Origin of the sequence: Acidithiobacillus caldus ATCC 51756 (assembly GCF_000175575.2) — a bacterium.
GTDB classification, from domain to species: Bacteria; Pseudomonadota; Gammaproteobacteria; order Acidithiobacillales; family Acidithiobacillaceae; genus Acidithiobacillus_A; species Acidithiobacillus_A caldus.
Map to the genome: position 1 here is coordinate 2,218,625 of NZ_CP005986.1, position 55,469 is coordinate 2,274,093.

The 55,469-nt window shown below is 62.2% G+C and carries 59 protein-coding genes (2 of these 59 running past the window's edge); 19 read left to right on the plus strand and 40 right to left on the minus strand.

Going from position 1 to position 55,469, the window contains the following annotated elements:
* Positions 1-144, plus strand: the final stretch of a protein-coding gene (locus ACAty_RS10780) for a GNAT family N-acetyltransferase (protein ID WP_004868473.1). Its footprint begins 375 nt before the window's first position; 144 of the gene's 519 nt are visible here — the last part of the coding sequence; its start codon lies beyond the left edge, outside the window; the stop codon is at positions 142-144.
* A 25-nt stretch (positions 145-169) separates the two neighbouring features.
* On the opposite strand, the gene ACAty_RS10785 is transcribed toward ACAty_RS10780, so the two are convergent.
* The 4 genes from ACAty_RS10785 to ACAty_RS10800 all read right to left on the minus strand — a co-directional run bounded on the left by ACAty_RS10785 (position 170) and on the right by ACAty_RS10800 (position 5,046).
* Positions 170-1,804 (minus strand): peptide chain release factor 3, encoded by a 1,635-nt coding sequence (locus ACAty_RS10785; RefSeq protein ID WP_004868475.1) that lies wholly within the window; start codon positions 1,802-1,804, stop codon positions 170-172.
* A gap of 103 nt (positions 1,805-1,907) precedes the next feature.
* Positions 1,908-2,429, minus strand: coding sequence for a ribosomal protein S18-alanine N-acetyltransferase (gene rimI, locus ACAty_RS10790; RefSeq protein ID WP_004868476.1), 522 nt, complete (start codon positions 2,427-2,429; stop codon positions 1,908-1,910).
* Positions 2,430-2,431: 2 nt separating this feature from the next.
* Positions 2,432-3,109 carry a tRNA (adenosine(37)-N6)-threonylcarbamoyltransferase complex dimerization subunit type 1 TsaB gene (tsaB, locus tag ACAty_RS10795; RefSeq protein WP_004868478.1) on the minus strand — a complete coding sequence of 226 codons (678 nt, stop codon included), beginning with the start codon at positions 3,107-3,109 and terminating at the stop codon, positions 2,432-2,434.
* Positions 3,106-5,046 (minus strand): ATP-dependent DNA helicase, encoded by a 1,941-nt coding sequence (locus tag ACAty_RS10800; protein WP_004868480.1) that lies wholly within the window; start codon positions 5,044-5,046, stop codon positions 3,106-3,108. The genes tsaB and ACAty_RS10800 overlap by 4 nt, the downstream gene beginning before the upstream one ends.
* Before the next feature lie 70 nt (positions 5,047-5,116).
* On the opposite strand from ACAty_RS10800, the gene ACAty_RS10805 reads away from it, so the two are divergent.
* Together ACAty_RS10805 and ccsB are read left to right on the plus strand one after the other, a co-directional pair.
* Entirely contained in the window at positions 5,117-5,560 is a 444-nt protein-coding gene (locus ACAty_RS10805) for a hypothetical protein (protein ID WP_004868481.1), read from the plus strand.
* Between the two features lie 64 nt (positions 5,561-5,624).
* Positions 5,625-6,791 (plus strand): c-type cytochrome biogenesis protein CcsB, encoded by a 1,167-nt coding sequence (gene ccsB, locus ACAty_RS10810; protein WP_038472236.1) that lies wholly within the window; start codon positions 5,625-5,627, stop codon positions 6,789-6,791.
* 99 nt (positions 6,792-6,890) lie between these two features.
* On the opposite strand, the gene ACAty_RS10815 is transcribed toward ccsB, so the two are convergent.
* Positions 6,891-8,102 (minus strand): C40 family peptidase, encoded by a 1,212-nt coding sequence (locus tag ACAty_RS10815; RefSeq protein ID WP_038472238.1) that lies wholly within the window; start codon positions 8,100-8,102, stop codon positions 6,891-6,893.
* A gap of 415 nt (positions 8,103-8,517) precedes the next feature.
* On the opposite strand from ACAty_RS10815, the gene dsbG reads away from it, so the two are divergent.
* The 3 genes from dsbG to aguB all read left to right on the plus strand — a co-directional run bounded on the left by dsbG (position 8,518) and on the right by aguB (position 10,688).
* Positions 8,518-9,162 carry a thiol:disulfide interchange protein DsbG gene (dsbG, locus tag ACAty_RS10820; protein ID WP_226047731.1) on the plus strand — a complete coding sequence of 215 codons (645 nt, stop codon included), beginning with the start codon at positions 8,518-8,520 and terminating at the stop codon, positions 9,160-9,162.
* 46 nt (positions 9,163-9,208) lie between these two features.
* Positions 9,209-9,757 (plus strand): DUF4124 domain-containing protein, encoded by a 549-nt coding sequence (locus tag ACAty_RS15960; protein ID WP_148262232.1) that lies wholly within the window; start codon positions 9,209-9,211, stop codon positions 9,755-9,757.
* Positions 9,758-9,824: 67 nt separating this feature from the next.
* Positions 9,825-10,688 carry an N-carbamoylputrescine amidase gene (aguB, locus tag ACAty_RS10825; protein ID WP_004868505.1) on the plus strand — a complete coding sequence of 288 codons (864 nt, stop codon included), beginning with the start codon at positions 9,825-9,827 and terminating at the stop codon, positions 10,686-10,688.
* 8 nt (positions 10,689-10,696) lie between these two features.
* Here the strand turns inward: aguB and ACAty_RS10830 are convergent, their stop codons facing one another.
* The 5 genes from ACAty_RS10830 to ACAty_RS10850 form a co-directional block, all read right to left on the minus strand.
* Complete coding sequence (locus ACAty_RS10830) at positions 10,697-11,728, minus strand: glycosyltransferase family 9 protein (protein WP_004868508.1); 1,032 nt, start codon at positions 11,726-11,728, stop codon at positions 10,697-10,699.
* A gap of 73 nt (positions 11,729-11,801) precedes the next feature.
* Positions 11,802-12,443 carry a VTT domain-containing protein gene (locus ACAty_RS10835; RefSeq protein ID WP_004868510.1) on the minus strand — a complete coding sequence of 214 codons (642 nt, stop codon included), beginning with the start codon at positions 12,441-12,443 and terminating at the stop codon, positions 11,802-11,804.
* Positions 12,440-12,796 (minus strand): hypothetical protein, encoded by a 357-nt coding sequence (locus ACAty_RS10840; protein WP_004868511.1) that lies wholly within the window; start codon positions 12,794-12,796, stop codon positions 12,440-12,442. Before ACAty_RS10840 ends, ACAty_RS10835 begins: the two co-directional genes overlap by 4 nt.
* Positions 12,793-13,554 (minus strand): type 1 glutamine amidotransferase family protein, encoded by a 762-nt coding sequence (locus ACAty_RS10845; protein ID WP_004868513.1) that lies wholly within the window; start codon positions 13,552-13,554, stop codon positions 12,793-12,795. Before ACAty_RS10845 ends, ACAty_RS10840 begins: the two co-directional genes overlap by 4 nt.
* A 10-nt stretch (positions 13,555-13,564) precedes the next feature.
* Entirely contained in the window at positions 13,565-14,497 is a 933-nt protein-coding gene (locus ACAty_RS10850) for a selenium metabolism-associated LysR family transcriptional regulator (RefSeq protein ID WP_004868515.1), read from the minus strand.
* An 83-nt stretch (positions 14,498-14,580) separates the two neighbouring features.
* Between ACAty_RS10850 and ACAty_RS10855 the strand changes: the two genes are divergently transcribed.
* On the plus strand, positions 14,581-15,171 hold the full coding sequence (locus ACAty_RS10855; RefSeq protein ID WP_004868516.1) for a hypothetical protein: 591 nt from the start codon (positions 14,581-14,583) through the stop codon (positions 15,169-15,171).
* A 3-nt stretch (positions 15,172-15,174) separates the two neighbouring features.
* Here the strand turns inward: ACAty_RS10855 and ACAty_RS10860 are convergent, their stop codons facing one another.
* Genes ACAty_RS10860 through ACAty_RS10880 form a run of 5 tightly spaced genes read right to left on the minus strand, consistent with a single transcriptional unit; the run spans position 15,175 to position 21,229 of the window.
* A complete protein-coding gene (locus tag ACAty_RS10860; RefSeq protein WP_004868518.1) occupies positions 15,175-16,323 on the minus strand; it encodes an aldo/keto reductase in 1,149 nt (382 codons plus the stop codon).
* Between the two features lie 16 nt (positions 16,324-16,339).
* Positions 16,340-17,500, minus strand: coding sequence for an acetoin utilization protein AcuC (locus ACAty_RS10865; RefSeq protein WP_004868520.1), 1,161 nt, complete (start codon positions 17,498-17,500; stop codon positions 16,340-16,342).
* A 5-nt stretch (positions 17,501-17,505) separates the two neighbouring features.
* On the minus strand, positions 17,506-20,001 hold the full coding sequence (locus tag ACAty_RS10870) for a nitric oxide reductase activation protein NorD (RefSeq protein ID WP_004868521.1): 2,496 nt from the start codon (positions 19,999-20,001) through the stop codon (positions 17,506-17,508).
* A gap of 2 nt (positions 20,002-20,003) precedes the next feature.
* Positions 20,004-20,822 (minus strand): CbbQ/NirQ/NorQ/GpvN family protein, encoded by an 819-nt coding sequence (locus tag ACAty_RS10875; RefSeq protein WP_004868523.1) that lies wholly within the window; start codon positions 20,820-20,822, stop codon positions 20,004-20,006.
* Entirely contained in the window at positions 20,819-21,229 is a 411-nt protein-coding gene (locus tag ACAty_RS10880) for a hypothetical protein (RefSeq protein ID WP_004868526.1), read from the minus strand. The genes ACAty_RS10875 and ACAty_RS10880 overlap by 4 nt, the downstream gene beginning before the upstream one ends.
* Before the next feature lie 119 nt (positions 21,230-21,348).
* Here ACAty_RS10880 and ACAty_RS10885 point away from each other — a divergent pair, with 119 nt between their 5' ends.
* Complete coding sequence (locus tag ACAty_RS10885) at positions 21,349-21,672, plus strand: hypothetical protein (RefSeq protein WP_004868527.1); 324 nt, start codon at positions 21,349-21,351, stop codon at positions 21,670-21,672.
* 44 nt (positions 21,673-21,716) lie between these two features.
* On the opposite strand, the gene ACAty_RS10890 is transcribed toward ACAty_RS10885, so the two are convergent.
* The 24 genes from ACAty_RS10890 to ACAty_RS11005 all read right to left on the minus strand — a co-directional run bounded on the left by ACAty_RS10890 (position 21,717) and on the right by ACAty_RS11005 (position 43,798).
* Positions 21,717-22,094 (minus strand): hypothetical protein, encoded by a 378-nt coding sequence (locus tag ACAty_RS10890; protein WP_004868530.1) that lies wholly within the window; start codon positions 22,092-22,094, stop codon positions 21,717-21,719.
* Positions 22,095-22,107: 13 nt separating this feature from the next.
* Positions 22,108-23,175: a lipoate--protein ligase family protein gene (locus ACAty_RS10895; RefSeq protein ID WP_238323799.1), complete on the minus strand. Its 1,068-nt coding sequence runs from the start codon at positions 23,173-23,175 to the stop codon at positions 22,108-22,110.
* Positions 23,159-23,554 carry a hypothetical protein gene (locus ACAty_RS10900; RefSeq protein ID WP_004868534.1) on the minus strand — a complete coding sequence of 132 codons (396 nt, stop codon included), beginning with the start codon at positions 23,552-23,554 and terminating at the stop codon, positions 23,159-23,161. The genes ACAty_RS10895 and ACAty_RS10900 overlap by 17 nt, the downstream gene beginning before the upstream one ends.
* Positions 23,555-23,679: 125 nt before the next feature.
* Positions 23,680-24,999, minus strand: a complete 1,320-nt coding sequence (locus ACAty_RS10905) for an OmpP1/FadL family transporter (RefSeq protein WP_038472242.1) — start codon at positions 24,997-24,999, stop codon at positions 23,680-23,682.
* Between the two features lie 227 nt (positions 25,000-25,226).
* Positions 25,227-26,357, minus strand: coding sequence for a radical SAM protein (locus ACAty_RS10910; protein ID WP_004868640.1), 1,131 nt, complete (start codon positions 26,355-26,357; stop codon positions 25,227-25,229).
* A 24-nt stretch (positions 26,358-26,381) separates the two neighbouring features.
* Complete coding sequence (locus ACAty_RS10915; RefSeq protein WP_004868639.1) at positions 26,382-27,437, minus strand: geranylgeranyl reductase family protein; 1,056 nt, start codon at positions 27,435-27,437, stop codon at positions 26,382-26,384.
* Positions 27,421-28,518 carry a lipoate--protein ligase family protein gene (locus ACAty_RS10920; protein WP_004868638.1) on the minus strand — a complete coding sequence of 366 codons (1,098 nt, stop codon included), beginning with the start codon at positions 28,516-28,518 and terminating at the stop codon, positions 27,421-27,423. The genes ACAty_RS10915 and ACAty_RS10920 overlap by 17 nt, the downstream gene beginning before the upstream one ends.
* A gap of 26 nt (positions 28,519-28,544) precedes the next feature.
* Complete coding sequence (locus ACAty_RS10925; protein WP_004868637.1) at positions 28,545-29,666, minus strand: radical SAM protein; 1,122 nt, start codon at positions 29,664-29,666, stop codon at positions 28,545-28,547.
* Between the two features lie 98 nt (positions 29,667-29,764).
* Positions 29,765-30,202, minus strand: a complete 438-nt coding sequence (locus ACAty_RS10930) for a glycine cleavage system protein H (RefSeq protein ID WP_004868636.1) — start codon at positions 30,200-30,202, stop codon at positions 29,765-29,767.
* A 59-nt stretch (positions 30,203-30,261) separates the two neighbouring features.
* Positions 30,262-30,657, minus strand: a complete 396-nt coding sequence (locus tag ACAty_RS10935; protein ID WP_004868635.1) for a DsrE family protein — start codon at positions 30,655-30,657, stop codon at positions 30,262-30,264.
* The gene (locus ACAty_RS10940) at positions 30,654-31,100 is read right to left on the minus strand and encodes a glycine cleavage system protein H (RefSeq protein WP_004868634.1); all 447 of its coding nucleotides are present in this window, start codon (positions 31,098-31,100) and stop codon (positions 30,654-30,656) included. The genes ACAty_RS10935 and ACAty_RS10940 overlap by 4 nt, the downstream gene beginning before the upstream one ends.
* A 63-nt stretch (positions 31,101-31,163) precedes the next feature.
* Positions 31,164-32,075: a CoB--CoM heterodisulfide reductase iron-sulfur subunit B family protein gene (locus tag ACAty_RS10945; protein WP_004868633.1), complete on the minus strand. Its 912-nt coding sequence runs from the start codon at positions 32,073-32,075 to the stop codon at positions 31,164-31,166.
* Positions 32,068-32,787 (minus strand): 4Fe-4S dicluster domain-containing protein, encoded by a 720-nt coding sequence (locus tag ACAty_RS10950; RefSeq protein ID WP_004868632.1) that lies wholly within the window; start codon positions 32,785-32,787, stop codon positions 32,068-32,070. Before ACAty_RS10950 ends, ACAty_RS10945 begins: the two co-directional genes overlap by 8 nt.
* 21 nt (positions 32,788-32,808) lie before the next feature.
* Complete coding sequence (locus ACAty_RS10955) at positions 32,809-33,624, minus strand: hypothetical protein (protein ID WP_004868631.1); 816 nt, start codon at positions 33,622-33,624, stop codon at positions 32,809-32,811.
* Positions 33,614-34,669 carry a CoB--CoM heterodisulfide reductase iron-sulfur subunit A family protein gene (locus tag ACAty_RS10960; RefSeq protein WP_004868630.1) on the minus strand — a complete coding sequence of 352 codons (1,056 nt, stop codon included), beginning with the start codon at positions 34,667-34,669 and terminating at the stop codon, positions 33,614-33,616. Before ACAty_RS10960 ends, ACAty_RS10955 begins: the two co-directional genes overlap by 11 nt.
* A gap of 12 nt (positions 34,670-34,681) precedes the next feature.
* A complete protein-coding gene (locus tag ACAty_RS10965) occupies positions 34,682-36,025 on the minus strand; it encodes a heterodisulfide reductase-related iron-sulfur binding cluster (RefSeq protein WP_038472245.1) in 1,344 nt (447 codons plus the stop codon).
* 48 nt (positions 36,026-36,073) lie between these two features.
* Positions 36,074-36,754: a 4Fe-4S dicluster domain-containing protein gene (locus ACAty_RS10970; protein ID WP_004868548.1), complete on the minus strand. Its 681-nt coding sequence runs from the start codon at positions 36,752-36,754 to the stop codon at positions 36,074-36,076.
* A 66-nt stretch (positions 36,755-36,820) separates the two neighbouring features.
* Positions 36,821-37,291: a sulfur carrier protein DsrE2 gene (gene dsrE2, locus ACAty_RS10975; protein ID WP_004868549.1), complete on the minus strand. Its 471-nt coding sequence runs from the start codon at positions 37,289-37,291 to the stop codon at positions 36,821-36,823.
* A 59-nt stretch (positions 37,292-37,350) separates the two neighbouring features.
* Positions 37,351-37,581: a sulfurtransferase TusA family protein gene (locus ACAty_RS10980; protein WP_004868552.1), complete on the minus strand. Its 231-nt coding sequence runs from the start codon at positions 37,579-37,581 to the stop codon at positions 37,351-37,353.
* 124 nt (positions 37,582-37,705) lie between these two features.
* A complete protein-coding gene (locus ACAty_RS10985) occupies positions 37,706-38,032 on the minus strand; it encodes a rhodanese-like domain-containing protein (RefSeq protein WP_004868554.1) in 327 nt (108 codons plus the stop codon).
* A gap of 69 nt (positions 38,033-38,101) precedes the next feature.
* Positions 38,102-39,139, minus strand: a complete 1,038-nt coding sequence (moaA, locus tag ACAty_RS10990) for a GTP 3',8-cyclase MoaA (protein WP_014003388.1) — start codon at positions 39,137-39,139, stop codon at positions 38,102-38,104.
* Positions 39,140-39,236: 97 nt separating this feature from the next.
* Positions 39,237-40,175, minus strand: coding sequence for a dimethyl sulfoxide reductase anchor subunit family protein (locus ACAty_RS10995; protein ID WP_004868559.1), 939 nt, complete (start codon positions 40,173-40,175; stop codon positions 39,237-39,239).
* An 11-nt stretch (positions 40,176-40,186) separates the two neighbouring features.
* Positions 40,187-40,879, minus strand: a complete 693-nt coding sequence (locus tag ACAty_RS11000; protein WP_004868562.1) for a 4Fe-4S dicluster domain-containing protein — start codon at positions 40,877-40,879, stop codon at positions 40,187-40,189.
* A gap of 60 nt (positions 40,880-40,939) precedes the next feature.
* Positions 40,940-43,798: a molybdopterin oxidoreductase family protein gene (locus tag ACAty_RS11005; protein ID WP_004868564.1), complete on the minus strand. Its 2,859-nt coding sequence runs from the start codon at positions 43,796-43,798 to the stop codon at positions 40,940-40,942.
* A gap of 177 nt (positions 43,799-43,975) precedes the next feature.
* Here ACAty_RS11005 and ACAty_RS11010 point away from each other — a divergent pair, with 177 nt between their 5' ends.
* Positions 43,976-44,281 carry a hypothetical protein gene (locus ACAty_RS11010; RefSeq protein ID WP_004868566.1) on the plus strand — a complete coding sequence of 102 codons (306 nt, stop codon included), beginning with the start codon at positions 43,976-43,978 and terminating at the stop codon, positions 44,279-44,281.
* Between the two features lie 39 nt (positions 44,282-44,320).
* On the opposite strand, the gene moaC is transcribed toward ACAty_RS11010, so the two are convergent.
* Entirely contained in the window at positions 44,321-44,821 is a 501-nt protein-coding gene (gene moaC / locus ACAty_RS11015) for a cyclic pyranopterin monophosphate synthase MoaC (RefSeq protein ID WP_004868568.1), read from the minus strand.
* Positions 44,822-44,877: 56 nt separating this feature from the next.
* Between moaC and ACAty_RS11020 the strand changes: the two genes are divergently transcribed.
* The 10 genes from ACAty_RS11020 to ACAty_RS11065 form a co-directional block, all read left to right on the plus strand.
* Positions 44,878-46,404 carry a PhnD/SsuA/transferrin family substrate-binding protein gene (locus ACAty_RS11020; RefSeq protein WP_038472252.1) on the plus strand — a complete coding sequence of 509 codons (1,527 nt, stop codon included), beginning with the start codon at positions 44,878-44,880 and terminating at the stop codon, positions 46,402-46,404.
* Entirely contained in the window at positions 46,401-47,936 is a 1,536-nt protein-coding gene (locus ACAty_RS11025; protein ID WP_226824481.1) for a sensor histidine kinase, read from the plus strand. Before ACAty_RS11020 ends, ACAty_RS11025 begins: the two co-directional genes overlap by 4 nt.
* A 33-nt stretch (positions 47,937-47,969) precedes the next feature.
* Positions 47,970-49,337: a sigma-54-dependent transcriptional regulator gene (locus tag ACAty_RS11030; RefSeq protein WP_004868573.1), complete on the plus strand. Its 1,368-nt coding sequence runs from the start codon at positions 47,970-47,972 to the stop codon at positions 49,335-49,337.
* 298 nt (positions 49,338-49,635) lie between these two features.
* A complete protein-coding gene (gene soxX, locus ACAty_RS11035) occupies positions 49,636-50,034 on the plus strand; it encodes a sulfur oxidation c-type cytochrome SoxX (RefSeq protein WP_004868575.1) in 399 nt (132 codons plus the stop codon).
* 26 nt (positions 50,035-50,060) lie between these two features.
* Positions 50,061-50,573 carry a thiosulfate oxidation carrier protein SoxY gene (gene soxY / locus ACAty_RS11040; protein WP_004868577.1) on the plus strand — a complete coding sequence of 171 codons (513 nt, stop codon included), beginning with the start codon at positions 50,061-50,063 and terminating at the stop codon, positions 50,571-50,573.
* Positions 50,574-50,621: 48 nt separating this feature from the next.
* Entirely contained in the window at positions 50,622-50,954 is a 333-nt protein-coding gene (soxZ, locus tag ACAty_RS11045; protein WP_004868579.1) for a thiosulfate oxidation carrier complex protein SoxZ, read from the plus strand.
* Between the two features lie 52 nt (positions 50,955-51,006).
* Complete coding sequence (soxA, locus tag ACAty_RS11050; protein WP_004868580.1) at positions 51,007-51,870, plus strand: sulfur oxidation c-type cytochrome SoxA; 864 nt, start codon at positions 51,007-51,009, stop codon at positions 51,868-51,870.
* Positions 51,871-51,921: 51 nt separating this feature from the next.
* A complete protein-coding gene (locus ACAty_RS11055) occupies positions 51,922-52,452 on the plus strand; it encodes a DUF302 domain-containing protein (protein WP_004868582.1) in 531 nt (176 codons plus the stop codon).
* Between the two features lie 17 nt (positions 52,453-52,469).
* Positions 52,470-54,197, plus strand: a complete 1,728-nt coding sequence (soxB, locus tag ACAty_RS11060) for a thiosulfohydrolase SoxB (RefSeq protein ID WP_004868584.1) — start codon at positions 52,470-52,472, stop codon at positions 54,195-54,197.
* Positions 54,198-54,435: 238 nt separating this feature from the next.
* Positions 54,436-55,469, plus strand: partial view of a rod shape-determining protein gene (locus ACAty_RS11065; RefSeq protein WP_004868585.1) — the 5' portion only. 10 nt of this gene lie beyond the right edge of the window; 1,034 of the gene's 1,044 nt are visible here — the first part of the coding sequence; the start codon lies at positions 54,436-54,438; its stop codon lies off the right edge, out of view.

Consider the following 55,469-nt stretch of genomic DNA (forward strand, 5'->3'; position numbering starts at 1 on the left):
ACGCTGGTCTATGCCGGCAATGTCCCTTCCCAGCGGGTTCTGGAAAAACTCGGCTTCGTCGCCGACAACGCCCGCCCGCAAACGGTGTATAAGGACGGCGAGCGCCTGGAGGCCAGACGTTTTTTCTGCGCACTGCGCAACTGAATCTTCCACAGCCCGCTGGGAGATCCTAGGACTCCTGCGGTTGCGCGTGCTCCCGTGTGGCCATGAAGCGGATGCCGGGCCAGCGCTCCATGGTCAGTTCCAGATTGACCCGACTCGGAGCCAGAAAGGCGAGACGCTCTCCCGCATCCCAGGCCAGATGCGCCTCGAGCTTGGCTGTAAACTCTCCCAGGGTCTTGGGATCGGCGCTGTGGACCCAGCGCGCCGTGTGGATGGGGGCCGGCTCGAAGACCGCCTCGACCCCGTATTCCGTGCGCAGGCGCTCGGCCACCACATCGAACTGCAGGGTCCCCACCGCACCCAGCACCAGATCTCCACCGCTCAGGGGGCGAAAGACCTGCGTTGCACCCTCTTCCGCCAATTGTTGCAGGCCCTTCTGGAGTTGCTTCGCCCGCAAGGGATTGCGCAGCCGCACCCGACGGAAAAGCTCCGGGGCAAAATAGGGAATACCCGTGAACTGCAGATTTTCGCCCAGGGAAAAACTGTCGCCAATCTGGATACTCCCGTGATTGTGCAGGCCGATGATGTCGCCCGCATAGGCCTCCTCCACCACTTCCCGCTCCTGCGCCAGAAAAGTGATGGGGTTGTGCACCTGGATATCCCGCCCGAGGCGCAGGTGGCGGATGCGCATGCCGCGCTGGAAGCGGCCAGAGCAAATGCGCAGGAAGGCCACCCGGTCCCGGTGCTGCGGGTCCATATTGGCCTGGATCTTGAACACGAAGCCGGTGAAATGGGGCTCCGCGGCATCCACGACGCGCTCGTGGGCAGGCCGAGGGCGCGGACCGGGAGCCCAATGGATGAGGGCGGCGAGCAGTTCCTGCACACCAAAGTTGTTGATGGCCGAGCCAAAAAAGACCGGCGTCTGCTTGCCCGCCAGAAAGGCGTCCAGATCGAAGGGGTTGGCCGCTGCCCGAAGCAGTTCCACCTGCTCGCGCAATTCGGGCATCTCATCGGGAAACCGACGATCCAGCTCGGGATTGTCCAGACCCCGGATGCGCTCCAGGTCCTGCGTCCGCGTCTCCTCGCCGGCGGTAAAGACCAGAACCTCGTCCCGCAGCAGGTGGTAGACTCCGCGAAAACGCTTGCCCATGCCAATGGGCCAAGTCACGGGCGCGCAAGCGATCTGCAGGACCGACTCCACCTCGTCCATGAGCTCCGTGGGGTCTCGGCTCTCCCGGTCAAACTTGTTCATGAAGGTGATGATGGGTGTGTCGCGCAGGCGACAGACCTCCAGGAGCTTGATGGTCTGCGCCTCGACACCATTGCCGCCGTCGATGACCATGAGTGCCGAATCCACCGCCGTCAGGACGCGATAGGTATCCTCGGAAAAATCCTGGTGACCCGGCGTGTCCAGCAGGTTGATGACGTGCCCATCGTACTCGAACTGCATGACGGAGCTTGCGACGGAAATGCCCCTGCTCTTCTCGATGGCCATCCAGTCGCTGGTCGCGTGGCGACTGCTCTTGCGCGCCTTGACGGTCCCAGCGAGGCGAATGGCACCACCAAAGAGCAGCAGCTTTTCCGTCAGCGTGGTCTTGCCGGCGTCGGGGTGCGAAATGATGGCGAAGGTCCGACGGCGGCCAATCTCCGTCGCCAGATCCCCACTGGGAGACGCCAAGGTCTCCCGAACTTCCGGTTCCATGGGTGGATGTATTCCTGTGCTGCAGAGCCCCATTCGGATGGGGTGGACTCGGTGGGCAGATCCAAAGCTCAAAAGTAAAGGATACCGCAAAGACCGGCGATATTCACTGCGGTGCGGACCCAGGGTCCGATCTGCCGCCAAGGTCCGCCGCATACTCGCTATCGTCGCCCAAGGTGCCCATGGCGTCCAGGGACAAAGACAGCACCAGGGCATCCTCGCGCCCCTCGGGATTGCGGTAGTAGTTCAGCCGCACGCCAATCTCATGAAAGCCCAGGGAGCGGTAGAGATTCTGGGCGGCCAGATTGGATACCCGCACCTCCAGAAAGGCCCGCTCTGCCCCTACCCGACGGGCCCGACACAGGAGGTGACGCAACATCCGGCGACCATAGCCGCGCCGGCGCGAAGCGGGATCGACGCCGAGATTGAGGATGTGGGCCTCGGCGGCACCCGTGGACAATATCCCGAAGGCCAGCAGCCGATCCGCCGTATCCACCCCAACCCAGGCGTCGTAGCCGGCCATGAGGCAGTCGCGAAAGATACCGCGCGTCCACGGCCCCGGCGAAATGGCCGCCTCCAGAGCCGCAACGGCATCGAGATCCTCCGCCGCCATGGGCCGCAGGTGCATGGCTAGCGACCGCCCTGCTCGGCCTGGGAAGGGCGGATGTAATGCGGCTCCAGCTCCCAGGGGGCGAGACCGCCGTCCCCTTGCAAACGACGGCGGTGCGCAAGGCTCAGGACCTCCCGCGCCTGGGGAAAGCACTGCGCATCCACGCTGTGCAACCGCGCCCCTTGCCAGGATTGGGCATAAAGCTTCCAACCGCTGCCCATGCCACGCCAGGTAACGCCTTCGGGCAGTGCGGGCGGCCAGTGCAGATCCGCGGGCGGACAGACGCGCTCGACACCCTGCAGCGCGGGCCAGCCGCCATCGTCGCGCAGGTAGACGCCGGCGTAGACCTCGCCCTTACGGGCGTCGAAGGCCGCCAGCACCCCGGGCTCGGGAGAGGCTGCCGCCAGCGCCTGCAGGCTGGACACGGCATAGACCGGGACATCAAAAGCCTCGGCCAGCGCCTGAGCGGTACTGACGCCCATACGCACCGCCGTGAAACCACCGGGTCCCACGCCACAGGCGATGGCATCCAGCGCATCCGCCCGGATTCCCGCCTCCGCCAACACGGCGTCGACCATGGGCAAGAGCAGATCGCTGTGGCGGTGGTCGGCAAGGGCGCTCCGGGAAAACACGGCATCACCCACCGCCACGGCCACCGAGCAGCATTCCGTTGCCGTCTCCAGGGCCAGCCACTTCATGATCCGGCTCCGCCACGCCAGAACTCGCGTACGGCGGCGATGTCCTGCACTACGGGTATGGGCGGCAGGCTACGCAGGAATATCCGGCCATAGCCCTTGTTGAGCAGGCGTGGGTCACAGATGGTCAGAACACCTCGATCGCTCTCGGAACGAATGAGACGCCCCACACCCTGGCGCAGGGCGATGACAGCCTGCGGCAGTTGCAGGTCGCGAAAGGGGTCGCCGCCCATGGCTGCGCAGTGGCGATGGTGCGCCCGCAGGACTGGATCGCCGGGGTTCGCAAAGGGCAACTTGTCGATGATGACACAAGACAGCGTTTCACCCTGCACGTCCACCCCCTCCCAAAAACTGGCCGCCCCCAAAAGGACCGCGTTGCCCGCCCGTCGGAAGGCATCCAGAAGCCGGGCGCGCGGCATGCTCCCTTGTACCAGTATGGGAAAGTCCAGCCGCTGGGGCAATTCCACCGCCGCCTCACGCAGGGCGCGGTGGCTGGTAAAAAGAAAGAAACAGCGTCCGCCACTGGCCTCGATGACCGGAATGGCCGCCTCGATACAGGCCGCCGTAAATTGCGGACTGGCTGGTTCCGGCATCTGCGGTGGCAGATAGAGCAAGGCCTGGCACGTGTAATCGAAGGGCGAATCGGCCACGAAATGCTGCGGGCTGGGCTCTCCCTCCACCAGTCCCAGACGCGCCTCCAGAGCCCCAAAATCCCCGCCCACGCGCAGGGTGGCACTCACCAGGATGGTGGTGGCGTTGCGCGCGAAGAGTTCTCCGCGCAAAAGCGGGCCCAGATCGATGGGACTGGCATGCAGCAGAAGGCCGCGACCGCGACGTTCCAGCCAACGCACCGCCGACGGCTCCGACTCCGGTTTCAGAAAAAATTCCAGCAATCCGGTCAGCTGCTCACCGCGTCCGGCGCACTGCTCCAGCTCCTTACTGAATTCGCGCAAGGACTGCAGCGTGCTCTCGAGCTGCGCCGCCTCGGAGGCCACTTGCCGAAGGCTGGCCGTCAGGACCTGCACGGGGAAAGATGGCCACTCCCAGCGACTCTCACCGCCCGGCAGCTGCTGCCCCTGGGCCAACCAGTGCTCAATGTGTTGCTCCAGCCGCGCCGGCAGCCCGAGCTCGGCATCGTCCCGGGCTGCGGCGAGTAGCGCCTGGCGGCTGTCCCGAGCCCACTCCAGTAGCTGGTGGCTGCTCAGATGCTGGCCAAAGTACTGCCCCGCCAGATCGGCGAGCTGATGCGCCTCGTCGATGATGACCGCGTCGACGCGGGGCAGGAGGTCGCCGCGGGATTCCACGCGCAGGGCCAGGTCCGCCAACAACAGATGATGGTTGACCACCACCACATCGGCCTCCAGGGCACGCTTGCGCGCGGCGATCACTGGGCAGCGGGCGAATTCCGGACAGTCGCTGCCCAGGCAATTGTCGCGCGTGGAAGTCACCAGAGGCCAGACCGGGGAGGACTCCGGTAGAGCACTCAACTCGGCGATGTCGCCCTCACCCGTGCGCCCCGCCCAGTCGGCCACCACCAGGAGATCGCGGGCGAGGCGTGGCGCCACCCCCTCCGCCAGGGCGCGCTGCAGGCGGAAGGGGCAGAGATAGTTGCTGCGCCCCTTGAGGCGCACCACGCGGCGCGGGCTGGACCAGGCCTGCGCAAGCACCGGAATGTCCTTGTCCAGGATTTGATCCTGGAGGGCCCGACTGGCAGTGGAAATCAGCACCTTGCGTTCACACAGCAGGGCGGGGAGCAGGTAGGCGAAGCTTTTCCCAGTGCCGGTACCGGCCTCTACGAGCCCCACGCCGCCCTCGGCGAGCCAGCCAGCCACCTGTGCCGCCATTTCCTGCTGCTGCCGACGCACGTGAAAATGGGGCAAAATACGACGCAAAGGGCTATCCGCCCCAAGGGCGGCGTGCCACTCGCCATCCTGCCTCACCGCCTTTCCATCCCTTTCCCCCCTGCCTGGGCCCTGCTATTTTGTCACAAAATGGAGAAAAGACCGCCTCATGTACAAGCGCCCTGCCCATATACAATTCCTGAGCCCGCAGAACCCAGCGCGCTGTGCCGCGGCCCTGGAACTCTGCGCAGAGCGGGGCGCGGGCTGGGTCCTTGCAGCAGGTGCCGAGGCACCGCCGCAGTGGCCCGATCTCATCGTCTGGCTCGATACCCCACCACAAGGGGATAACGCCCCTGGCTCCCCCCAGGCTCTGCTGCGCCATTGGCCACTTGCCGAACCCTGGCCGGAAGATCTCGCCCGGCGCATCGATGGGCTTCTGGGCGGCCTGCGCCTTCTCGCGCGCATGGACGGCAGCGGCGCTCCGCGCCGCGCCGATCTTGGCGGAGTCGGTAAAAATGGGCCAGTCTTTCCGCCTGCAGTGCCCCATTCGGACCAGGACGGAAGACGGACCCGTCCAGGAAACGGTTCAGAGCGGCGGCGCAAAAATTGCTAAAGTCAGGTACGCACTTGAACATCGGTAGCGACAAAGCTTTTCCGCAAAACAAGGGGGACACTGCATGTCTGTGCAGACTCAGGAGCCGGCGCTTACGCCCACAGCTCCGCGACGCTTCCACTGGGGCTGGCCGGAACTCGGCTGGCTGACATTCCTCACCTTGGGTGCCCTGACTGTCTGGAGCATCTTTCGCGCACAGTTCTGGCTCTGGCAATACATCATTCTGGCCTTGTGGTACGTGGGGCTGCTGTGGTTTGGACTCAAGTGGCCGCATTTTCGCAGCCTCACCCTGAGCGTTCTTGCCATCGCCGGCATCGGCGTCGGACTCTACGGTGCAGGTCTGAACCCGCACAACAGTCTGATCCTGCGCTACGGCTTTCAGAGTAACGCCATGTTTGTCTGGATGAGTGTGGCCATTGCCCTGAGCGCCATGGGCTATTATGGCTATCTGTTCCGCGGTGCCCGGCTGGCCGGAATCTGGGGCCAGCGCTTCGCCTGGGTGGCATCGACACTGGGTTTCGCCGGTCTGGCCATTCGCTGGCGTGAAACCTATCTGGGCCACCCCAGTTGGGGTCACATTCCCGTCAGCAACATCTACGACGTCATGGTGCTTTTCTGTGCCATGACCATCCTCTTCTACCTCTACCACGAAGAGGACACGGACAGCCGCGGCCTTGGCGCCTTCGTCCTGCCGCTGGTACTGGTGGCCGATGTCTTTCTCCTTTGGGTCGGAGCGGCCTATCACCTCGATCGCATCCAGCCGCTCATCCCCGCCCTGCAGAGCTTCTGGATGAAAATCCATGTGCCCTCCATGTTCGTCGCCTATGCCAACTTCTACATTTCTGCCATGGCCGCCCTCGCCTGGTTACTCAAGGACCGCGGTGAAGCCAAGGGCAGCGTCCTGGCGCGGCGTCTGCCCAGCCGGGAACTGCTGGAGCGCACCTTTACGGGCACCATCAGCTTTGGCTTTCTGTTCTTCACGGTGGGGACGATTCTCGGAGCGGTGTGGGCAGCACGTGCCTGGGGTGGCTTCTGGTCCTGGGACCCCAAGGAAACCTGGGCCCTCATCGTCTGGCTCAATTACGCGGGCTTCCTGCACGCGCGCAGCCAGAAGAACTGGCACGGGCGCCCCATGGCCTGGTGGGCATTCACCAGCCTCATCGTCGTCACCTTCTGCTTCATCGGGGTGGACCTCTTCCTCGGCGGATTGCACTCCTACGGCAAGCTCTGACCCCCGGGAGAACCCCTGAAAGACTCGGACCGCGATGCCATGAGTGCGCATCGCGGTCCGGGTGCGGAAGGACGGAACCGGCTTTCGGCCGACATCACCTCAGCTGGGGTGGGCAGTTCCCGGTATCCGTCGGGCGCCATCGAAGCGCGCCGCCCAGTATGGATTGTCGAGACTGGCCACCTGTACTCCCGAGCTGGGAGTCTGCGCACTGACGAAACGCCCGTGGCCGATGTAGATACCGACGTGGGAATAGGCCCGATGCATGGTGTTGAAGAACACGAGATCACCGGGCTTGAGATCGCTGCGCGGGATACGCGGCAGGGCCGCAGCCTGGGCATAGGAGGTACGCGGTACCTCGATGTCGAATTTGGCCAGGACGAATTTGACGAAACCACTGCAATCGAAGCCCGACACCGGGCTCATGCCACCCCAGCGATAAGGCGCACCGATGAACTTCAGAGCCGAGCGCACCAAGGAACGTGGCGACAGCCAACTGCTGTCCCCACTGGTACCACCGGCATCCGCCGCCTCGGCAAGGTCGGCAGCGAGGTTGGCCACGCCCTGACGTCCAACGGCGGCATCGCCGCTGGCCTCCAGCGCCATCAAGGGATGCCGTGCCCAGTGATAGGCTTGGCTGGCCAGCATCTCCAGCGCCAGACCCAGCTGCGACGTCGGTGCCTCGGTACTTTGGGGTCGTTCTCCACTGGGGGCACCCTGGGCCACCGCCGGGATGGCTGCTGCGGATGCCGCCACCTCAGCCGAGGCCTCAGCCGTCGCAGGCATGGGTACGATGGGCGCTACTCCGGTCTTGACCAGAACCAGGGACTGGTCGATGAAGGACGGTGCCGTCACCGATGCCGCCCGGGTCGGCAGGGGAACGATCCGGTAGGGACGGAACTCCGGTTGCTGCGGCGCCGCCCCAACTCCGGCGAACTCCACCGGACTCATCCCCATCAGCTCCAGGGCTGTGGGCATGAGGCTATCGTAATTGGCCGGAGCCGGAGCGTTCTCCTCACTGCTCCGGTACTCCCCCGGCCGCACGGACGGCACGTGCGCTGCCACCTTCCGGTGCGTAGTCACGCGATGATGAGCGCCACGCACTGCGGACCGCTTGCGCAGGGCGGTGGCTCGGGACTCCTTCTTGGCTGCGACCTTGTGTGCGGCCACCTTGCCCGGGTGGTGCTGCGCGCTGGAATGCGTGCGTGGATGCGCGCCATGCGCTGCACTCGTGGTTGCTGCTTGGGCCAGCCCGCTGCCGCCCAAGAGCACGGCAGTGGCAAGCAGGATGTGCCAACGGCTTTTCTTCTGCATTCGACTCTCCCTACGGTCCTTGAGGAGTGCCGCTGGATAATCCGCCAATGGGGCCGATTATCTAGGGGCATCGCATTCTGTCAGTTTTCTACACCTGCAAACACCAAAAAAGCCGACGACACATCGGCTTTTCCACATCATCCATCAGAGCGTACTGCGTTGCCGCACCGACGGCCTCCCCGCCATCGGCCACACCCAGCGCTCTGCTCCCTCTCGGGATCGGCAGAACACCGGTATATTAGTCATAAGTGACATATATAGGCCATAACGCATGGTTGGGAATATAGAGGGCTTCGGCGGTCTTGGCAAGGGTCGAAAGGGGTCCGAAAAAGTCCCCTCCAACGCGTCCCAGATCTGGCGCAAAAATTGCTGGACCCTTACCAAGACAGCTATCCACGACCCTTGGAGAGTAAACATGTCCAGGCCCCACCCAGATCCTCTAGAACTCCCCGTTTCCCGCACCAGAGGCACCCCCGCATTGCGGCCTCGGGAACGGATCTGGCAGGCCTTGGCGGGTGGCCTGCTCCTGCTCGCCCTGGCTTTTTGGGGTATACGTCCGGCCCTGGCTGTGCCAGAAAGGACAGAAGCGCATCCAAAGCTCTGGGAGCAGCTGGGTCAGGCCCACTGGATCGGCCAAGGCCATGGACCGCACATCCTCTACATGATTTTCGACCCCAACTGTCCCTACTGCCATGTGCTCTACGACGAACTCGAGCCCATGGTCCAGTCTGCCCATCTCAATCTGCGCTTCATCGTCGTGGGTTTCCTTGCACCTTCCAGTACCGGCAAGGCTGCTGCCATACTCCAGGCCAAGGATCCGCGAGCCGCCATCCGCGAAAACGAAAAAGGCTTCAACATGGAACACTTCGGCGCCATCCGAGAGGTCATACCCACGCCCGAAACCGACAAGATCCTGGCGGACAACCTGAAACTGCTGGAGGAAAGTGGGCGGCGCATCGTCCCTACCCTGATCTACCGCGACCGCCAAGGCAAGATCCAGGTCATACACGGACTGCTGGACAAATCGGGCTTGCAGGCGACCCTGAAACAGATTCGCTAGCTCCAGCAGCTTGACTTGAAGGGGGTTGAGGATTAAATCGAGTACCGTGCATACCCCAAAGCTCGGTACCGTCCTCGCCATCGCCCTGGGCCTCGTCTGCACAAGTTCAGGCCTCATGGCGGGGCCCATCTATCGCTGGGTATCCCCAGGTGGCGTCGTCTCCTTCGGCGACCATCCCCCGCCCACGGCGCGGGATCTGCGGCGGATTCACACGGTCCCGGCGCCGCCACCCAGCCCATCGGGGCCGCCCGCTGCGGCAACGGCTTCGCGCCCGGCCGAGACCGCCTCCTCGGCCGCCAGCGCCGCCACGGCCCGGGAGGAAGCCCTCATCGCCCGCATCGACCTGCTCACCGCCCTGGCAAATTACGCCCGAAGCACCACACCGCCGACGCACCCGCCCCACAGTGTCTACCGTCCCGCCTTTCTCCTGCCGCCTGCCTATCCTCACTACCCAGCCCCGCCAGCACCCGGCGCTCCGCCGCCGCCACCGCCACCCGGACCAGGCATACGGGGATCCGGCGTTCCGCCATGGGCTTCACCACCTCCATCGGCGGGACCAGCCGCCCCGCAGCGTCCGCTCTGGGCGGCGCCCTGAGATCCCTTGCTCGCACCTTGCCCAGTCACTATGCTTGGTACACGGGTCGCTGGATGAGGACAAGGGCATGCGCGTGCGGGTAGCCGCTGTACAAATGGCCGTGGGCGCGGATTCCGCTGCCAATATCCGCAAGGCAGTGGACATGGTACGTGCCGCTGCCGCGGCGGGAGCGCAGGTCGTCCTCTTACAGGAGCTCTTCAGCAGCCTGTACTTCTGTCAGGACCAGAACATTGCCCACTTCGCGCTGGCGGCACCCCTGGATCGTCATCCCGCTGTCATCGCCCTGACGGATCTGGCTCGGGAGCTGGGCGTGGTCTTGCCGGTGAGTTTTTTTGAGCGTGCCGGCAACAGTCATTTCAACAGCCTCACGGTCATCGATGCCGATGGCCGCAATCTCGGGCTGTACCGCAAGGCGCACATCCCGGATGGTCCCGGCTACCAGGAAAAATTTTATTTCAGTCCCGGCGATACGGGCTTTCGGGTCTTTCCCACCCGCTTCGGCCGCCTGGGCGTGGCGGTGTGCTGGGATCAATGGTTTCCGGAAACGGCGCGCATTCTCGCGCTGCGCGGCGCCGAGATGCTCCTGTACCCAACTGCCATCGGCTCCGAGCCCGAAGCCCCCGAACTCGACAGTCGTCCCCATTGGACCCGGGTCATGCAGGGCCATGCCGCCGCCAACATGGTGCCCGTCATTGCCGCCAACCGCATCGGGAACGAGCAGGGACAGCACAGCGCGATCACCTTTTACGGCGGATCTTTCATCACGGACGGTACCGGGGCGATCCTGGCCCAGGCGCAGAGCGAGGAAGGCTTCATTCAGGCCGATCTGGACCTGGATGCACTGGCTCGCGCCCGCCTGGAGTGGGGACTCTTTCGCGATCGTCGCCCAGACCTGTACGGCCCCCTGCTCGGCTTCGACGGCGAGTCCTGAGTACTGGCTCAGGCCGAGGCGGCCCAGCCCGACGCCAGAATCTCCAGAGCCTCGCCGAGTACCCGCTCCGGCTCCAGCTCCTCCATGCAGCGGCGGTGGCTGCAGGCCCCGTAATCGCTCCGATGAACGCAGGGGCTACAGGGCAGACCACGGCGCAGTATGCGAATGTCGGCCACTCCACTGTCCCAGGGTCCCGTCATATTCGGGTCGCTGGGTCCAAATACCGCGATCAGGGGCGTCCCCAGGGCCGCAGCGAGGTGACTGGGTCCGGTATCCGTACTGATCAGCAGGCGCGCGTGGCGAATGACGGCCATGAGCTCCGGCAGACTGGTCGCCCCACACAGATCGATGGCATCGGGCACTGCCTCGATCAGGGTAGCAAGGTACGGACGCTCGGCCCTCTCACCAATGAGCACGAGGCGTAGCTCCGGGTGCCGGACCATCAGGCTCTGCGCCAGACTCTGCCAATGCCGCAGGGGCCAGGCACGCAGGTTGGCCTTGCCGCGGGCAATATGGCTATTGCCGGGGTGGAGGACCAGATAGCCGTGGGACTGGCAAAGGCGGGGTGGAAGCGGCGCATCGGCGACCCGGATGCTGGGCTCGGCCAGAGCCAGGCAATCCTCGGGCAATACTTCGCGCAAGAGCTCGCGGACGTCATCCACCACATGGTGACGCGCCCCTGCTGGCCGCGGCCTGGCCGACACCTTCTGCTGTGCCGGTAAGCGTCGCAACAACTCGCGAAAGTCCGTGCCGGTTTCGAGATCCAGAACGAGCCGATAGGGCTGCTGCCGGGCTGCGGCCAGGATCGCCCGCTTGGTGGGACTCCAGAAACTCGGCAGGCCCCGTCGCCGCAGCCCAAAAACACGATGAATGCGCGGATCGTCGACGAGGAGAGGCGCCATGTTGGCCATGACGACAAAATCTATCTCCACCCCCTTGCCAAAGTGCGCCCGCAGGGGTTCGATGACGGCCGTCGCCCACAGGGTATCTCCCAGGCGACCGGCACGGATCACCAGAATGCGGCTATTGGCGGTACTCATGGCCCGATCCTCCCATGGCCTGTGGCGTACGGTCGTGGCGCGCCGTAGTTCTATTTGGATTCCGAAGTATTCGTCAGTCGGCGCGGCGACTGCGGCGTCCCTGTAACCCCGTCCAGGCTGCCGGCAACAGGGAAAGCAGGATCAAACTCACCAACACCAGATTGAGATGACTCTTGACCCAGGGCACGGCGCCCAGAAAATAGCCCGCCAGCAACAATCCGCCCACCCACAGCAGCGCTCCCAGCAGGTTGAAACGGAGAAAGCGCGCATAGGACATGCGCGCAATCCCGGCGACGAAGGGCACAAAGGTGCGGATGATGGGCAGAAAGCGCCCAATCACCACGGCCTTGCCACCGTGACGCTCATAAAAGGCCTCCGTCCGCCGAAGATAGGCGACGCGCAACCAGCGGCCACCGAAAAGGCATATTCCGTAACGATGTCCCAAGTAGTAGTTGAGGGCATCCCCCAGCACGGCGGCGGTCATCAGGGAAAGCAGCAGCCAGGGCAGGGACATCAGACCTGCACCCGCCAGGGTGCCACAAACGAAGAGCATGGAGTCGCCCGGCAGTATGGGTGTGACCACCAAACCTGTCTCTGCAAAAAGGATGAGAAAGAGAGCGAGGTAGATCCACAGGCCATAGTGCTGCACCCACAGGGCAAGGTATTGATCGAAGTGCAGCAGTTGCTGCAACAGGCCAGGCCAACCGGGGTTCATTCGAAGGTCTGACGATAGCGCTGGTAGTGCTCGGCGAAGAGGACTTCCAGTTGGGCGATGACCTCCGCTGCCGGCGCCCCGCCGACGACGTGCCGGGACATGAGGGCTGCGGTCTCGTTGAGCATGGCCTTGGCATCCAGCATGGCATAGCTCTCGCGCAGGCGCTTGATGGCCCCGACCACGGTCTCCCCCTCCCGAGCCGGGAGCAGGGAAGGCGTCTCGGGAGTCTGCGCGACCACCACGGTGTCGCGGCGACGGCTGGCCAAAAATTCGGCAAAAAGCTGCAACTGCTCCCTCTGCGCGTCATCCAGTTTGCGCGCCACCCGGAGCAGACGCCGTTCAAAGCTGTTCACGTCGAGCTTCCATCCTCTCCGGTATCCACCTTGAGCGCGAAGACCCGCGGCTTGCGTCGCTCCGACATGAGCGAGAGTTCCCGGACCAACGCCACCAGCGTCTGGTCCGTCGTCTGCTGCATCTCGGGCCACAGGCGTCGCGCCTCTTCCAGCAGCTCGCCGATGTGCTCCGGTACCTCACGATCTTCCTCCATGAGGATGTCCTCGATGAGGCCCGGTTTCATCTCCGGTCGGAACAGCAGGGACATGCTGCCGGCATCGGGACGAAAGGCGATCCAGCGACCCGCGTCGTCCACCAGCAAGGCTTCCTTCCCCGGCGGCAGGATTGCCGTCCCCGGCGCCCAGACCATGACCTTGCGTCCCGCTACGGCCTCGGCCAGGACATCGCCCTTGCCCGCGGGGCCCAGATGCGCCGTGGTGAAATAGGCATTGTGGTAGGGTTCCAGCTGCAATTGTGCACCCTCGTACTGTGCCAGGAGCAAACCGCCCAAACCAAAACCCACCACCGGACGATCGGCCTTGCGAAAGGCGGCAATGGTCTGCAACTCTTGGGTAAGCCAGGGATACTTGTCCGTCTCCAGGGGCGACATGGGACCGCCCAGGAGGAAGAGCGCATCAAAGGTCAGCGCGCTGGACGGTAACTCCTGATTGAGAAACACCCGAAAGTAGCTGTAGCTGATGGCCCGCTTTTCCAGTTGCGCTTCCAGGGTCCCCAGAAACTCCGAATAGCTATGTTGTATCACGGCGAAGTGCTTCATGGGGCCGCCCTCATGCGTTGCTTTCACGCCGGGGAATGAGTACGCGCATGTCGCGCGCGCAGCGTTCCTTGGCAAACTCCAGAAATTCGTCCATGACCAGACTGCGGAACTTCTGCTTCTGATACACGAAGAAATAGGGACGTGCCAGCGGCGGGTTGAGGGGAAGCGCGATGATGGTACCCAGGGCCAGTTCCTTGAGCACGGTGGCTTCCGATACCACGGCAATTCCGAGGCCGCCCTCCACGGCACCCTTGACCGCCTCGGGACTGCCGAGCTCCATGGTGATGTGCAGATCCTCCGGGTCGATACCCACCTGATGCAAGTATTCCATGGTCACTTCCCGCGTGCCGGAGCCCTCTTCGCGCGAGACGAAGGGGTAATCCAAGAGCTCCTGGGCGCTGACGCTCTCGTGATCACGCAGAGCATGGTCCTGAGGAGCGATGACGATCATGTTGTCCATGCAGCACTTGAGGGTGGCGAGGCTCTTGTTGCTCACCACTCCCTCCACGAGCCCCAGATCGATGCTGTTGTCCTCGATCATGTGCACGATCTTGTCGGTGTTGCCCACGTGCAGACGTACCTGCACGTCGGGATACTTGAGCTTGAAGTCCCCCAGCACGCGCGGCAGCATGTATTCGGCAATGGTCGTGCTGGCGCCGATGAGGAGGTGGCCGCGCAGGTCCCCTGTCATTTCACCGACACGGTTGGACATTTCTCCATACAGGGACAAGATCCGCTCGGAGTATTCATAGACCACCATGCCCGCTTCCGTCAGGCTGATGCGGTTGTGGGTGCGATCGAAGAGGCGGGTGTTGAACTGCTCTTCCAGTTGCTTGACCTGAAAGGTGACCGCCGGCTGCGTCATATGCAGGGTCTCGGCCGCCTTGGTGAAGCTCAGGAGCTTCGCCACCGTGTGAAAGACCTGTAACCGTCTATCTGCCATGAACAATCCCGTCGGGCGCGACTTTGCCCGAGTTTATGAGTAATATCTGAGCGCTTCAATACAGTTTTCTGGGAGACTCACCCATGCCCGAAGCCTGGGAAAAACTCGATCTGCATGGAGCTGGACTGCAGAGTCTACAAATTCGGCTGAAAAAACTCCAGAAAAAACCGTTATGGACCTATCTATCCTGGTTGGGCTTCCCCTTGGGCCTGCACCGCTTCTACCTGCATCGCCGCCGCGCCTGGATCTTTCCCGCGGCCGGCATCGCGGTACTGGCCCTCGCCCTGCTTGCGCCCTGGTACCTTGCGGCGCTTGCGGCTGTGATACTAGCGGCCCTCGCCCTGCACGATCTGCGACACCTTTCCGCCTGGCTTGGCGACTACAACAAGGAGATGCGAAAACAGGCCTGGTTTGCCCAGAACGCGCCGGCGGCCCCACAGAACTACCGGGGCCGCGCCGATACCGTGGAGGATGCTCCAGACTACCAGACGGAACTGGAGGGCTACCGCAGGATCAAGGAAAGTGAGCGGGGGGGTCATCCGGCCGGCGATACCAAGCCCGAGCGCAAGGGCTTCGGCCCGGGACAGAGACGCCTGTCCTTTGCCGAGCAAGAAAAACTCCTGGCCGAACTGAGCAAGAAAAAGGGCGGCGAGGGCCCCGACGCTTCCGCCTGACTCCTATTTTTCCTTCTCGAACATGGCGAGATAGCTTTCCTTGGCCAAGGGCGGGCGCCGCGCTACCGCCAGAAAATCCGCCAGGTGCAGGGGCGTACTCATGCCCACCAGGGTGACCGCGATCCCGGGGGTCGAGCGAACGAACTGGATGGCACGCTGGGCGGCATTGTCCAGATCCGGCATGCCCTGCTGCAGTGCGGGCACCTCCTCCCGCGCCAGCAGTCCCTTACCGAGGGTATGGCTGGCCATGACCGTCAGTTTCAGCTGAAAGGCGGCCTGGATGGTGGAGGCGATGTTACCCTGCCCGGTGACCTGGCTGAAGCGGGTGTAGGCCTCGGGCATCAGGGCATTGAAGGGAAGCTCCACCACCCGCAGATGGTGGCGACGCCCCTCTCCCGCCGCCTTTTCTGCCAGGCCCAGAAGGCTGGTCATGGATTGAAACAGCGGGTTGTCCGTTTCCACCCGACAGGCGTTGAAGGTCGATATCCCATAGTAGCGCAGCTTGTTGGCCGCCACCGCGTCTTCCAGGGCAGCGAAAACCGCCTGCAGCTTGCGGTACATGTGTTCCTTGCCGATGCTCGGGATGTGCACCTCGGGCTGATCCACGAGGAAGCAGTCCAGGGTCTCGAGGCCCGTCTGCTCACGCAGGCTGTCCAGCTGCCAGATAATGTACTCCGGACTCAGGCAGTGCACACCCTCGGCCAGATCCTCCCGGCGGCCGAGGCCGCGGCCCTCCACCTCCTCGTGGAAAAACGCCTCCAGATCGTCGGGACGGCCCCGAGGAAAGGTCAGAAAACCGCCCTTGCCAATGACGAAGAACTCCTCCCGTTGGATACCGCTCGCCATGGCCTTGGCGATACCCGCACCCACGGCCCGCCCGGCACGGCCGTAACGGTAATTGGCGCCCGTATCGATGACGTTTATACCCGACTGCAGCGCTTGGGCGACGATGGCAGCGACGGCCAGATCCGTTACCTCATCGACACCCCCGGGGAAGGTACCGACACCCAGAGAGGAGAGCTTGATTCGGGTATTGAGGAAGTCGCTGTAGTGCCCCTCCGGCAAGGTATCGCTAAAGCGCGCCGCATAGGCCTTGGTGGCCAGGCTGTTGGCAGCGCCGGGGATCGGAGTTTGGGAAGCAGGGGACGGCATGGAGAATGCTCCTGGTCTAGGGGGAATGCCACAGGGGATGGTCGGCCAAGAGGCGCTTCAGACGCTGCTGAATCTCGGGCCGGATGGGACCCTCACGGGCCGCGTCGCGCAGCACGAGGAATTGCCGCTCGTAATCGGGGGCCTCTTCATCGTCCAGCTCCCAATCCACGGCCCGCAGCAGTGCGCTCCCCGCCGCCGGTAGGGTGTCCGGGAGGCTACGCCCGGTGAGGATCGCCCACAGCCCGGTCCAGCAGCGCGCCAGGGCAATGGGATGATAACCCCCGCCACCCAGCACCAGCAGTCGCGGGCTGTCGGCCAGGATCTGCGCCGCCATCTCCCAAAAAAAGCCATTGCTGACACGAAACTTGCTCAGAGGATCGGGAGCGAGGATGTCCGTACCCGCCTGCAGTACCACCACATCCGGCCGAAAAGCCTCGAGGACCTCCGGCCAGAGCAGGGTAAAAACCGCGCGATATTCGCTGTCGTTGACCTCGGCCGGCAGGGGCAGATTGACCGCACCGCCCGGGTGATCGTCCACTCCACCACCCTGGAAGGGATAGGCATAGGCGGTGTCCATGTGGATGGAGACCGTCAGCACCTCAGGATCTTTCACGAAAGCGGACTCCACGCCGTCACCGTGGTGCGCATCCAGATCCCAGTAAAGGACGCGCAGACCCTCGCGGCGTAGGCGCTGGATGGCCAGCACCGGATCGTTGAGATAGCAGAAGCCGCGCGCCTGCCCCGGCGCCGCGTGGTGCATACCCCCGGCGGGGCTGAAGGCCAGTCGCCCCCGCAAGACCTCCTCCGCCCCCTGGATGCTGGAGCCCGTGGCCAGATTGGGGGTATCGAAAAAACCGGGGAAATAGGGATTCTCCAGGGTACCCAGTTGATAGCGGCGCCGCTCGGCATCGGTGACCCCACCACGAAACTGGGCGCGCTCAAAACTCTGGATGTAGTCGCGGGTGTGAAAACCCCAGAGTTCCCGATGGCTGGCGGGACGGCCGCTGCGATATTCGGCCGGAGCAATGGCACCGTAACTATTGATGAGGTCGAGGGTCAGGGAAACCCGCGGGATGGCCAGGGGATGATTCTGGCCATAGCTTGCCCGACGGTAGCGCGCAGCACCAATGAAAAGCGCCTCCCGCTGCGGGTCGATGCGCGGCTTGAGGGCGTCCACCTCCCTCAATGGCTACCCCGCAGACGCAGGTAGATCTCGGGCAGGCGCTGCGGCAGGCTGTCCAGGTGCGGCAACACCAGATAGTGACCATTGCCGAAGACCAAGGGCAGGTAGTCGCCACCGCGCGGGTCGAGGCTGATGCAGAAGGCGTGCACACCCGCATCGCGCGCCTCCTTCACCGCCATGCGGGTATCCTCTTGCAGGTAACGGGCGTCGCCGCCGTCGTCGTAATCCGCCGGACGCCCGTCGGAGAGGATCAGCAGCAGACGTCGCTGCGCCTGGGTGTGCAGCATCTGCCGCGTCGCGTGACGGATGGCCGCCCCCATGCGGGTAGCCAGACGTCCGGACAGCCCCGCCAGGGTCGCGCGGGCGCGGCTGTCGAAGCGCTCGCCGAAGCGTTTGACCGGATATAGAATCACTTCCTGATGGTATTTGCTGGCGAAACCGTAGATGGCAAAGGGATCGCCCACTTCCAGCAGGGCCTCGCCGAAGAGCAGCATGGCTGCACGCAGGCGATCCACGACCCGCACCCCGCTGTCCCCGGCCTCGGCCATGATGGATGTGGATAGGTCGGCCAGCAGCAACACCGCGGTGTCGCGCTGCTGCGGGCGCCGTTGCAGGTAGATGTTGGCCTTGGGACTGCGGCCCGCGCGCCGTTCCACCACATACTGGACGGCGGCCTCGAGGTCGGGCTCTTCACCTTCGAACTGGCGACGCAGAGACGCCATGCGCGTGGGTTTTTGCGCCTGCAGGGCACGCTTGAGCCGCCGCAGGGTACCATCGTAGCTAGCGGCAATCTCCACCGCCCGCGCCTCGTCCCGCTCCCGCAGACTGCGTTCGTGCACCCGCGCCCAGTCCTCCTTGTAGCGTTCCTGACGATAATCCCACTCACGATAGGGCCAACCGCCCTTGGGACCCTGCACACCGCGACCCGAGCCACTAACCTTGGCCGGCATGGGGATCCCCACCCCCACCCGACCGCCGGTGCCCTGAATGTCCTCGGGCGGGATCTCCAGATCGGGATCGTTGCCTTCGGCCTGTTGCGGTGCCTCCCGTGGTTTCTCCTTGTGTCCGGCGGCGCCCAGGGCACCCCCGGCATCCATTTCCACGGCCCCGCTGGCCACCCGTCGACGCGGATAGACCGGTCGCGCCGCATTGGGAGAATGGCCCGGGAGAAAGGCCGCCGCACGCTCGGCCAGGGTGATGGGGGGCAGATCCGTGTGCGCATAGCGCGCCAGCGCCACCCGGAAGGCATCGACGATCCCGGAACCTGGCTCGAGCAGGGTGCGCAGGTCTTCCGCCAGACATCCGGCGGCGTAGTCCGCGTAGATCTCCGCCGCCGCCCGCCAGTAGGCACCGGCAGCCCCGGCAGGGGTCGGACACGCCGCTGCAGCCCGGCGCAGACGCTCGATGTAGCCGGGCATCTCCCGATCCAGGGCCGCGTCCACCCGGAGATCCTCACAGAGATCGAAGATCAGCTGAAAGCGCAGCAGATCGTCGCCAAACTGTGCAAAGAGCGGCCGCCAGGTGATGCGCTGGTCCGGGTCCAAAGGCGGATGCTCCATCCCGATCTCGCGAAACAGCGCGTGGATGGCGTCCTGATCGTAACTGCCAAAGGCCAGATGGGCACCCGTATGATAGAAGGCGAGGAGCGCTTCTTCCCGATCCGGCATCACCGCTGGCACGAAGAGACTGCGGCCATCGGTCTCCAGAAAGCTGCGGCCACCCTCCACGCTCCAGTCCCCATCCTCCAGGGGCATCTGCAAACCGGTCCAGGCCTGCAAAAGCAGGGCAAAGAGCCGCTTGTGCGGCCCGGTGCGAAAGCCCGGCAGAACCTCCAGCAGAAAGGCCCGCGCCTCGTCGCTTTCCAGGCGGAACCAGGCCTCCCCTCGGATCCGTCCCGCCGCCAGGACATCCCGACCGCGGCGCGCCCACTCGGCCACACCATCCAGACCGCAGATGGCCCGTACCTTGATGGCACCATCGAGATAGGTACCAAGACCCAGACGCCCCTTGGCCAACTCCTCCGCTGGCTGCAGCAGCGTGTCCAGACCTTCGATACCGGCACTCCCGAAAAGCTGCGCCGCCGGCACGCGAAAATAGGCAGCGGCGCTGTCCACGTGGCGATCTATCCAGCGCGCGCCCTGCTCATACCAGGACTGCTCGCCACGGAGGCCATAGTCGCGACGCACCGCCGCCGCCTGGGAGAAAAAGGCCACGGCTGCGCGAAAGGTACCGCGCCGGCGGGTAAAAACGGCTGCCTGTTCCAGCCAGGGGTCCAGTCCGCCAAAGGCCTGAACCAGATCGGCGGTGGCGTGGAAGAAGGCCTTGCCGGCCTCACGGTCGTAGAAGAAGAGCTCTCGACCCCGTTCCAGGTAACGGAGCACCGCCGCCGAGCCCAGACCCTCCACCGCCGGGAGCGCTGCCCGCGCGTCCCGCCCGGCCACGAAGCTCACGGCCTCCAGATGTTCGAGGATATCTTCCGCCGCCGCCTCGGTCATCTTCAGGCCGCCAGAAAGCTCTGGAAAATCTCCTCGAGGGCGGCACCCAGCTCGGGATCGTCCGTCTGCGGGCTGATGATGGCCGCTGCCACCGCCTCCATGGGAGCAAGACCTGCAGCCATGAGGGTGGCTGCGTAAATGAGGGCGCGGGTGGAGGTCACCTCCTGCAGGCCCTGGTCCTTGAGATTACGCGCCTTGGCGGCAGCCTGCACGAGCTTGCCCGCCTGCTCCACCGCGAGGCCCGACTCGCGGGCGACGATGCTTTGCTCTAGTTCCGCCGGTGGGTAGCTGAAGTTCATGCCCACGAAGCGTTGCTTGGTGGAGGGCTTGAGGTCTTTGAGCACCGTCTGATAGCCGGGGTTGTAGGAGATGACCAGAAGAAAGTCGGGGTGGGCGCTGATCTCCGTGCCCAACTTATCGATGGGCAGGTGGCGGCGATGATCCGTCAGCGGGTGGATGACCACCGTGGTATCGGTGCGGGCCTCGACGATTTCGTCCAGGTAGCAGATGGCGCCTTCGCGCACCGCCCGGGTGAGGGGCCCGTCCTGCCAGATGGTCTCGTCCCCCTCGATGAGAAAACGCCCCACGAGGTCGGAGCTGGTGAGATCCTCGTGGCAGGCCACCGTAACCAGTGGACGCTTCAGCCGCCAAGCCATGTGTTCCAGAAAGCGAGTCTTGCCGCAGCCCGTTGGCCCCTTGAGCATGACGGGCAGACGGCGCTGCCAGGCGGCCATGAAGACGGCGAGTTCATTGCCCACCGGCTGATAGTAGGGCTCCTCGGTCAGGTGGCGCAGGGGGGTTTCAGGGGAATGTCGGCTCATGCGGTCTCCTCGGGACTTTGTTCGCAGTGGCTGCGCAGATACAGGTACAGGTGGCGCAGGGTGTGGACGATCATCTTCCGGGGGTGCGGCGGCAGCGCGTCTTCCCGACCGAGGTCGAGGCAGTTGTGGTAGTACACCAGTTCCCGGCAGTTGTCGCGAATCGTGTTCCAGTGCGGCTCGCCTTTTACCAGAACCTTCCACAGCTGCAAAAGGTCGGCGTCGGCCTCGTAGGGCTTCCCCTCGGCATCCAGAAGGATGCGCAGGAGCTCCCTGGCCAGATCCATGGCCTTATCCACCGCGGGCGCCAGCGGCACCCCGTCGCCGTCCGCCGCCATTTCCCGGGCCATGGCCTCGATGCGCGCCTGCGCCTGATCGAGTCGGGACAGGGTCAACACTTTGTCGTACATCGGCAAGCCTCCGTCGTCCTCATTACACCCTACCGTTCATCCGGGATTTCGTCTAGGATAAATGGGTTTTGTCCGTAGTGGTTCATAATTCGTTTTATAGACTGATTAAAGGGGCTTTCATGAGCACGAAACTCATCAAGATGGTCAAACTCAACAACTTGGAATACAACCCCAATCGCGACCCCCAGGTCTATCGTCGCGTCGTCGGCCACCCCTTCCGTATCCAGGCCTTTTTGGGCGGCTCCGGCAAGGCAACGATTACCCTGAGCTGCGAAGGCAAGACCCTCAAGGAAAGCACCCTGGAACTGCCCGGCAATTTTTCCTACGAGCTCACCTTCAAGGACGCCGGTGTGCGCATCGTCACGCTCACGGTGAAGAACGACAACCAGAGCGAAAGCCGCGATCTGCTGCTGGATACCGAGGCCCACGCCAAAGTCGGCTGAGCCCGTCGCGGTCCGCAAACCAGCCCGCGCGGACCGCCGCAGGCCTACCAACCGAATTGTTTCTGAAAATCCTCGAGGCGATCGGCAATTTCGTCGCGAGCAAAAAAGCGGTCAGCGCGCGCTTGGCGTGCCTCCAGGCGGCGTTCGTTGTCTCCGCCAAAACAGAATACCGGGATATTGAGTTGATATTCCCGGCGTAAGGTATCGATGGTGGCTATGGGATCGGCGATGGCGGCATCGTCCAGATCCAAAACCAGAAAACGGCGCAGCAGGATCTCCTGCCAATCCCCGAAATCCTCCAGGTCCACGCCACACTCCATCTCCCAGCCCGGCAGCAGCCGAGCCTGCGCCTGGGCGCGCAAGGCCTCATCGCTGCTCATCCACAGAAAACGCTTGCGTAGCCGATCGCCAATACTGGCCATACCCCATCTCCTCTCAACCTTCCGTCCATACTGCCGTCGCTTCTAGGCGCGCCCGCCAGAGCTGCGCCCTGTCCCGATCCAGGCAGCGCTCCAGAGCCGCCAGCGCGGCATCCCGTCCACAACCCGTCAGGGCCGTCGCGCAGTCCTCGGGCCAGGCGCTGCACAACACGCGACGGTAGCTGCCATCCTCGGTCCAGACCCGCAAGAAGCTGCCATCGGACCAGTGGCGCTCCGTCAGGAAACTACGATCCTTTATTTTGATGCCGTGCGCGACCCGCCGACGCCCGGGTTGCTGCCAATCCGGTGCCTCCAATTCCGCACCGGCCATGGCCAGGCGTTCCGCCGCGTTCGGGCCCTCTTCGACCCGCGGGTTCCAGCCCGCTGCCGCCAACGCGTGCAGCAGGGCTTGCCGCAGTTCCGCGCGGGTAGGGAGCCGGGGAAGGAAATGGGTCCAGAGACCCAGGGACTCCTCCAAGGCACGCTCCAGCTCCCGCCGGAAGCCGGTCGAAGGCACCGCGATGCAGCCGACAAAGGCACGCCAGTCGCCATCGAGGAGCAGACTACCGCCCAGCACGAGGCTACAGCCGATGGTGGCCGCGCCGGTGCCGCCCAGCTTCCGCTGGCCGAGCCAAAGATCCCGATGCCCTACGAGGCGAACGTCCAGGCCAAAGTATCGGTGCCAGGCGCACAGGACCGGGCCCAGCAGTTCCAGGACCTGGGCGGGTCTGCGCAAGCCGGTCCCGTGGGGCATCACCAGGAAATAATTGAGGTGGCGCCGGTCCACCCACACCGTACCACCGCCCAGGGGGCGCTGCACCACGGGAATTCCCGCTGCCCGACAAGCTTCCCGATCCAGCTCTGCACCCACGCCCTGCGCAGCACCGACGCTCAAATGGTCGTCTGCACTGGCCAGGATCAACGCGGGTGGATCGTCCCGCCCCTGTGCCTCGGCAAATCCCAGATAGGCCCGGTGCAGTGCTTGGGCAGAAAGGTGGCCGAGATCCAGAAGCCGTAGGGCACCAGCGCAGGAGGCTGCAGACGGGGGTGAGGGTGGAGCGGCAGCTTCAGTGGGAGCCGTCACGATCCCGCGGGCGATAAAAAGCGGAGAAATAGAAATCCCGCTCATTGAGCGCCTCGTGCCAGCGCGCCCGCTCGGCCACTCCCTCCTCCATGATGGCCGCAATGGCCATGGCCTGTTCGCCGTCGAGGATCAGGATGGCGTCCTGAAGGTCTTCGTCCAATTCGATAAAGTGGGCGGCAAGGCCCTGTGGCTCCTGCACGTGGACCAGAAAGGCACGGCACTCGGGGTCCTCTGGGTCCAGCGGCGCCATGACCAGACGTCCGATATAGGCCATACGCGCCAACTGGTTGAAGCGGGGAATCTCCAGTTTTTTGCCCTTTTTGTATTTGTTCAGCTCGTTCTTGAGCGCGCTCACGTCGGCAATGGGTATGGTCTTCATGGCAATCCTGAGCAAATTGATCTACTAAGCATTATCCCAGCCAGCAGCGCCCCTGACAAGGCAAGAAAAAGGAGGAGATGCTCGCGCATCTCTCCCGACCCGAGGAGGGTGCTTACAACCGTCGATCAGAACTCGTAGCCCACCTGGATACCGTAGGAGTTCTCGGTGAGGGTGGAGGAGGCCGCCTGCTGGGGATTGAAGGGAGCAGAGCCCGGAGCACCGGTCATCGTGTTGCTGAACTCGTGCATGTAGGCCTCCGTCAATTTCCAACCCATGCCAAGCTTCTGCGTCGCGCCGAAGGTGATGGCGTTCTGCACGATGGCCGGGAAGATGGTGTTGGCAGCAATAGCGTTGCTGTTGTTGGGTACCGGGTTGGAACCCCAGGTGTAGCCAGCGCGCACCTGCAACCAGTCGTTGACGTTATACTGGGTACCAATGTTGGCTACCCACTGGTTCCGCCAATTCAACGCTAAAGGCACAACGTTGGTGCCGTTCCAGGGACCATAGATATTGAAGGTGTTGAGGGTGTTGTGCCAGTTGATCCACTGCCCCTCCACGCTCACCAGCCACTGCGGGATGGGGCGGATGGCAATACCCAAGGCAATCTGCTGCGGATAGTTCAGATGACCGCTGTACTGACCGGGGTTGCCCGTCAGGACCTGACCGTTGGGCATCCGCAGCGATTGGGCTCCTCCTTGGAAGGTTAAAGGCGTGAACATGATGGGCGACTTGTAGGTAGCGCCCAGGGTGACCTTATCGTTCACCTTGTACAGAGCGCCCAAGGTCACACCGACGCCATAGGCCCAGGAGGGTGTGGAAAGGTTAAGACCGCCCGTCAGCGGTACCACGAAGGGCTGCTTGGGGTTCGGACTGAACTGGGTCATGGTTTGCTGGAAAGAACCCTGCTCCGCAGCAATGTTCAGAGAGCCACCGATGTAGAGGTGATCATTGACCTTCATGGCGATGGACGGGGCCATCTGGATGAAGGTGATACTGCTGTAGGCCTGCGCATAACCACCGTAGGGAAGCGCAGAATTGGGTCCGATGTTCTGGAGATAATTCACACCCAGGCCCGAGGTACCATACACGCCGCCACCGAAGACGATGCCGTCACCAAAGGCAGGGGCAACCCAGCCGATGGAGGGGATGCCGTACACATTGCTGTGGCTGCCGATCTCACCAAAACCCATATTGGTTTTGCGTGTGGGATTGAAGATCTCCGCCGAGAAGGCTGCCTGCGGCTTGATCATGGCCAAGCCTGCCGGGTTACTAATGGCCGCCGATAGGGGGTCGTCGGGAGCCGCCACCACGGCGCCACCCATACCCACCGCATACTGCCCGATACCGATCAACTGGTAGCCGTCCGTGGCCATGGCCGAACCGGCAAAGGCGCAGGAGAGCGCCGCCGCCACCGCCACACCCAACCGCATCGCTTTCTTTTTCATTTCGTTCTCCGCCTCTGTTGTTGCCCAATTTCTTCACGATTGTGTCGTAATGGGCACACTATGGCAAGACGGCAAAGCATCAAATCTTTCATGGCCGTAACAAAATATCGCAATGATAGATCATCAGAATACGGTAATGTTATGCCAAAGCATTCCTGCGGCGGCTACCGATCGCACCGTAAAAAAGCGCCCTTTCGGGCGCTTCGGCAATGGGTGGGGCAACGGTCTCAATCGACGCGCAGATCCCGCAGGCGCATCTGACGACGCACCACTTCCACATCCTGCTTGTTGAGGGCAAAGGGGAAAGAGCGGATATCCGAGGGGGAGGAGTCACCGTAGGGACGGTTGCAGGCGCTCACTTCTTCGTCGTCCTTACCCGGACAGCCACTGGTCTGGAAGGGCTTGCCGGAATTGATGATGTCCTCGAGCTCCGCCTGCGGATAACCAAAATCCTCAACCCGCCCGTAGGCATCAAAACTCATGTCCTCGTAGCGCCCACCGGCGTAATCGATGAGAAAGCGCCCCAGCTGCACACGGCGCCAGTGATCCTGAGGCACAGCATCCCAGTCTTCCATCATGGAGCCTTTTTCCGGGAAAAAGGCAAACATGTGGTTGTGGCCACCCATGTCCTTGATGCGTTGGCAGACCTCCAAAATCTCCTGCTCCGTCTCACCCATACCACAGATGAGGTGGGCACCGAACTTTTCCGGGCCATAGATCTCTGCCGCCCACTCGATGGCCTGCCAGTACTTGTCCCAGCTGTGCGGACTCTGCACCGTCTTGCCCCGAGTGCGCTCGAATATGGCGGGCGTCACCGCATCCAGGGCGACGGTGAAGATGTCGGCCCCCAGATTCTTGAGATCGATAAGGTCCTGCTTTTCCATGGTGGTGGGGTTGGAGAGAATGGACACTGGGATGTGAGGAGCCGCTTCCATCCAGCGCTTCAGCACCACCTGGGTATCGTGGTCGGAATCGGGATGGGTGATCATGCTGATGCACATACGCTCAAACTGCCCCTTGTCGCCGTTGGCGGCGATGCGTTCCAGCATCTCGTCCACCCGCACCGTCGGCCAATCCACGCGAATGAAGTTGCGGTCAGCATAATCCCGACTCTCTTCGCGGTGGCGGGCCAGTCCACAGTAGGTGCAGTTGGCACGACAACCTTCAGGATAGGTCATCAGGAGATTGAGACAGTGAGTGCAGCTGGTGCGGTGCATGACCCCGGGGATGAGCCCCAGAGTAATGGCCGCCGCCGTACTGAGCTGCACGTAATCGGGCGAGCGCATGGTCGGCGTCTTGACGAAATAGTCGGGCCGGTAAAAGTTCAAGGGTGTTGCATCGGACGCTACCGCACTCATGGTCAATCCTCCTGTCGTTTTGCCTCAAGCGGCAAAGTATTCCTCAAATGCGATCCAACTGGAACGCATCACCCGATCGTCCGCGGCGGCTGGCGTGTGCCAGACGGCCTCCAGAGAGGCGCGCCGCCGCAAGGCCCGTTCCAGGGCCGGTCCAAACTGGTCGTGCATGTCTTCGGCGTAACTTTCCAGAGCCTCCTGGTCGCCGGCAAGATAGTCGGCCACGGCTGCCCCCGCCGCAAATCCGCTGATCACCGCGGCGGGAATGCCAGCGCCGGTGATGGGATGGGTGAGACCGGCGGCGTCGCCCACCAGCAGTGCTTTTGGATGCACGAGCGGACGGATTCCGCCGACGGGAATGGCGCCTCCGGTCCGGGCCAGGATCTCCGCCCCCACCAATCCCCGTTCCTGCATCTGCCGATGCAGGGCCTCCAAGGGTATCTTCAGATTGTCGGCAAAGCGACGGTCGGCGCCTAGCCCCAGATTGGCCACCGGGCCGCGGGGAAAGAGCCAGGCGTAGCCTCCGGGGAAATCGTCCGACAGGAAAATATCGGTATCGGCATAGGGAGTACGCAGTTCCACGGTGTACTGGCGTGTCTGCACGATGGGCTGAGGCGGAAGCCCCAGGGCAGTCGCCACGACGCTGTGCGGACCGTCGGCACCCACCAAAAAGCGCGCCGCCACGGACCAGGACCGGCCATCCTGCTCCAGTTCAGCGCGCTCGCCATCCCAGCCACGAAAGGTGGTGTGTGTCCGGATCTCGGCACCGGCGGCGCGCGCTGCTTCGGCGAGACCCTGATCGAAGCGCGCGCGATCGATCATGATCCCTGGGAAATCGCGATGATCCTCGGCTCCGGAGGGCAACACACTGCGCATGGCCACCACATCCTGCACCCGTGAGCAGGTCTCATGCACCTGTCGCAACAGCGGCATGGGCACGAATTCGGCACACTGCACGGGCACGCCAATTGCTCTGCGCCGATCCACACAGAGCACACGCAGCCCCCGTGCTGCCGCCGTCTGCGCCGCCGCCGCCCCGCCCGGTCCGGCTCCTACCACCAGAAGGTCATAGACACGGTGCATGCGCGTCCTCCACGGCCTGCCGCACAACCGCAACAAAGTGCTCGGGCCGCATGCCAAAGGCGTCCACCACCTCAGCGGCGAACCAGGCGGACACCAGATCCTCCAGCTCGCGGATGTGGCTATTGCGCAGGCGCGCTTCCAGATCCACCAGGGCACGGCTGGGCTGAATGAACATATCGCCCCGAAACTGAATCTGTTTGACGCGCTGACCACGCTCATCCCAGAGCACCGCCGCGCGCAGGGTGCCACCGCTCGTGCGCACGATCGCGTGCCGCAGGCTCTGTTCCTCCGGCGGTCGATCCTGTAGGGAGAGCCAGTCCGGTGCACGCACCTCCGCCAGAGCCTGGGGCAGTCGCCGGGCAACGGGCTCGGGAAGATCGCCCTCGGCCATGTCCTCCCACTGCCCGCCAAAGCGCTCACGGAAGCCCTCCAGCAAGGCCTGACGCACCACTGCCATAGAGGGTAACTCCGGCAGCAGTGCACGCAGACTGGTCACGCGCTCGGCCACGCTACGGATGGCGTGGGCATCCAGCTTCTCCACCGGGACTCGCAAAATCCGCAACATCCGCGGAATATCCAGCTCGATGAGCACGGTTCCCTGAAAAAGAACGGCCTCTCCGTCCAGGACACCGCCCGTTCCAGAGATCTTGCGGCCATCCACCTCGATATCGTTGCGCGGTCGATATTGGGCATTCACCCCCAGACGCCGCAAGCCCGCCGCCGCCGCCTCGCATATCTCCCGGGAAAGGGCCGTCATGTCCCCAGCGGGCAGATGGCGACGCAGGCAGACCAACTCCCAGCCGATCTGGCTGGGATCAAAGACGATGGCGCCGCCCCCCGTGAGTCGCCGCTGGACCTGAATCCCCTCTGCCGCGCAGTAATCCAGGTCCAGTTCTTGCCGGGGAGATTGGTGGTGTCCGAGCAGGGCAGAATCGCGAAAACACAGGAAACGCAGGCTCGGTCCCCACTCCCCCGCCGCCACCGCATCGAGCAAGGCCCGATCCAGTGCCATGTTTTCGTCGGCATCGCGCAGGCCCGTGTCCAACACCGACCACAGCTGCCCACTGCAGGATCGAGACATATCGAGGCGCTTCCGGAGCCCTGCACTCAGGCCGACAGGACGATGGGGATATCGCGCAAACGGCTCTGGCGCTTGGGCGCAGCCGGAATGTGATCCAGGGGGATGCTGTCGCCGTTTTCCCCCATGGCCAGTACCTCTTCACCGACGATCATGGAGCAGCAGGACGGTGTCACATACACCTCGCGATCCAGATGCTTGGCGAGGGCGAGCATGCCGTCGGAGGGGAAAGCGATACCGTTGAGGCCAGCCATCACGGCGTAGGTGTCGGTCATGGAGCGGTGCACCCCCGAGGGTCGGGCGCAACCCAGCAGCACCGGCGTGTCCGTCAGGGCCGCTCGGGCGTCCATGAAGAATTGTCCCACCTCTTCCGCCGGCGGCGTCGCAAAGGGTCGACTCTGGCTCGCGTACTGCGACATGATCACCACCAGGACCAGGGCGCTGGGGAGGTGGCGCTGGACGATCTCCAGAGCGTTCCACTCCCCCAACAGCTGCCCGTAGTGCAGACCGATCACGATGTGCGGAACCACCTTCATCCGGGTGTTGACCAGGGTCTCCAGAGCCCGTTCGAAATCGTCCACCGACCGGCGCAGATGGTAGACCTGGTGAATGGTATCCTGGGCGCCGATGACGTCCATCATGGCGACATCGACGCCGGCATCCTCCATGCCGAGGGCAAAGTCGCGGGTGGCGATGCCGGTATGCATGGCGATCTGCAGCGTGGGGTAGCGGTCCTTGAGCCGCCGGACCGTGGGGAAATAGGGCTCGTAGTGCACCACATTCTGATGGTCGGAACCGCCCGATAGCAGCAGCCCCCGGCCACCATCGGCAACGATCCCATCGACGAGACGCTCCAGTTCTTCCGGAGAGCGCACCGGGATCATGGGCTCGAGAATCTTCGCCTTGCAATGATCGCACTGCAGTTTGCAGTCACCGCCGGTAATGGAAATGGCTGGAAAGGCATTCTTGCCACAGGTGGACAGTTCGGAGGTCTCATGGTGACGGAAGGACGGTGTGTAGAAGTTCATTCGCCCGACCTGGCTACCCGAAAGCCCTGACCAACGCTCCCGCATGGAGGCCACGAGGTTTTCATCCAGACGGAGATCTTCGAGGGCTTCTACCTGCGCTACCGCTTCCAACCAGGGATTCATGGACGATTCCTCACCTATCCAAGGAGCACGCAATGCAGCTGCGCGCTAACAGAAAACGTGCGGCCGCATAAGCGGCCGCAGATACCGTGCTGCAAAACTCAGCAGCCGCCGAAGCCGTCGGCGTTCATCTTCTCTTCGAAAGCCGCAAGGGCGTCGGAGCCCGTCTTCAGGTCCGCCGCATCGCCGTCGAAATCCGCCGGTTTCAGCTTCGCGATCCAACCGCTACCGTAGGGATCCTTATTGATGAGGCCGGGATCCTTGGCCACATCCTCGTTGGTCGCCGTTACCGTACCGCTGACGGGGCTCTTGAGGGGACCCACCCACTTACCGGATTCGACGGTGGCCGCAGACTTGTCTTTCTTGATGTCCTTGCCAACACCCTTGGGGGTATAGGATACGATCTGCCCTGCCAAAGAGCAGGCGTAGGAAGTCATGCCGATGGTGACGGTGCCGTCGTCTTCCTTGCGCAGCCAGACATTATTTTCGACGTTATACATCAGATCTTCGGGGATTTCACAACCACGAACCGTTCCCATTATGCCCTCCTTAGGGTTTACTAGACGTTGGTGACACTATACGAATGGGCGATGCCCGTTTAAAAGAACAAAAGGCGATCCGTCGACAGAATGAGGTCGGCAAGATCTCCAGCCGAGGCGACGTGGTCCACCTCCGCGATCAGATCCTCTGCGGGAATCTCGTAGCCGGGCAATGCCGGTCGACATACGTGGATCTCGACCCCGGCGTTCTTGGCATCGCGAATGAATTCGATGACCTTTTTACCACCTTCCATGGCGGACAGGTTCTCGGCAACACCCTTTTGCATCAGCCGAACCGCTTCCATGGTGCAAAAAATCTTAACCTCTGCATCCATGGATGACAACAGCGCGCCCAGATAGAAGGGTGTCGCACAACGGTGCGCCGTACTCGGACCGCTGGTCATGACGATGACCACCTGCTTCTCTTCATCGTCTTCCAGGTAATGACCGCTCATCGCATACCCCGCTCACAATGGATATCGTCCCGTTCGCAACGGGCCTTGTACAATTCGAAAGCGGGATCGCCCGTCACCATGTCCTTGAGGGCCACTTCCATAGAGGCAGTGGGCCGAACCCGCGCGATCCAGGCCTCATAGGGCTCGATATTCAGGAGATTGGGGTCCTCCAACACATCCTCGTTGGCCAGCTCGATGACACAGTCGAAGACGTTGGGCACCGGCCCCGCCCACTTGCCGCTCTCGATGGTAGCCACCGGCTTGCCAATGGGTCGACGCGTGCCGGGACGTCGCACACGCACGTGCAAGATCTTCCCGGCGATGGATTGGGAAATGTCGGTCATGCCCACGGTCAAGGTACCGTCGTCCTCGCGCCGGGCCCAGATCTGGCTTTCTTTGTCGTAGTACAATTCGGCGCGAAACTCGCAACCGTTACACTCCATGAACGCTTCTCCTCTACCGACCGGCAAAAAAAACGCCCCCGTGGGGGCGCCAGCCGAAAAGCATTACGCAATGCCTTTGGCAGCAAGAAGATCCATGGAATCGCTGACGTTGTCGGGGATGCCCACCTTCCGCGGCGACAAGCCCATGGCCAGACCCAGGAGCTGGGTGAAGTAAATCACCTTCACGTTGGTCTTGATGCCAAATTCCACTTCGGCCCGTACCTGGTGCATCTCCAGACCCGAGTGACAGGTCGGACACTCGGTGGCGATGACCTCGGCACCGGCATCTTCAGCAGCCTGGAGGATATTGAGCACGAGCTGGGTGGAGGTATCGGAGTCGGACAGGGTATGCGCCCCTCCACAGCAGGCCGTCTTCAAGGGGAAGTCCACCGCAACGGCGCCAGCGGCGCTGAGCAGGTCGTCCATGAAATGCGGCGCATAAGAAGATTCCGAGCCGGGACCCTGGTCCTTTTCCGGAAAGATCTGCCGCGGACGGGTGTACATACAGCCGTAGTAATTGGCAATCTTCAGTCCATTGAGACTCTTCTTGACCCGCTGCTTGATGCCTTCCGGACCGAGTTCTTCCATGAACCACTCCAGCGCATGGAGGGTACGCACGTCGCCCTCATAGACCGGATCGCCGGACTTGTTGGCGAGATCCTGAACCGTCTTCATGGTCTCTTCGGAGGTAGCGCACTCATACTCGGTCTGCTTCAGGTTACGGTAGCAGCCGTTGCATGGCGCCATGACCGTATCGCAGCCCTGAAGCTTGCTGGCAATGGCCAGGTTACGAGCGGACATGTAGGTCTGCAGCATGGGATGGATGTTCTTCACCTCCATGGCGCCACAGCAGTTGTAGTCTTCGAGGTTCTCCATCTCCAGACCCAACTCCTTCACCAGCACCCGCGTGGACTTGTCGTAGGGTCCACCGGATCCTTCCAGCGCGCAACCGGGATAATACGCAACCTTAGCCATGGTGTGCCGCCTCCTTCTGAGCCTTCACATACTCCGCCAGTACCGCACCCGTCCGCCCCCAAGACTTGGTCTTGGGCCGAAACAGCGTATTCAACCCCATCTTGGCCAGCTGTCCCAAGGGCATGTGCTTGGTCAAGCCCTTGCCGAACTCAACGATCCACTGCTGCACCAAAGGTTGGCCGGTACGCTTGAAGAAACCCATCATCACCTCAGTGTCTTCGATTCGACCGAATTCCAGACACTCGTGGGTGAATTCCTCGTCGAAGTGGGTGGATGGCGATTTTTCCGTATAGCCATTTTCTTCCAGCCAGTGGGCCGTAGCCTTCATCACGCCCTCGGGACGCACGTCCTTGGGACAGATGTTGGTGCATTTGTTGCACGACACACACTGCCAGATGATGTCCTTGTCCTTCATCAACTCCGCTTTCAGGCCCAAGCGGATGAGGTAGATCCAGTAGCGCGGATTGAAGTCCACATTCTGCGCATACATGGTGCACGAATTGGTGCAGGACCCGCACTGCCAGCAACGATGCACATTCTCGCCGCCGCTGTAGCTCTGAATGATCTTTTCGAAATCCGGCTCGTAGTCCGTCAGGGTACGAGGGGAAATCATGGTGTTCCAGGACCCCGAAACATCCACACCATCGACGATCAGGTGATCGTGCTGGAGGATGCGATCGGGATCGATCAGGGTCTTCTCATGAATAGCCATAACTGCTCCTGATTCCTTGCGTCAATGAAGACCATCTCGCTTGAGGCGAGACCCGCCAAACCGTCTCTGGGTTTCTACCCCCAGAAGTTTTCTGATCTGTTCCGTAAAGTCCGACTGACCACCAAAGTCCGAGCGCAAAAAACCCTCGGCCATGGCCCGCAGATACTGGGAGTACTGATAGGCCAGAATGACGTCCATCAGATACGGGAGATCGCGATAGACACCCAATTCTGCCAAAGAATCCCGCATCCAGACCCGTACGCCTTCGAACATCTCCGGACTTTCCCCCAAGGGAAAATCCGTCAGGTAGTCACCACCGGGAATGAACTCCCGAATGGCGCCGGATACGGTACCCTGATCCCAAACCCAGCGCGTCATCAAGGGATAGGTTTCGGGATCCGTGAAATGCAGGACCTCCGCCGCCACATCCCGTAAAGCGCGCTGCGCCTTTCCGGTGGCCGGTACCGCTTCTTCAAACCGCTGCATGCGTTGCACCAGTGAACCATGACCGGTCAAAAGATCGGACATGGCCGCACCAACCTTGGCAGAGCCCGCGGCATCGAATGCTGGCCAAATCTTGCGGCGCGCCGTGAACATGCGCTCTACCAGCGTCTCTAGCTCCTCTTCGCTGAGGGCTTCCGTCCGGGCCGAAAGCGTGTCACGAAAGACCGCACTTTTCTCGGCCAGGCGTTCGATCAGATCCGCAAGACCCTGCTGCCCCTCAAAGGCCTCCTCTAACTCGTAGAACGACTTCTTGAGGAGACCCGCATCCAGATCGAAGGGCAGCTTGGCCGGGGTAATCCGATCGGCCGATCGCGCAAGCTCGTCAGACGGCAACTTTCTGCAGTCCGTACAGATCCGCCACCGCGCGGGAGCCCGCCGATTGACCCTGGGCGATGGAATCGTCAATGGTCTCTGGTCCCGTGGCGGCACCGCAGACGTAGATGCCCTTGCGCGTCGTGCCCTGGCTGTTGGTGTACTGCTCGGCGCGGTCGATGAAGCCGTGCTTCTCGAGACCAACGCCAAAGACCTTGGCAATCTCGGGATTCAGCGCGTTGGGATCCATGCCGATGGCGTGCACCACGATGTCCATGGGGATCACGATGGGGCGCTTGACCAGGGTGTCCTCACCCTTGACCAGGAGCCGACCGTCCGGGGACTTGGTCACCTCGGCGATGCGCGCCTTGACGAACTTGGTCTTGTACTCTTCCTGGCTCTTCCAGTAGAACTTGTCCTCGTAGAGCCCGAAGGTGCGGATGTCCATGTAGTAGATGAACACGTCCGTGGAAGGCGACAGCTCCTTGATCTCCATGGCGAGGTTGGTGGAGACGGTGCAGCAGATCTTGGAGCACCACTCTCGGCCGATCTGCCGGTCACGGGAGCCGACGCACAGCAGAATGGCCACCCGCTCGGGCACGCGCCCGTCGGACGGACAGCGAATCTGGCCGGTACCCACCATCTGCTCCATCTGGGTGGTGGTGAGGACGTCTTCGTAGGTACCGAAGCCCCACTCGGGCTTGTTGATGGAATCGAAATGGGTAAAGCCCGTGGCCAGGACGATGCTGCCCGCTTCCACCTGCTGGCCATTGCTCAGGTGCGCCGTGAAATTACCGGCCTCGCCATCCAGCCGGGTCACCTTGGTGGACTTGTGGATGCTGACGTTGCCATTGCCGTCCACACGGCTGACCATGCGGCCGATGGCGTCCTTGGCCCACTCGCCCGAGGGCACCAGCTTGGCGTACCCGGAGATGATGGGGGCGCCGCCCAGCACGTCTTCCTTCTCGACGATGACCGCCTTCTTGCCCATGGCCGCCACCGTGGCCGCCGCCGACAGACCCGCCGGGCCCGCCCCTACTACCAACACCGTGTCTTGTGCACTCACCGATATCTCTCCTTAAGCGCCCGTCTTCATATTGATGTGCTGATTGGTGGCGAGTTCGGGGTTGTAGAGGTACTCCACGTTGCCCGCTTCCACCTGCTTCAAGTATTCCTGGAAGTCCGCCTTGGCCTTGTCCCAGCTGATGCCCATCTTTTCCACCAAGTCTTCGCAGGGCGAGGCATGCCACTGCAGCTGCACGATCTTGAAGGGATCGGCACCACAGGCCAGCGCCGCCAACTGCACGTCGGCAATGATGGGCACGGAGTAGTTCATGTCGTGCGCCTTGCCGATCCACTGGTTCTTGTCCATGGTGGTGATGCAGCCCGTGTCGATGCCAATCATCACGTCCGCCTTGGCCTCCTCCCGCGCCACCTTGATCTTGCGGTTCATGGTGAAGCTGCGGGTAAACTCGCGCTCGGAAATGATGTGGCGGAAACCAAAGCCGCAGCAGTCGTACCAGGTGGAGTAGTCGATGACCTGCGCCCCCAGGGCCTGGGCCACCGAGGTACCCACCGCCGTGCGGTTGCCACCCAAAACGGTGTTATCGTAGATCGCGTCTTCGTGCACCATCTTGTAGTAATGGCAGGCGGCGTGCACCGTCACCCGGATGTTGCTCATGTCGATGGTCTGCAACTCACTGGCAATGCGATTGCGCATGACGTGCAGCCACTCGCTGTAGTGCACCACTTCCTCGGGGATGACGATCTTGCCGTCGACCAGACGCCCGAGCTTGCCGAGGATCTTCTTGACCTTCTCGCGCAGTTCGGCGGATTCGATGAGGTACTTGCGAATCTCCTTGTAGTTGCCAAAGGAGGTGCCGCAGTGCACCAGCGGGTAGAAGTGGCCGTTCTCGAAGCCGTGCTGCTTGCCCGAGACGTAGGCCTGATGGAAGTTGCGCAAAAAGACCGCCGCCAGGGACTCGACATTGCCGATGCCGGAACCGTGGTAGTTCCAGGCGGTACAGGAGGTCTGATCGGTCTCGTCGAGGTAGTCGATGCCGAACTTGTTCATGAACCACATGAGGCTCGTGGGGTAGCCCGGGATGTTACCGCACTGCCCACAGCTCTTGTGGTGCCAGAGCTGGTTGGTGGGAATGCGCTTCTTCCAGCCGAAAAGGGTCTCCACCTCCACGGGCTTGTGGGCATCGGTGATGCGGTGGACGATGATCTCGCCCTCCTTCTCCAACTCCCACATGTGCTCACGGATGTCGTCCATGCGATCACCCAAGTCTACCGTGCGCCGGTCCACGTGACTGCGCACCCAGGCCGTCGCCGCCTCGGCCTCCTCGGCCTTCAGATTCGTATCCTGAAAAAAGGCACCGTGCCCAGCCACCCCTTGCTGCGTCGTGTTCTCACTCATATCCGTCACTCCTTCAAAACCTTGTCCGTAACCGGGAGCGCCCGAAAACTACTCGCCCTGCTTCTCCAGCCAGTCTTCGTAGTCTTCCCGCTTCTCATCGATGAAATCCTCGATCACGTCGAAAAGGTTCTCATCCATGGTTTCCAGCGACTTCAGCACACCCGTCATTTCCCAGATGGTGTACATCTCTACGGACGTCTTCAGCGACACCTCCCACGCCGTTTCCACGGTCTGCAGCGTGCGGACGGGGATGGCCTTGCGCAGGACACGCAGATCGCCCTCTACCTTCTGAATGTTTGGACCCCAGTCCGGGAAGTGGTCGGGCTGGATCATATCCGGGGACAACTGGTTGCCGGTGGTGATGAGCTTGAGCATCACGCGCCCGAAAGGCCGGAGCACATCCTTGGCCGACTGCATGCCGTGGCGGATGGACACTTCGCGCATGATCATCACCAAACCGCCCGGAGAATTCTTGAAGGGGCAGCGCGCGGCGCAGGTCATGCACTGCGCACAGGCCCAAATCTTTTCCTGCATGGCGTCGTAGATCTGCTCGACGTTTTCCGTCCAGAGCAGCTGGACGATCTCCCGCGGGCTGTAGTCGTAGAACTGCGCCGAGGGACAGGTGGCGGTACAGATACCGCAGTTGAGACAGCCGTTGAGTTCGTGGTCGTAACGAAAATCCGCCCGGATCTCGTCGAACATCTCCTTCATTTCAGCATACGTAGCCATTCACTCGCTCCTCGCTCGTCAATTCATTAGCGGATACTGATTACGACCACAGTACCGCGGTTGGGTTCAAATGAAAAGGGTGATGTCCGCTTCGCCGGCGAACTCGAAGAAGGCCGCGGCACCGCCAAGCTCGATACCATCGATGAAGTCGGCCGTATCGAACTCGAAGAGGTCCACCGTCATCTGACAGGCGATCATGCGCACTTCCGCCTCGACACACAGCTCCCGCAGTTCTTCGAGGCTGGCCACTCCCTTCGCCTTCATTTTGCTTTTCATCATCGCCGTGGCCATGCCTTCCATGCCGGGCAGGACCATCGCCAAGGTAGGCATGGGCACAGGCATGGGCATGGCGGGGTTGCCGAGGGGGCTCACGCGCAGGTGCCCAAGATCTTTCTTCAGTAACTGCAGTCCGTAAAAGGTGAAGAAAATCTCCACCGAGTAGCCCAGGGCCGCCGCCGTCGACGCCAGGATGAAAGGCGGGTAACCCCAGTCGAGGGTGCCCTTGGTTGCGATGATCGCCAGTTTTTTCTCGTCCATGTCAAATCTCCCGAGGCTGCAGGCTTGGCCTGCACGGCCTCGCTGTGGGCTGTCGGGATTCAGGCCTTCTGAATGAAAAAGACGAACTCGCCGCCGGCTTCCGCCTGATCCAGAAGCGGGTTCTTGGTCTGCTTGGAGAAAGCTTCGAAATCCTTCACCGCGCCCGGATCGGTGGCAACGACTTTCAGGACCTGACCCGAGCTCAGCTCTCCCAGGGCCTTCTTGGTGCGCAGGATGGGCAAGGGGCAGTTGAGACCACGGGCATCCAGGACCTTATCTTCTTGTACCATCTCTCGTTCTCCTAAAATTGACTGACAAACCGCTGAGCGTCCACTCTAGCAGGAACCCTATAGGGAGCAAGGCAAAATTTTTGATTTGTTGATTAAGCCCCCATATTTTAGATTTTACTAATACTCAGTCTGGGGCCACAATGGGGAATCCCCGTCCGGCCCAGGCCGAGATGCCGCCACGCAGGTTCAGTACCTCGCCCGCCCCCTGGGCCGCCGCAAAGGCCGCTGCCTGGGCCGAGCGGCCTCCGCTCAGACAATAGAACACGAAGGGACGATCCCGCTCCAGATCCTGAATCGACATGGGCAGCAAATGCAGCGGGATGTGACGGGCACCGGCGATGACACCGCGCGCCACTTCCGCCGGCGAGCGCACGTCGATGAGGTGAAAATTCTGCCCGGAATCCAGCAGACTCTTCAGCTGATCCGCGGTGATTTCTTTGAAACCATACATGAGGTATCACCTGTATAAGCAAACAGGCAAACAGTATATCACTGGCTGCCGGCGCCTCACCACGGCGGATCAACCGCCAAGGCGCATCATGAACACCCGTGACGAGCGCTCCCGATTGTCCAGGAATTCGTGTCGTTCTGGCTTGTCGTGCCAGATACCGGCGCGGATTCGCGCACGGAGGTCGTCATCGGAACTGCCGTCGCGCAAAAGCTCGCGCAGGTCGAGCCCCGCCTCCTGGCCAAGGCAATAGACCAGACGACCGTGGGCCGTCAGCCGAACCCGATTGCAGTTGGCACAGAAGTTCTCGCTGATGGGCGTGATGAAGCCGATACGCGTGGAGGCCTGGCCCACCTGGAAGAGCCGCGCCGGCCCGTGATCGCGCGCGGCGGCGACGGGGTGCAGTGGCCCGTAGTGGGCCTCGATGATGGCCCGCGCCTCTGCGGCGGGCAGGTACTGCGCATCGCGCGCCGCGCTACCGGCGCTGCCCAGGGGCATGGTTTCGATGAAGCGCAGGTCCAACCCATGACGTAGGGCGTACTCCGTCAACGGCAGGATCTCACTGCGATTGTCTTTGCCGAGCAACACCGTATTCAGCTTGATACGGGGAATACCCGCCTCTTGCGCCGCTGCGATACCCCGCAGCACTCGCGCAAGGTCGCCACCACGGGTTATGGACCGGAAAATCTCGGGATCGAGGGCATCCAGGCTGATGTTGAGGTTGTTGAGACCGGCTTCGCGCAGGGCGGGCGCGAGCCTTGCCAACAGCAGACCGTTGCTGCTGATGCTGATCTTGCCGATGCCCATGGCCTTAGCCGCACGAACGTAGTCGACGACGTGGGGATGAATGAGGGGTTCACCACCGGTCAGACGCAGGTGCTGAAGCCCCATGCCCACGAAAAGCTGCAGCAATCGCACCAGTTCCGCCCGCTGCAGGTGCTCGGCACGATCGAAGTATGGCGTACCGTCTTCGGGGGTGCAGTACTGACAGCGAAAATTACAGTGCTCCGTGAGGGAGACCCGCAGGTAGGTAATCCGCCGACCAAAACGGTCCTGTAGCCCGTCACGGGGCGGACCTATCTCCGCACTGGTCCGAGGCCCAGGTCGCATCACCACCCATCACCCATCTGCTGCCATTCCTCCAGGCGCCAGTGAACCGGCAGGGGAAAGCACACCTGCTGCATGCTAGCTCGCCCTGCAGGCTGTATCAACAGGAGGGACGCCCGTGATATAGGTTGACCACGTGTTGCGCCTCGACGAAGAACAGCCAGCGCTCGATGCCAATGCCAATGACCACTGCCACCGCCGCAATGAGCGCCGCAAGCGCCGAGCCCGTGTCCAGGGCCAGGGCCAGGGCGGCGATGGGAACCACAAAGGCGATGCCATACATGAGCACCTTGATGTTCCGCGCCTGCGCCGTCGGCAGGGTGTGGCCAAACTCCTCCGTCAGAAAGGTGCCAAAGGTATGTCCTTGGTCGAGAATCCGCACCGTCAGGCGGTTGAAACCCGTAGCGGTACGGATGCTCGGCCCGCCGGGGCGAGCGATCCAGAAATAGTAGATCCCCTTGAGCACGGCCGCCGCCACCAACAGGGCAACGGCCAGGGCAACGAAGGCCGTTGCCGGCGCTCCCAGGACGATGCGCTCAGCGGCCAGGATGGTGGCGCCGATGCCGAGTCCCATGAAGTAAAAATTGGCCGGCACCAGAGGCGTATTCCACTGCCGGATGGTCCGCAGAACGGCGTAGATCATGCCCTGACAGAAAATGGTGATCAGTCCGATGAGACCGGCAAGGTTGGCGAGCACGAGACCCACGACGTCCGCCGGCGCCTGGGTGAAGTACACCCAGAGCAAATACAGACCAGCGAAGGGGTAGAAGAGCACCGCAAAGATTCCCTCCCGGGCAAGCCAGGACGTACGCCAGCGGGTGAAGGCGCGCCAGGCATTCTTGGGATTGGCCAAATGCGCGGTGGAGGAGAGCATGCCGATGGTCACGAAGACCAGGGCGATCAGGACGGCGATGAGGGTCTGCAGGGGGTTGAGACCACCGTCGATGTGAAAGTCGTTGACGATGGCGACCAAAGCCATGAGGCCAAAACCGCCGCCCGAGAACAGGGTAAGAAAAATGACTGCCAATGCCGGATGCATGGGAACCCTCCTCAGCGCTCGACGACGCGGTTGACCCAGGCTTTGACCTTCGCTGCGGCCTTCTTGCGCATCCCCTCCGTGGGGATCGGCGCGTGCACCCGCGGCGGTAGGTAATGATTGCTGGGGTTGTAGTTCAGTTCGGGCATGAGCTGATAGCCGCCGCGCTCGCGCACGGCTCGGCTCACCGGGCTTTCGGGATCGTCAAAATCGCCGAACATACGGGCGTGCGCCGGGCAGGTCAGCACACAGGCTGGCTGTCGCTCTTCTTCCGGGATCTCCATGTCGTAGATGCGATCGATACACAGGGTGCACTTTTTCATGGTGCCGGAGGCGCGATCCAGCTCGCGGGCGCCGTAGGGGCAAGCCCAGGAGCAGTAATTGCAGCCCATGCATTTGCTCTGGTCCACCAGCACGATGCCGTCCTCGGCGCGCTTGTAGCTCGCCCCCGTCGGGCACACCGTGACACACTCCGCGTTCTCGCAATGCATGCAGGACATGGGGAAGTTGACGGTCTTGTTGTGCGGATAATCGCCGATTTCGTAGTGGCGAATGCGGTTGAACCACACGCCCGAGGGCTTGGCCCCGTAGGGCTGGTAGTCCGTGAGCGCCCCCGTGGTGCCACTGGTATTCCATTCCTTGCAGGCCACCGCGCAGGCGTGACAGCCCACGCAGGTGTCCAGATCGATAACCAATCCAAGTCTCATGCTGAACTCCTTGCTGCAATCCGGTCCCAGTCTGGGTGATGGAATTTCTTCACCCCTGGGTCAGGACCTGAGGTTGACGGGTTCGTGGGTGTGGTAGCGCAGCTGATCCGGTGACGGCGCCATACCGGGCAGCGGCTTGATGGTTTCGAAGGTCGGCCACACCCCCTCCTCGCCCGGCGCCGCCGGCGTGATCTTGACCATGAGGTCATACCAAGCCGCCTGACCGGTGATGGGATCGGAGTTGGTCAACCGACGCTCTCCTCGCTTGGCTGGTAACAGTTCGGAAATGAGATGGTTCATGAGGAAGCCACGGGTTGCTTCGGCGGCGTCGGGCTTGAGTCCCCACGCCCCGGACTGCTTGCCGATGGCATTCCAGGTCCATACCGTATCTTCCTGGCAACCCTCGATGAGCTTGACCTGGACCCGGATCTTGCCGTTGTGGCTCTCCACCCAGACCCAGGACTTGTCTTTGATGCCCATCTGCTCCCCGCGCTTGCGGTTCATGTAGAGGTAATTCTGGGCGATGATCTGGCGCAGCCAGGCGTTCTGACTGTCCCAGGAGTGATACATCATCATCGGCCGCTGATTGACCGCAAAGAAGGGGTACTCCTTCTTGTCGATGCGCTGCTGTTCCAGAGGCTCGTACCAGTCCGGCAACGGGTCGAAATAGGTGGCCAGACGCTCGCGGTCCACGGGGTCCTTGGGCTGCGGGCCGTCGTAGAGCCCGAGTCCCGCCAGGCGAAAGCGCTGAAAGGTCTCGGAATAGAGCTCGATGGTGATGGGATCGGCACTGGGATTGAAGCCGATTTTCTGGGCCAGATCGAGGTATTCCCGGTTGGCGAAGCGGTAGAAGGCCGCCGACTTGGGCAAGTGGTACTGGAAGAAACCCTGATTTTCGATATAGCGCTCCCACTGCTCGGGATTGGGCTCACCGCGCAGATGCGACTTGCCATCCTTGCCCCGCCAGCCGGCCAGGAAACCGATCCCCGGGGCGCGTTCAAAATTGACGATGAAGTCCTTATAGTCCTTGAAACGCGGCTCACCGTTCTCACGCGTGAATGCGGGGAATTTGAGGCGCGTAGCCAGCTCCACCATCACATCCTGCCAGGGCCGGACATTGCGGTCGGGCTTGAGGATGGGGTGCCGGATGGAGTCGCAGATGGCATCGGGCTCCGAGATGGGCCGATCCAGGAGCGAGATACAGTCGTGGCGCTCGAGATAGGTGGTATCGGGCAGGATGAGGTCGCCAAAGTTGACCATCTCCGAGTGGTAGGCGTCGATGACCACCAGGAAGGGGATCTTGTACTCGCCGTCATCGTCCTTGGCCTTCAGCATCTCCTGCACGTTGGCCGTGTTCATGGTGGAGTTCCAGCTCATGTTGGCCATGAAGAAGATCAGGGTATCGATGCCGTAGGGATCCTTGTTGACGGCATTGGTGATGACCATGTGCATGAGGCCATGGTTGGCGATGGGCGCCTCCCAGGAGTAGGCCTTGTCGATACGCTTGGGACGGCCCTCCTCATCGATGACGAGATCCTCGGGTGCCGTGGGGAAGCCCAGGGGCGACGACTTCAGAGGCGTATTGGGGGCGCTGTGCTGAGCCGGCTTGACGGGCGGCGGCACGGGCTTCGGGTAGGGCGCCTTGGCGCGGAAGCCGCCGGGGCAGTCGATGGTTCCCAGCAGCACCTGGAGCAGGTGGATGGCGCGCGCGGCCTGCATGCCGTTGGAGTGTGCGGAGATGCCGCGCATGGCGTGCATGGATACGGGTCGACCGATGAAACGGTCGTGCTTGCGTCCCGCCCAGTCGGTCCATTCCACCTCGACCTCGATACTCTCCTTGAAGGCAACGTGGGCCATTTCCAGGGCCAAACGCTCGATGGTCTCGGCGGGCACGCCGGTGAGACGCGCGGCATTGGCCGGGCTGAAACGCTCATCCAGATAGCGATCGGCGAGGATGCTCATGATCGTGCGCAGGGGGCGACCATCGGGGCTCTGGAAGTCACCAAAGAGGGCGGCCTTGACGCCGGGCTCCATGCCATTGACGAAGGCCTCTTTCTCGAGATCCCAGACCAGAGGGTGTCCAGCCTCGTCGCGATAGATGAGTCCATCGCCCTTCTGTCCCGGGGTCTGCACCACGAGGAACGGGGCGTTGGTGTAACGGAGCAGGAACTCCCAATCGAACTGCTCGTTCTGAAGCAGGACGTGCACCATGGACAGAGCCAGCATGCCATCGGTGCCGGGACGGATGGGGACCCACTCGTCGGCAATGGCCTGATATCCCGTGCGCGCGGGATTGATGCCCACGAACTTGCCGCCGTTGCGCTTGAGCTTTTCGAGCCCGATCTTCATGGGGTTGGAGGAATGGTCCTCGGCAACTCCCCAGAGCATGAAGTACTTGGTGCGATCCCAATCCGGATCACCGAACTCCCAGAACGCGTGGCCGAGCATGTACAGGCCAGCGGTAGCCATGTTGACGGAGCAGAAACCGCCGTGCGCCGACCAGTTGAGGGTACCGAACTGTTGCGCCCACAGGCCGGTGAGTGCCTGCATCTGGTCGCGGCCAGTAAAGTACGCCAGCTTGTTGGGATCCGTGGCGCGGATGTGCTGCAGGCGCTGGGTGAGGATGTCGAGGGCCTCGTCCCAGGAGATCTCCTCGAACTCGCCGGCGCCACGCTCCGTCCCCGGCTTGCGCCGCAGGGGGTTGCGCAGCTTGGCCGGGGACTGCTGCTTCATGATCCCCGCCGAGCCCTTGGCGCAGAGCACGCCTTGGTTGATGGGGTGATTGCGGTTACCCTGGATGAAGCGCACCTGATTGTTCTCGACCGTTACCTTGATGCCACAACGGCAGGCGCACATATAGCAGGTGGTGTACTTGATCTCCTGCTTACCGTGATCCTCGAATTCCATGACCGTAGCCATCGTCTACCTCGCTCGTGGAAAGCGACCGGGCGGGCCGCTCTAAGTTGTATCGGATGGTCGCCGAGGGTGGGTGATAAAGCAACTCAGCGTTTTTGATTTTGTAATAAGCAGCCCTTATTTGCTTTGGCGCCCAGGGCACAGGTACTTTCACTCAGCCCATTCCACGGAGAATCAGCGATGAACCGAAACGATTTCAAAGAACACTCGCGCATCACCGTCACCTGGCGGGACAAGGAGGGCAAGCTGCGCCCAGGTAACTTCTACGTCTACGCCCTCCTGAAGGACGCCATGATCGTGCGTGCCACGGACAAGGATGGCCTCCTGCGCAAACTCCCTTACGCCGACGTACTGCGCATCGTCAAGGCCAAGGAAGTCGCCCCCCAGGATCGTTACCTGATCCCGGAAGAGGTCCTCAAAGAGGCCAACTGGAAGGACCGGGACGTGATGATGCGCTACAGCTCCTCGCCCCACCGCGGCAAGTAACCCTGCAGACATCGCCCCGCTCACCGAGCGGGGTACCCGCTAGGCTTCCCGGCGCCAGTGACCACTACGCCCGCCGCTTTTCTCTAACAGGCGCACGGCGGTGATCTCCATGCCTCGGTCGATGGCCTTGCACATGTCGTAGACCGTCAGCAAGGCGACGCTCACCGCGGTGAGCGCCTCCATTTCCACGCCCGTCTGGCCGCTACAGCGCAGATCCGCGCGACAGAGCAATTGGGGCGGCTCATCCTGGTCCACGAACTCCACCTCTACGGCAGTGAGGGCCAGAGGGTGTGCCAAAGGGATCAGGTCGGCCGTCTTTTTGGCCGCCTGGATGGCCGCGATGCGGGCGACGGCAAGGACGTCCCCTTTGCCGACGGTACTCTGGCGCAGCCGCTCCAGAGTGCTCCTGTGCATGCGAATGCTGCCTTCGGCCCGAGCGCGGCGGTCGCTTACGGGCTTGTCCGTGATGGCCACCATGTGCGCTTCACCGCGGGCATTGAAATGGGTCAGGAACGAGTCCGGGCCTGGCTTCTGGGACATGAAATCTGGCACTCCTTTTGCTTGAATCACGCAAACCCGAGGGCGCGCTTGTGGAGATGTCGGTGCTGAAGAAAACTCTCATCGCTTGGATTCTGAGCCTGTTCTGCCTCTCGGCACAAGGGGATCTGCGCTTTCTGCTGCCGCCGGTGAGCAGCCCCGCGGTCATGTACGCAGCCTTCACGCCCTTGGCCCAGTACCTCAGCCGCGTCAGTGGCGAGACGGTGCACCTCAGCTTCAGCGGCAATCTGCAGAGCTTTTATCTCGAGGCCAACAAGCCCGTGGCACAGATCGCCCTGTTCTGCCCCATCTCGTATTTGCGCGTTGCCCACGAAAGCCCGTATCTGCCCCTCGTCGGCATCGACGGCGGTCCCGGTAGCAACCACAGCGTGATCCTCGTCCGCGCCGACTCCCCGGTCCATAGTGTGTTGCAGCTGCGCGGCAAAAGTTTTGTCATGGGGGACCCCGCCTGTGCTGCCTCTGCCCTGCTGCCCTTGTCCCTACTCAGCAGCGTCGGAATCGGCACCAAGGATTTCAGCACCCTGCGCCAGAGCGGCTCGGATCAGAGTGCCCTGATGGACGTGGCAGCCCGCTTCTACGACGCCACGGCGGTAGCCGAAAATGTGGCCATGCCCTACCTTCGCAACGGCACGCTCCGGGTGGTGGCGCGCATGGATGTCGGCCCCGGCGATCTCATTGCTGCCAGTGCCGAGGTGCCGCCGGCGCTGCGCGACAAACTTCGCGCCGCCCTCCTCGAGACTGCGCACGCCGATCCTGCTGCCTTGCGCGCCCTGGGCGGTCTTGCCTACGGCTTCCACCCTCTGGAAGAGGGTGCCTATGCTCCCTTGCGCGCCCTCTACCGTGATCTATACGGTAAGCGCCTGGATCCCAAATATCGCAGCAAGCACTTGGTGCTTGGCATTCCACCGGCCTTTTCTCCAGTGACGGCAGCGCGCCTCTTCGCCCCCCTGGTTCAGGCCTTGCGCAAGGCCACCGGTGAGTCGGTGGTGGTGGTCATTCCGCCCAGCGAGACGGATTATGTGCGCGACCTGCGCGCGGGACGCTACCAGTTTGCCCTCTTGAGTCCGCTGATGCACGAGGCGGCCAAGGGTCGGCTCCAAGTGTTGGCACGCCTGGACCCACCCAATAGCGAGAAGGGTCTGGCGGTGGTGAGCATTCAGCACCACGGAACCACACCGGAAACCGCCGGACCCGCTCTGACCATTGCCTACAGTAGCCCATACTGTAGTGCTGCCGGCATTCTGCGTCCGTGGATCCAGCAGCACGCCCATGGGCGGCCGTTGCACTGGCAGGGAGTGGCCTCGGAACGGGCGGTGTTTGCAGCTCTGGCCACGGGCAAGGCGGACTGGGGCGTGCTGCGCGCCGCGACCGTGACCGATCTCATGCGCGAGACTCCCGACACGTGGCGCGTGCTGACCACGGCCGGACCAGCGCCGGCCTGGGTGCTGGCCTCACGCCCGGCGCTGCCCAAGGTTGAGATCACCCGGCTGCGACAGGCATTGGCGGCGATCCCGCCCGCAGAGCTCGAAGCCGCCGGTTTTGCCAGCATTCGTCCCAGCTCATGAGCCGCGAGCTCTCCGAGGCAGCGGGCGGTACACGTCCCGCGGAACCCGCCGGCGCTTCGTCCATGCGCAGAAGGGCCCGGGTGCTCCTCGTCGGCTCCTGGCCCCATCTGTGGCAGGAACTCAGTTGGCGCAGCAAGAGCATGGCCTTCGTCCTGCTACTCGTTGCCCTGATCTATGCCCTCATCGCGGTATTTCTCTACACCTCGGTACGCGCCGACCTGACGAGCCAAGTACAGAACGAACTGGCTCGCCTGGCCGACAACATCGCGCGGGAGGCCGCCAACCCCATCCTGCTCAAGGATGGCGGCAAACTGGCGCAACTGGCCAATCCCGGCAACCCACTGGTGCGCGCCGTGGAGATCGTCGACCGCAGTGGCGTGGTCGTCGCCAGCAACCAGCTCAACCAGCTGGGTGCACAGGCGCAGTTGCCCCTGCACCCCGGCAGCCACGGCGACCTCTTCCAGGCCCCCATTGCCGCGGGTTCCTACCGCCTGGGTACCGTCTGGCTGCAGGGAAACCGACATAAGATCAGTGCCTTGGTGGATGAGCGTCTCAACCGCACCACGAGCCGCCTGCTGATCCTGGGCGCCATTACGGCTCTACTGGGTTTGCTGGGTGCGTACCTGGTGAGCCTGGCCATCACCCGACCGGTACTGCGCTTGTTGCGCGACATCGAGGGCATGGAGCAACGCCTGGGGCTGGAGGATCGTCGCGAGCTGTACGCCCCCGATCGTCACGGGGATGAGCTCCACCGCCTGGAGCGGGCCTTTCGCATCACCGAAACGCGCCTGCACGAGCATCTCCAGGAGCTGCAGCGTCTGCACCAACGGCAACAGGACATGCAATGCATGGCCACCATCGGCGAGATGTCGTCACAGGTCGCGCACGAGATCCGCAATGCTCTGTCCTCACTGCGGGGAGCGGCACGCTACCTGGTTCGCTACGGTGGCCAGGACAACGGCAAGAATAATCTGGTGCCAGAGGATTTTCTGTCGATCATCGAGGAGGAGGTCCAGCGTCTTTACGACATGACCCAGGGCTTCCTCGATTTTGGTCGTTCTTACCGCCCCGAGTATGCCGATACCTCGCTGTATGCCCTGCTGCAGCGTTGTGTCGAGCGTCACCGTCCGGACTTCGAGGGACACGGTGTCGCCGTCGACGTGGACTGCCCCCCCGAGTTGCACGCCAGCGTCGACCCCTCCCTCATTGGCCAGGCCCTCAGCAATCTCCTGCTCAACGCCATCGATGCGGTGCCTGAGCCCGGCGGTCGCATTGCTCTGCGTGCCTACCGGGAAGGTCCGGGACTGGTTTGCATCGCCGTTCACGACAACGGGCCCGGCGTGCCGGCAGACAAAAGGGGTGTCATCTTCAAGCCTTACTTCACCACCAAGACCAAGGGCAGCGGTCTTGGTCTGGCCATGGTGGCGAAGATCATGATGGTGCACGAGGGTCGTGTGGAGCTCAAGGAGGCGGGCGAGGGCGCCGAATTTGTCCTGCACATTCCCGATCGCCTATCCTCAGACGCCGACTAGCACGATCCACCCTGGCGCCTGTGTGAGGATTCCATGGAAGCACCCATTCTCATTGTCGAGGACGAACGCAATCTGCGCCGCGTCTTGGCCGCAGTCCTGGCGGCGGAAGGTTTTGCCACCAGTGAGGCGGAGAGCGCCGAAGCGGCATTGGAGTCGATCCGCCAGCAGCCCCCTGCCCTGATCCTGACGGACCAGCGTCTGCCCGGCCGTTCCGGTACCGATCTCCTGCGGCAAGTGAAAAGCACCTATCCGGAAATCCCGGTCATCATCACCACCGCCTACGGCGAGATCGAGCACGCCGTGGACGCCATCAAGGCAGGAGCGGAACACTATCTGACCAAACCGGTGGATGAGGGCGAACTCATCGCCCTCCTCCGCCAGGTCCTGGGACAACGTGGACGCGTCTTGCCACCGCTGCGCCAGGAGCCTCGCCGGCATGGTCTGATCGGAGTCAGTCGCGCCATCGAGACACTTCTCGAGGTCATCGATCTGGTTGCACCGGCGCCGTCCAACGTGCTGATCACGGGGGAATCGGGCACCGGCAAAGAACTGGTGGCGAGAGCCCTGCACGACGCCTCGCCGCGCGCCGGGCAACCCTTCGTTGCCTTCAACTGCGGGGCAATCCCCTTGGAACTCGTGGAGAGTGAGATTTTTGGCTTCGAGCGCGGCGCCTTCACTGGGGCCACGCGTTCCCAGGCCGGTAAACTGGAGATGGCTGCCAGCGGCACCCTCTTTCTGGACGAGGTTGGGGACATGCCGCTACCCATGCAGGTCAAGCTCCTGCGGGCGCTGCAGGAACGGGAGTTCACTCGCCTCGGCACCCACCAGGCGCTGCCGCTCCAGGCCCGCATCGTTGCGGCAACCCACATCGACCTGGCCCAGGCCGTCAACGACGGGCGGTTCCGAGAAGATCTCTACTACCGCCTCAACGTCATTCCGCTGCACATCCCACCGTTACGGGAGCGCCGCGCCGACATCGCGCCCCTGGTGCGCCACTTTCTGGCCAAGATCAGTGCCGACATTGGGCGCTCGCCGCCCATCGCCATCAGCAGCGATGCTCTGGCGGCTCTGGAGGCCTATGACTGGCCTGGGAACATCCGGCAATTGGAGAACCTGCTGGAGCGGATGATCGTCCTCAGTCGCGGCCCCGAGATTCGCCGTCAAGATTTGCCAGCGGAGCTCTTGGGTAAGGCCGGCAGCGACGGCGGCCCGGCCAGCCCCTTCGATCTTCCATCCCTGGAACGCCAGACGGTACTGAGCGCCTTGGAAAAAACCCGTTTCAATCAAAGCCAGGCGGCGGTGCTCCTGGGCATCAGTCGTAAACAGCTACGCACCAAGATGAAGAATCTGGGGCTCCTGGGCGATCACGATAACGACGACGACCTGGGCGACGGAGACTGAGCCGCTGGCTCTGTCCCAAATGGGACAGGGATTTCCCAACGAACAGGGCCAGTCGTAGGTTCCGGCGTTTGCGCGCCGTGCAACTAGGTGGGCTCCGCCGCCAGTGCTTCTTCCTCGACGCGAGGCCGTACCGGCTGAAAGTCTATCGCTTATTGCCCCCGTGCCCTTAAAGGGTCGATATTTTTCTCCCCTTAACTCTACAACTTATAGTAGATTAATACTATAAGACGTTTTGGCACGATTTCTGCTCTTACTCCATTGCCCATGTTTCGAAAGGGCAGCACCACAGGAGTACGATATGAAACTCGATACCATCGTTCGTGCGGGAATGCTCAGCAGCCTCCTCGGCACCCTTTTGTTCCTGGGCGCTGTGGATCGTGTCCAGGCGGCGGAAAACGCGGCGGCACAGAGCAACATCGAAGCAGGTCGGGCTATTGCCTTTGATCGGGAAAAGGGAAATTGCCTCGCCTGCCACGCTTTACCGGGTGGCTCCCAGGCTGGCAATGTCGCCCCTGCCCTTCCCATGAAGGGAGTAACCTTCCAGCAGATGTTCCAGACCAAAGAAAAACTCGTGGCTTTTTTGGCGGATCCGGAAAAACTATTCCCCTACGCCAATATGCCACAATTTGGCAAAAATGATGTTCTGACACCAAAAGAATTGCAGCAGGTGGCGGATTACCTCTGGTCCTTGAATTGAACCCCTTAATCAGGAGTAGACCTTCCATGAAGAAAACTATTCAGCGTCGCCAATTTATCGGCACAAGCCTCGTTGCGGGAGCTGCGGTCACCCTGGCCGGTGGCGCCCTGCTCCGCTCAGGAGCCGCCCTCGCCGACAACGTCGCCGGTTGGCCGGCCAAGGCCTTTGACGCCAAGGCCCTCGATCAGGCCATGGCCGCCAGTGTCGGCAAGAACAACGTCCCCGTATCGCCCAAGGTGAAGCTCACGGCACCCACCATTGCCGAAAACGGTGGAGCCGTGCCTGTCACCATCGAAATCGACTCGCCCATGACCGCCGACGATTACGTCAGCACCGTCTGGCTCTTCGTGGACCACAACCCCACACCGCTGGCCAGCCAGTTCGATCTCACCCCAGGTCTCGGTGCCGCCTATTTCCAGCAGCGCATCAAGATGGCCAAGACCGACAACGTACGGGTCATTGCCAAGACCAGCAAGGGTGAGTTCATGGCCTCTGCCCCGCGTGAGGTCAAGGTCACCATCGGTGGTTGTGGCGGTTGATAAACCGGGCAACAACCATTTCATCGAGCATTCACGAGGAACGACAGCATGGCAGACAATATTGGTAACCCCATGATCCGTATGGCCAACAGCGCCAAGAAGGGGGAGATGGTGGAAGTCCGCTCCCTGATCATGAATCCCATGACCACGGGCCTGACCAAGGACAAGGAGGGTAAACCCATCCCTGCCCACTTCATTCAGACCGTCAGCGTCACCTTTGATGGTGCAAAGCTGCTGGACATCGATTGGAGCACGGCGGTCAGCGCCAATCCCTACCTGGCCTTCAAGATGCGGGCCGAGAAAAGCGGCACACTGAAGATGGTCTGGAAGGACAATCAGAATGGCGTCTGGAGTGCGGAGTCCAAGCTGACGGTGAGCTAAAGAAGACGGTACTGCGTTTGTCGCGGTACCCGACTCGAGGAGGAAACGGACAATGAAGAACTGGTTTTTCACGCTGTCTTTGGGAGCCCTCATGGGCGTTGCGGGGAGTGCGCAGGCCGTCAATTGGTGGGACATCGGTAACCTGAAGACCTCTCCGGCGCAGACCCTCAAAGAATCCCGCGAGTTATTCAAACAGCAGCACCCGGATCTACCCTTCGACAAGTATGCACTGGGTGCCTATGCCTTCAGTCCCGAACTGTACAGTCAGTATCAGGAGGCCATGCAGTTCAACCCGGGGGATCTCACCCTGTCTACGGGTAAGGAGCTCTGGGAGAAGCCCTTCAAGAACGGCAAGACCTATGCCAGCTGTTACCCCAACGGCGGCAAGGGCGTGGCCGCCCACTATCCCATGTACGACAACAAGACTCATCAGGTGGAGACCATTGCCACCAGTATCAATGCCTGTCGCGTGGCCAACGGCGAGGAACCGCTGAAATACGGCAGTGCCGACATGATCGCGCTGCAGACCTACCTCACCTCCCTCTCCAATGGGATGCCCGTGGCGGTCAAGGTGGAAGGACCGGGAGCCACCAAGGCCTTCCAGGAAGGCAAGGCCTATTACTTCATGAAGCGCGGTCAACTGGGTTTCTCCTGTGCATCCTGCCACATGGCTTACGACGGCAAATATCTGCGCGATCAGATCATTTCGCCCTTGCAAGGCGAGACGGCACATTTCCCCACCTATCGCGCGGCCTGGTCGGCGGTGAATACCCTGCAAAAACGGATTCAGGGGTGTAACAAGAACGTCGGCGCACAGCCCCAACCCCTGGAAAGTACCGATTACCGCAATGTCGAGTATTTCATGGCCTATCTGAGTAACGGCATAAAGATCAACGTGCCGGGATATCGCCCCTGATCGACCGACAGTCCGTTTTATCCATTCGCCAATAGCTGAAGGAAGGTCACCATGCCGAGCCGTCTCCACAAAAGCCTTGCGGCCGTCGCTCTGAGTTGTGCCATGACGCTGCCCTTGGCTGCCGCCGCAGCTACCGTCCCGGCGCCCGTCGCCGGGATGCCCCCGATAAATACCGATTCTCCGCTCTACGTCGTGCCCGTACAGAAAGGGGTCACTCCTGCCCAGGTGCAGATGGGCATCCAAAGTGGCGCCGAGGCCGAGAACATGAATGTCGTCGGTACACTGGATGTCCAGAAGGGATTGCAGGAACGCGGCATTCCGAGCAAGAGTCCCTACGTCATCTACGAAGTGTGCAATCTCGTGCTGGGCTCCAAGATCCTCGATACCGATCCCGAGTTCGGAGCCTTTGCACCCTGCAAGATCGTGCTCTATGAAAAACAGGGAAAACTCATGCTGTTGACCTATCTACCGACCTACGCACTGAAGTATTTCCCAACCAATCCGGCAGCCAAACGCGTTGCCGAAGCATTGAACAAACAGATCATTTCCGTAATGAAACAGGCGGCCGCTGGCGGTCTGTAATCGGGGGAGAATTAACCATGCATCTGGATCGACGCGATTTCTTACAGTTGCTCGGGGTAGCCGGCGCTGCCAGTTTTTTTGCTCCTGGGGCGATACAGGCCGCCTGGGGCAGCGATAAGGACCCATACACCATACCTGACTATGGCAACGTGACCTTACTGCACATGACGGACTCCCACGCCCAGCTCTTGCCCGTGTGGTGGCGTGAACCCGACACCAATATCGGCGTAGGCTCCGTCCTCAACCAGACGCCCCACCTCTGTGGTAAATGGATGCTGGATTACTACGGCGTCGGCAACGATCCCAGGTACAAGTATGCCTATTCCTGCCTGGACTACGACACCCTAGCCCACAAGTACGGCAAGATCGGTGGTTACGCGCACATCGCCGCACTGGTCAAGCGCTTTCGCCAGGAGCGCGGCGACAAGGTCCTGCTGCTGGACGGCGGCGATACCTGGCAGGGCTCAGCCACGAGCTTGTGGACCAACGCGGCGGACATGGTGGGTGCGCAGAATCTGCTGGGCGTGGACGACTTCGTTGGACACTGGGAATTCACCTTTGGCCAGGAACGCGTCGAGCATCTGGTCAAAAATGAGCTCAAGGCTGCTTTCCTCGCCCAGAACGTTTTCAGTAACACCTGGCAGGAACTGGTTTTCAAACCCTACCGAGTGCATGAGATCAGCGGTCGCAAAATCGCTGTCATCGGCCAGGCGTTTCCCTTCACTCCCATTGCCAATCCGGCCTATATGATTCCGGATTGGGGCTTTGGGATCCACACCGAACACATGCAGAAAATGGTGGACGAAGTCCGCCAGCAGCATCAGGCCGATATCGTGGTCGTACTCTCCCACAACGGTGCCGATGTCGACAAGAAGATGGCATCCATGGTCAAGGGGATCGATATCATACTCGGTGGTCACACCCACGATATCATGGGGCCAAAACCTTTCGTCGTGAATCAGACCTTGATCATCAATACCAGCACCAATGGCAAGATTCTTGCCCGTTTTGATCTCGATGTCGGCAAAGGCAAGCTTAAGGGTTGGCGTTTTCATTACCTCCCGGTCTTTTCCAACCTCATCAAAGCCGATGCGGAAATGGCAGCATACATCGAGAAGGTACGCGCTCCCTACAAGGACAAGCTCAGCCAGCCGCTGGCCACGACCGCGAGCCTGCTCTATCGGCGCGACAACTTCAACGGCACCTTCGACCAGCTGCTCTGCGACGCTCTGCGCGAAGAGATGGACTGCGAGGCCTCCTTTTCTCCGGGCTTCCGCTGGGGCTACTGCAAACTTCCGGGGGAGACCATCACCATGGAAGACGTCATGGGGCAGACGGCCATTACTTACCCGCAGGCAACCATCAACGCGTATACCGGGGAGCAGATCAAAAACATCATGGAACAGGTTGCCGACAACATTTTCAATCCAAACCCCTACTATCAGCAGGGCGGTGATATGATCCGCGTCGGCAATATTCAGTACGATTTCAACCCCGACGAAAAGATTTATCATCGCATCAGCAACCTGCGCATTGGCGGCAAGGCCGTTTCCGCCACGAAGAAATATAAGGTAGCCGGCTGGGCGTCCATGCAGAAAGTCGAGGGCAAGCCGGTATGGGAGATTTTTTCCCACTGGTTGCAGAGCAAAAAGCATGTGGAAGTCAAAAAGCTCGATCTGCCGGTACTCAACAAAGACATGCAGAACAATCACGGCATTGCGTTTCCGAAAGCGTACAAACTCTAGACCTTCCTGCAGTAGTTGTCCGTAACGAGCCATCAGCCGGCGTCTCACGCCGGCTTTTTTTTCGTGTCCAGGGGCACGTATGGCGCACACCGTAGCCAAAACTCCACAGTTACAGGCTCTTGGGCTTTGCGCAGGGCTCGTGCTAGACTGCGCGTCTTACGCCTAGGGCCCTGCAGAGCTTGCCTGAGCAGACCTCCGCTGGCTCTTGGACCAGTCAACCCGTAGGACTCACATCCCGATGATATTCAAAAGAATCCTAGGACTTTTCTCCAGCGATCTGGCGGTGGATCTGGGGACGGCCAACACCCTGATCTACGTGCGCGGCAAGGGCATCGTACTGTCGGAGCCCTCGGTGGTGGCCATTCGCACCGGTCGCCACGGCGCCAATCGCCGCATCCAGGCCGTCGGTGAGGAGGCCAAACGCATGCTCGGGCGCACGCCTGCCAATATCACCGCCATTCGCCCGCTGAAGGATGGGGTCATCGCCGACTTCCAGATCACGGAGGCGATGCTCAAGCACTTCATCAAGCGCGTGCACCCGCAACGTTTCTTCTCGTCGAGCCCGCGCATCATCGTTTGCGTGCCCTTCGGTGCCACCCAGGTGGAGCGGCGGGCCATTCGCGAATCGGCCCAGAGCGCCGGAGCCCGCGAGGTACACCTCATCGAAGAACCCATGGCAGCGGCCATCGGCGCTGGCCTGCCGGTGGCGGAACCAACGGCCTCCATGGTCGTGGATATTGGCGGTGGTACCACGGAGGTGGGCGTCATCGCTCTGGGTGGAGTGGTCTACTCCCAGAGTGTACGCGTCGGCGGCGACAAGATGGACAAAGCCATCGTCAACTATATCCGACGCAACTACGGCATGCTCATCGGCGAAAGCACCGCCGAGGAGATCAAGAAGACCGTCGGTTGTGCCTACCCGGGTCAAGAGGTAGTGACCATGGAGGTGCGGGGCCGCAATCTCGCCGAGGGCGTGCCCAGGACCTTTACCATTACCAGTGCGGAAATCCTCGAGGCACTGCAGGAGCCCTTGGGCGCCATCGTCGGTGCCATCAAACTGGCCCTGGAGCAGACCCCGCCGGAGTTGGCCGGCGACATCGCCGAGCGCGGGATGGTGCTCACGGGCGGAGGCGCCCTGGTACGGGATCTGGATCGCCTCATCATGGAGGAGACGGGTCTACCGGTCATCGTTGCCGAGGAACCTCTGACCTGTGTGGCGCGCGGCGGCGGGCGGGCCTTGGAGGAGCTGGAACGGCTTGGAGAAGTCTTTGC

Coding starts and splice junctions, on each gene's coding strand:
- ACAty_RS10785 (WP_004868475.1), bottom strand. CDS start 1,804: ATGGAACCGGAAGTTCGGGAGACCTTGGCGTCTCCCAGTGGGGATCTG.
- rimI (WP_004868476.1), bottom strand. CDS start 2,429: ATGCACCTGCGGCCCATGGCGGCGGAGGATCTCGATGCCGTTGCGGCT.
- tsaB (WP_004868478.1), bottom strand. CDS start 3,109: ATGAAGTGGCTGGCCCTGGAGACGGCAACGGAATGCTGCTCGGTGGCC.
- ACAty_RS10805 (WP_004868481.1), top strand. CDS start 5,117: ATGTACAAGCGCCCTGCCCATATACAATTCCTGAGCCCGCAGAACCCA.
- ccsB (WP_038472236.1), top strand. CDS start 5,625: ATGTCTGTGCAGACTCAGGAGCCGGCGCTTACGCCCACAGCTCCGCGA.
- ACAty_RS10815 (WP_038472238.1), bottom strand. CDS start 8,102: ATGCAGAAGAAAAGCCGTTGGCACATCCTGCTTGCCACTGCCGTGCTC.
- dsbG (WP_226047731.1), top strand. CDS start 8,518: ATGTCCAGGCCCCACCCAGATCCTCTAGAACTCCCCGTTTCCCGCACC.
- aguB (WP_004868505.1), top strand. CDS start 9,825: ATGCGCGTGCGGGTAGCCGCTGTACAAATGGCCGTGGGCGCGGATTCC.
- ACAty_RS10830 (WP_004868508.1), bottom strand. CDS start 11,728: ATGAGTACCGCCAATAGCCGCATTCTGGTGATCCGTGCCGGTCGCCTG.
- ACAty_RS10835 (WP_004868510.1), bottom strand. CDS start 12,443: ATGAACCCCGGTTGGCCTGGCCTGTTGCAGCAACTGCTGCACTTCGAT.
- ACAty_RS10845 (WP_004868513.1), bottom strand. CDS start 13,554: ATGAAGCACTTCGCCGTGATACAACATAGCTATTCGGAGTTTCTGGGG.
- ACAty_RS10850 (WP_004868515.1), bottom strand. CDS start 14,497: ATGGCAGATAGACGGTTACAGGTCTTTCACACGGTGGCGAAGCTCCTG.
- ACAty_RS10855 (WP_004868516.1), top strand. CDS start 14,581: ATGCCCGAAGCCTGGGAAAAACTCGATCTGCATGGAGCTGGACTGCAG.
- ACAty_RS10860 (WP_004868518.1), bottom strand. CDS start 16,323: ATGCCGTCCCCTGCTTCCCAAACTCCGATCCCCGGCGCTGCCAACAGC.
- ACAty_RS10870 (WP_004868521.1), bottom strand. CDS start 20,001: ATGACCGAGGCGGCGGCGGAAGATATCCTCGAACATCTGGAGGCCGTG.
- ACAty_RS10875 (WP_004868523.1), bottom strand. CDS start 20,822: ATGAGCCGACATTCCCCTGAAACCCCCCTGCGCCACCTGACCGAGGAG.
- ACAty_RS10880 (WP_004868526.1), bottom strand. CDS start 21,229: ATGTACGACAAAGTGTTGACCCTGTCCCGACTCGATCAGGCGCAGGCG.
- ACAty_RS10885 (WP_004868527.1), top strand. CDS start 21,349: ATGAGCACGAAACTCATCAAGATGGTCAAACTCAACAACTTGGAATAC.
- ACAty_RS10890 (WP_004868530.1), bottom strand. CDS start 22,094: ATGGCCAGTATTGGCGATCGGCTACGCAAGCGTTTTCTGTGGATGAGC.
- ACAty_RS10900 (WP_004868534.1), bottom strand. CDS start 23,554: ATGAAGACCATACCCATTGCCGACGTGAGCGCGCTCAAGAACGAGCTG.
- ACAty_RS10905 (WP_038472242.1), bottom strand. CDS start 24,999: ATGAAAAAGAAAGCGATGCGGTTGGGTGTGGCGGTGGCGGCGGCGCTC.
- ACAty_RS10910 (WP_004868640.1), bottom strand. CDS start 26,357: ATGAGTGCGGTAGCGTCCGATGCAACACCCTTGAACTTTTACCGGCCC.
- ACAty_RS10915 (WP_004868639.1), bottom strand. CDS start 27,437: ATGCACCGTGTCTATGACCTTCTGGTGGTAGGAGCCGGACCGGGCGGG.
- ACAty_RS10920 (WP_004868638.1), bottom strand. CDS start 28,518: ATGTCTCGATCCTGCAGTGGGCAGCTGTGGTCGGTGTTGGACACGGGC.
- ACAty_RS10925 (WP_004868637.1), bottom strand. CDS start 29,666: ATGAATCCCTGGTTGGAAGCGGTAGCGCAGGTAGAAGCCCTCGAAGAT.
- ACAty_RS10930 (WP_004868636.1), bottom strand. CDS start 30,202: ATGGGAACGGTTCGTGGTTGTGAAATCCCCGAAGATCTGATGTATAAC.
- ACAty_RS10935 (WP_004868635.1), bottom strand. CDS start 30,657: ATGAGCGGTCATTACCTGGAAGACGATGAAGAGAAGCAGGTGGTCATC.
- ACAty_RS10940 (WP_004868634.1), bottom strand. CDS start 31,100: ATGGAGTGTAACGGTTGCGAGTTTCGCGCCGAATTGTACTACGACAAA.
- ACAty_RS10945 (WP_004868633.1), bottom strand. CDS start 32,075: ATGGCTAAGGTTGCGTATTATCCCGGTTGCGCGCTGGAAGGATCCGGT.
- ACAty_RS10950 (WP_004868632.1), bottom strand. CDS start 32,787: ATGGCTATTCATGAGAAGACCCTGATCGATCCCGATCGCATCCTCCAG.
- ACAty_RS10965 (WP_038472245.1), bottom strand. CDS start 36,025: ATGAGTGAGAACACGACGCAGCAAGGGGTGGCTGGGCACGGTGCCTTT.
- ACAty_RS10970 (WP_004868548.1), bottom strand. CDS start 36,754: ATGGCTACGTATGCTGAAATGAAGGAGATGTTCGACGAGATCCGGGCG.
- dsrE2 (WP_004868549.1), bottom strand. CDS start 37,291: ATGGACGAGAAAAAACTGGCGATCATCGCAACCAAGGGCACCCTCGAC.
- ACAty_RS10980 (WP_004868552.1), bottom strand. CDS start 37,581: ATGGTACAAGAAGATAAGGTCCTGGATGCCCGTGGTCTCAACTGCCCC.
- ACAty_RS10985 (WP_004868554.1), bottom strand. CDS start 38,032: ATGTATGGTTTCAAAGAAATCACCGCGGATCAGCTGAAGAGTCTGCTG.
- moaA (WP_014003388.1), bottom strand. CDS start 39,139: ATGCGACCTGGGCCTCGGACCAGTGCGGAGATAGGTCCGCCCCGTGAC.
- ACAty_RS10995 (WP_004868559.1), bottom strand. CDS start 40,175: ATGCATCCGGCATTGGCAGTCATTTTTCTTACCCTGTTCTCGGGCGGC.
- ACAty_RS11000 (WP_004868562.1), bottom strand. CDS start 40,879: ATGAGACTTGGATTGGTTATCGATCTGGACACCTGCGTGGGCTGTCAC.
- ACAty_RS11005 (WP_004868564.1), bottom strand. CDS start 43,798: ATGGCTACGGTCATGGAATTCGAGGATCACGGTAAGCAGGAGATCAAG.
- ACAty_RS11010 (WP_004868566.1), top strand. CDS start 43,976: ATGAACCGAAACGATTTCAAAGAACACTCGCGCATCACCGTCACCTGG.
- moaC (WP_004868568.1), bottom strand. CDS start 44,821: ATGTCCCAGAAGCCAGGCCCGGACTCGTTCCTGACCCATTTCAATGCC.
- ACAty_RS11020 (WP_038472252.1), top strand. CDS start 44,878: ATGTCGGTGCTGAAGAAAACTCTCATCGCTTGGATTCTGAGCCTGTTC.
- ACAty_RS11025 (WP_226824481.1), top strand. CDS start 46,401: ATGAGCCGCGAGCTCTCCGAGGCAGCGGGCGGTACACGTCCCGCGGAA.
- ACAty_RS11030 (WP_004868573.1), top strand. CDS start 47,970: ATGGAAGCACCCATTCTCATTGTCGAGGACGAACGCAATCTGCGCCGC.
- soxX (WP_004868575.1), top strand. CDS start 49,636: ATGAAACTCGATACCATCGTTCGTGCGGGAATGCTCAGCAGCCTCCTC.
- soxY (WP_004868577.1), top strand. CDS start 50,061: ATGAAGAAAACTATTCAGCGTCGCCAATTTATCGGCACAAGCCTCGTT.
- soxZ (WP_004868579.1), top strand. CDS start 50,622: ATGGCAGACAATATTGGTAACCCCATGATCCGTATGGCCAACAGCGCC.
- soxA (WP_004868580.1), top strand. CDS start 51,007: ATGAAGAACTGGTTTTTCACGCTGTCTTTGGGAGCCCTCATGGGCGTT.
- ACAty_RS11055 (WP_004868582.1), top strand. CDS start 51,922: ATGCCGAGCCGTCTCCACAAAAGCCTTGCGGCCGTCGCTCTGAGTTGT.
- soxB (WP_004868584.1), top strand. CDS start 52,470: ATGCATCTGGATCGACGCGATTTCTTACAGTTGCTCGGGGTAGCCGGC.